The organism is Sphingomonas sp. So64.6b, from assembly GCF_014171475.1.
Taxonomy (GTDB): Bacteria; Pseudomonadota; Alphaproteobacteria; order Sphingomonadales; family Sphingomonadaceae; genus Sphingomonas; species Sphingomonas alpina_A.
The window spans coordinates 4,719,145-4,776,815 of the sequence record NZ_CP048817.1; the positions used below are offsets into that span (position 1 = coordinate 4,719,145).

Here is a 57,671-nt window from a genome sequence, read left to right on the forward strand (position 1 = left end):
TCGAACGCGGCGATCATGCCAAGGCGATGGAGATTTATCGCTGGTTCATGCCGCTGCTTCACCTCGATGCGGAGCATGACCTGGTGCAGTCGATCAAGCTCGCCGAGCAGGTCATGGGGCGCGGTTCGGAGCGTGTCCTGCCGCCGCGCATGGTGCTTGAGGGCGCACGCCGCGCCGAAGTGATCGCGATGGTCGAAAAGGCGGCGGCGACGCGTCCGACTCTCGCACATGCCCAGGCAGCCTGATAGCATCGCCGATATGCGTCATACCTTTTTCTGCATCGACGGCCATACGGCGGGCAATCCGGTCCGCCTGGTGGTCGGCGGCGCGCCGCTGCTGAAGGGCGCGTCGATGTCCGAGCGGCGGCAGGACTTCATGGCCCGGTTCGACTGGATCCGCACCGGCCTGTGTTTCGAACCGCGCGGGCACGACATGATGTCGGGCGGTTTTCTTTATCCGCCGACGCGCGACGATAGCGATATCGGCATCCTGTTTATCGAGACATCCGGCTGCCTGCCGATGTGCGGCCATGGCACGATCGGCATGATCACTTTCGGGCTCGAACATGGGCTGATCGCGCCGGCCGAACCCGGCCGATTGCGCGTCGAGGTCCCCGCCGGCGTGATCGACATCGCCTATACGCAGGACGGCGAAAAGGTCGTCGCGGTCAGGATCACCAACGTGCCCGCTTATGTCGCGGCACGCGGAATCGAGATCGACGTCGAGGGTATCGGGCCCTTGTCGGTCGATGTCGCCTATGGCGGCAATTATTATGCGATCATCGAGCCACAGGGCGCCTACACCGCGCTCGACGATCTCGGCGCGGCACGGCTGGTCGACCTGAGCGGCCGCATCCGCGACGCGGTGCGTGAGAAGTTCGAACCGGTTCACCCGCTCGACCCGACGATCCGCGGCGTCAGCCACATATTGTGGGCGGATAAACCGCGCGGCGATGGCGCGGACGGCCGTAACGCGGTCTTTTATGGCGACAAGGCGATCGACCGCAGCCCGTGCGGCACCGGCACGTCCGCCCGGCTCGCGCATCTCGCCGCATCGGGCCGGCTCGCGGTCGGCGACCGCTTCGTGCACGAAAGCTATATCGGCAGCCGTTTCATCGGCCGGGTAGAATCCGCGACATCGATCGGCGACCAGGCCGCGATCATCCCGTCAATCGAGGGATCCGCCGTCGCGACCGGTTTCAACACTATCTGGATCGACCGCGCCGCTCCCTTCTGGGAAGGGTTTCAGGTCAAATGATCAACCGCTATTCATCGATTGCCGTGTGCCGTTCCGGCGCACACCGGGGAGTGAGCTTTTCATGAGCATCGTTATCCGCACCTTGTCCGAGCGCGTCTTCGAGATCGTTCGTGAACAGATCGTCACGGGCCAGCTTCCCGAGGACGTGCCGATCCGCCAGGATGCGCTGGCCAGCGATTTGGGTGTCAGCAAGATCCCGTTGCGCGAGGCGCTGGCGCGGCTGGAACAGGAAGGTCTGCTGACCAGCCAGGCCAATCGCGGTTATTTCGTGCGCGCCATGTCGACCGGCGAAGCCGATGAGATCTATGCATTGCGCTTGTGCATCGAACCCGCCGCCGCCGCCTATGCCTGCGGCGTGGCGTCCGAGGAGGACCGCGAAAAGGCGCTCGCCGCGTTCGAAGCACTCGATCGCGCGGCCAATGACAGTCTTGGCGATGTCGCGGTGCGCAACCGCGATTTCCACACCGCGCTGGTGCGCCCCGGCGGGCGCTTGCTCACCACGCAGATGGTCGAACGCCTCTCGATCCTGTCCGAACGTTATGTCGTCGCGCATCTCAAACCGGCCGGCCGCAATGCGCGCGCGCATGTCGAACACAAGAAGCTGATCGATTCCTGGATGGCACGCGACGCGCGGCAACTCGAAACGCTGCTGAAAGAGCATATCGAGGGCACGCTGTACGATCTGCGCGCTCAGTTCGCCGCGACCGCGGGCTGATCAAAAAAACACGAGTAAGGGGGGCATCGATGTTCGGACCGCGCAAGTCGCTTGATACCATCACCACGCATCTCGCCGGTCAGAGCCTCGCCAAGACGCTCAGCTGGCCGCATCTGATTGCGCTCGGCGTCGGCGCGATCGTCGGCACCGGCATCTATACGCTGACCGGCGTCGGCGCGGAGCGCGCCGGGCCGGCGGTCATCCTCGCCTTCGCCATTGCCGGCGCGGTGTGCGCCTGCGCGGCGCTCGCTTATGCCGAACTCGCCACCATGCTCCCGGCGGCGGGCAGCGCTTATACCTTCAGCTATACCGCCCTTGGTGAGACGATCGCCTGGATCGTCGGCTGGAGCCTGATCCTCGAATATTCGCTTGCCTGTTCGACCGTCGCGGTCGGCTGGTCGGGCTATCTGGTCGGCTGGATCCAGTCCGCCGGGGTCCATTTGCCACCCGCATTGCTGGTCGGCCCGCATGGCGGGGGGATCATCAACCTGCCCGCCGTTGTCGTCGCACTCAGCGTGATGGGCATGCTGATCGCCGGCACACGCGAAAGCGCGACGCTCAACATCGTGCTGGTGATCATCAAGCTCTTGGCGCTCGGCGTCTTCATTGCCTTCGCGCTGCCCGCTTTCCAGGGCAACAACCTCGAACCCTTCATGCCTTACGGCTTCGCCAGCACGGAAATCGGCGGGGAGAAGCGCGGCGTGATGGCGGCGGCGGCGATCGTGTTCTTCGCCTTTTACGGCTTCGACGCGGTCGCGACCTCGGCCGAGGAAGCGAAGAATCCCGGCCGCGACCTGACCATCGGAATCATCGGGTCGATGGTCGTGTGCACGATCATCTATATGCTCGTCGCGGTCGCCGCGGTCGGCGCGCTGCCCTTTCAGCAGCTCGCCAATTCACCCGAGCCGCTCGCCCTGGTGCTGCGCTCGCTCGGCGAACCGAAAGCGGCCTATCTGATCGCGCTCGCCGCGGTCATCGCATTGCCCTCGGTCATCCTGGTGATGATGTACGGGCAAAGCCGTATCTTCTTCGTCATGGCGCGCGATGGCCTGTTGCCGCGCGGCTTGGCCAAGGTCAGCCCGCGCACCGGCGCGCCGACCCTGATCACGCTGATCACCGGTATTTCGATCGCGGCGGTCGCCGGTTTCTTCCGGCTCGACGAAATCGCCGAACTGGCCAATGCCGGCACGCTGGTCGCGTTCATCTCGGTCGGCGCCAGCCTGATGGTGCTGCGCAAGCGCGCGCCGGATATGAAGCGGCTGTTCAAATGCCCGGCGCCCTATGTCGTCGGCACGCTCGCCATCCTCGGCTGCCTCTATCTGCTGTTCAGCCTGCCGTCCTCGACCATCATCCGCTTCTGCCTGTGGAACGTCATCGGGCTGGCCATCTATATCGCCTATAGTCGCCGCCGCAGCGACCTGCATGTGCCGGCGCCCGACCCGGTCTGAATTGCTTCGATCATTGCTGAATCCATCCGGGAGTTTGCCGACGTGCGCCTGACCTATGCCCTCGCTCTGCTTGCCGCCGCTGCCATGACCGTCAGCCAGCCGGCCCCCGCCCAGACCCGCGCCACCCCGGCGGCACCGTCATTCGCCGCCGGCATGCGCATCATCTTCGACGATCCCGCGCCCAACCCCGGCGTGCGCCTGTTCGAAGTGTCGCGTGGGCGGGACGGCGGCTTTACCGGAAAACTGACCTCCGACTGGTACGGCGCGATGCCGATGAGCAACATCACGCTTACCGGCAAGATGCTCAGCTTCGACATCCGCAACATCAACACGCGCGGCGTGCCGACGCGGCGCTGGACCGCGACACTGACCGACCAGGGCGTGCTGCTCGAAGGCGGCATCTGGGAATCGACCGTCAAGCAGACCGGACGCCCCGCCGGCACCGCCGAATTCGCCGCGCTGACCTATCGCGACGTGCCATTGCCGCCGCTCGCGACGATCGCCCCGGACGGGCTCGCCGCGACGCCGCCGATGGGCTGGAGCAGCTGGAACAAGTTCGCCGAACATATCGACGACAGGGCGATCCGCGCGATGGCCGATGCGATGGTTTCATCGGGCCTGCGCGACGCCGGTTATGTCTATGTCAACATCGATGACGGCTGGCAGGGTACGCGCGGCCCCGACGGCGAACTCCGCCCGAACGACAAATTCCCGGACATGAAGGCGCTCGCCGACTACGTCCACGCCAAGGGGCTGAAGCTCGGCATCTACAGCTCACCGGGGCTCAAGACCTGCGCCGGTTATGTCGGCAGCTATGGCCATGTCGAACAGGATGCGAAGACCTTCGCGCGCTGGGGTGTCGACTATCTCAAATACGATCTGTGCTCGGGCGAATGGCAATATGCCGATGCCGACACGGTCATGCGCACCTATTATCAGATGGGCGCCGCGCTGAAGGCGACCGGGCGGCCGATCATCTATTCATTGTGCCAATATGGCCGTTTCGACGTCGCGTCATGGGGGCGCTCGGTCGGCGGTCATCTCTGGCGCACGACCGGCGATATCACCGACGATTACAAGAAAATGAGCGAGATCGGTTTCGACCGGAACCCGAAATTCGCCCATGCCGGCCCCGGCGGCTGGAACGACCCCGATATGCTGGAGGTCGGCAATGGCGGCATGTCGCATGACGAATATACCACGCACATGACGCTATGGGCGATGTCGGCGGCGCCGCTGCTGATGGGCCATGACTTGCGCACGACGACGCCCGACGCGCTCAAACTGCTGGAGAATAAGGAGGTCATTGCCGTCGATCAGGATCGGCTCGGCGTGCAGGGTGCGCTCGTCCGGCGCGACGGCGCGGTGGAAATCTGGTCGAAGCCGCTGGCCGACGGCTCGGTCGCGATCGCCCTGTTCAACCGGGGGGAAATCGACGCGCGGGTCGGTTTCCTGCCAGCGGATGCGAAGCTTTCGCGGATCACGCGGGTGCGTGATCTGTGGCGCGGAAAGTCGACCGGTTCCGGCGCGGCCACATATCGCGTGCCTCGGCATGGCGCGGTGATGCTGCGGGTGGTGGGGACGCGTTAGGGCGGCCTCATCGATCACGACATGAGCCCGAACATGGTCGCCGAGCTGGCGTAACACGAGATCGCCATGCGCCGTGTGGCGGAGCCCGGCGTGGCGGCCGAGATCGTCGATGAGGAAACGATCTTCGACCGCAGCAGGCACCGGGTGTTCATGGTCGATGAGCGGATTCGCAGATGAAGCGGCCAAGATTGCATCCATAAATCGGCCGCGATCAAGCCGATCACAAGTTTCCAAATAGATTATCGATGCAGAAACGGCCGTATGGGCACTAACTGTCGTTCTGCCCAAATCGCCTGATCGTGATACGCGTTCCATCGAGTGTAAGGATGAAAGTCGCCGTTGTCCGCTCCATGTTCACATTCCCATAATGCATCTGACGGTGGTGGTTGGCGCACAGGATCATGATGTTCGTGGCTGACAATGATCCAATCTCCATCGCTGACACCGGCGTCGCGTGGTGTGCTTCGACATACGGCTCACCGTCCAACTTGATAAACCCGACAGATTCCAGCCCCAGTGCGTCACAAATCTGGCACCTGAAGCCATTTGCGCGCTTCAAGCGCGCGCCGATGCTATGTCGTTCTATGAACTTGCTGACGCGCTCGCGAACTATTGGTGGCCTTGTCAGCAACTTCCGTTCGATCTCGGCCAGATCCTCAACGGCAGGCTCCAGGGTCGGAGCCGTGCTTGCCGATTCAGAGGGCATCAGCAGCCCTTCGGCCCAACGTCGAACATCCGCTTCGTGCTCGTTCAGTTCCTTGCGCCATGGAATTGCAGCCTGCCCAGGCAACAGGCGCGCATTCGCCCGGACTTTCGCAATGATCGAGCCAGACCAATTGTAGGTTTGAGCAGCCAGGCGCATATCCGGCACAGGAAACACCCAGCGTCGTGCTTCCTGCGACCACGCATTCGCGAAATGCTCGAGGACGCACAGCCCAAGCGGCGGAACGCCAGCCCGATAACAGGCGAAATCGAGACGTGACTGAATGTTACCCAACACACGCCCGTGTCTGGTCAGGTCATCAAACCCGAGCAACGCCCCCACATTGGCATTGGAGTATGAGTTCAATGCTCCACCGTGCTGATCGGCACGATCCGCCAGCCAGTCCAGAACGCGTTCCGTTCGTTGCTGGGTCAACGTGCCGAGATCGGCAGGCGGCTTATCACTTTCATTCGCTACGCCCAGGGTTCTGTTTGCATACCAAAGAGCGCGGGTGGAAAATTCTTCGGGATGATCGGCGATGATCTGCTCGAACGAAAGTGCCTTGAGGTCAGCTTCTTCGAGCACCGTGAACCCTTGGGTCACCTTAGACCTGGCAACGGTGACCTCGGCCGCTTCGATCAGTCCGCGATTGGCCAGGAGTTGGAACGTGCGGGCCGCCCCTTTGCCCTCCCGCTTTTGCAGGCCGACATACCGGCCCACCGCATCAACGATGCGCTGCTCCGCGGGGCTGAGACCATCGAGATCAAAGCCTGTCTTGCTCGCAACGATCTCCCGCCCAAACTCCGCGTATTTCCGATCGATTGCGGCTTCGATCTCAGACGAGCCGGCATTCCGCTCACGAATGTTCCGCTCAAGGGTATCCAGCTTGGCGATGCTGGATACTCCGGCGATGACTGTGAAGATATCTTGCGCCATCAGGCCATCGGTGCCTTTGCCCGGATGAAGTCAAATATCGGTCGGAACGGTTCAAAATGGATAGTCGCAATCTGGGGAACAGTCTCCTTTGCGAAGCGCGATTTGCTTCCGATGAAGCGGAAGCACTCATAAGGCTCACTTTGGTCAACTTCGAAATGATCGCCGACTCCAAAGGCGTCAAAGAACATGAGCTCAATATCGAGTTTAGATTTGTGAGCAAAATTATCATTTGTTCTAGGACGCAATATCTGACTTCTAATTCCAATATTAGGGTCAACGGGCAGTAGCATCGCGTACCACTCGCCATCTACTCTTTTGCGAACAAGGCATTTGCTGGGATCGAATTCAATTTGTTTGCCGATATTTTTCCATTCATTGAACGCCGTGTCGAAGTCAAATATTCCGAATACCTTCCGCGCGGAGTGTAATGCGAAGAAGTCCTGCTCCTGAAGCATTTTTCTAAGATAGCCTGAGCCGAAAGCGGACTCGATCGCAAAATTTCGTTTTAGCCCCGGGAACAAGCGCTCCCAAGCCGTTGTTAATATGAGTGCATCCGAAACGCCCTCGGCAAACAAAACTGGTCCATCGGTATTAACAAGTATGTGCTCAATGCTTAAAGACACTTCGCTTTCAGAAAACGTAATGAGCCCCGCTGATAGAGATCTAACTAGATCTGATTTTTCTGCAGCAATTGCCTGCAACCCGTTGTCACCATAACAAAAATTGCGAATGCGGCAGGGCGCGTCAGCCACGATCGTTGAAGCACTATGTGTGTTGAGCAAAATGTGGTTGGTACGCGCAGCTTGATCAGAAATGGCATTGACTTGCCGAAGGAAGTCGAACTGCCATTCCGGATGAAGGAACGCGTCAGGCTCGTCAAAGAGTGAAATGATATTTCTGTCTTTGAAGAGCTCAGCGGTCGCCAGCATGTAAACCATCTGGAATTGGCCATCGCTGAACCCCGCAGTTCCCCCAGTAAAGCCGCTCTCCAATTCCACCTCGACGGAAATGGTATCCAGCATTCCCAGCACCTTAAGGCTGTAGAACTGCCGAAAAAGCGAGCAGATCCCGTCACCGGAAAACTCTGCCCGCAGGCGTTCAAGATTGAGAAACAGAAAATAGGCATCAGCCTGTTCCTGATACCCTTCTGTGCGGATAGGGCCTCGTTTCGGAGACGGGCTTAAACAGGTATCAAGCCGATCAAGGAAATCTTTGGTCGCGCTGCGCGGCTTCCAGTATTTGTCGCCCTGCACGTCATCCACGTTGAACTGCGCCGCGTTCCGGCCCTGAGCATATCGGGGGCGCTGCAACGTAATGCGGATATCCGGCTTGACGATTTTGACGCCCAGGCGCTGCATCAGAGCCGCACGGCCGACATGGTTGTCGGGCAACAATAGCATCATTGCCAGCAACAGGTCTTTAATTTCGCCCGTTACAGGAACGATCTTGGGGCTGTCGGAGAAGCCCGGTCCATCGATCCGCCCTTCGAACTTGTCCTCATACCGATCGATCAGTTTGCCGACGTTCGGGTTGTGGCCAGAGTAGTAGACCAGAATATGATCGGGCAGTGGGGTTGTGCCAAGCGTGCGGCGGCCGGCATCATCGTTGATGATCAGCGCGCTGTTACGCCATTTGATCCGGGTTTCCGTCCCGGCAATTTCAAAGCTGATCGCGTAGTCGAACCCTGGCCCCGCCGCATCGGGATCGAAATCAAAGATGTGGTCAAAAATCTCGATCAGGGCTTCGAGGAAATTGGATTTGCCCGATCCGTTCTTGCCGACGAAAATATCGATGAAGCCATCGCCGTCAAAGCTAATCGAGAAATCGCGAAGGTTTTTGTACTGGCTGATCCAGACCGAGCGGAGACGCATCAGGCCGCCGCGCGTTGAGCGATGGCGTCGGCGAGGTGGCGCTGGGTCTCGGCGGCGCCGGCGAGGCGGGATTTGAGGGTATCGCACAGCGCTATGAGGTCATCGACCTTTCCGACGATGCGGCGTTGCTCGGCGAGGGGGGGGATAGGGACGATGACAGCCTTCAGCTTCGCTTGAGATATGTTAACTTGGCTAGCGGCCATACCCGACTTTGCCCGCTCAATTTGTTGCGCAGCAGATCCGACCGACAAGGTCAACGCAAGGTACTGGCCATCAATTTGAGTTGAGGCTGGTCGAAACCGAATTATTTTGTCCGAGATCATAAGGCGTGGACGGGTGACTGCCACAAAACAGCATATCCCAACGCGGTTTGTCGGTCCGGCACGGGTAATGAGGACGTCACCCGCGCGCGCCTCAGCGTCCGGACGAGGCTCAAACCTTGAAGGTAATTCTTTATTTTGCTCGGCTTCATATCGCATGTCTTGGACTGCCGTCGTTTTTAGCACTCCCCAGGCATCTTCCGATCGCGATGGAAACTCGTGACAGGCGGGGCTCCAGCCAGAGTCCATGGGGCCGATTAGCTTTTCTAGCGGAAAAGCGATCCAATTGTGAGGTAACGCGACTTCCAAAGATTTGGTGGCGTCGGCCAGTTTAAGGCCTTCATCCTCGGCATCCTGCTCCACCAGCTTCCCCCGCACGGCGAGGTCGAGGATGGTGTGTTTTAGGGCGTCGATGCTGGCGTCGGTGGTGAAGAGGGTGTCGAAATGGCTTTCCAGCCGCGCCCATTGGCGGGCGAGGTCGGCCGCGTCCGCGCTGTTCACCAGCGTGGCGAGCAGGGTTTCCACCATCGCCTGGTGCGCGGCTATCGCGCCCGCACTCTCCCGCTCCAACGCGTCGCACAGCGCCATCAACTCATCCACCTTGGCCACAATCCGACGCTGTTCGGCTAGGGGTGGGATTCTGATCTGAACCTCGTTGAGTTCGGCCTTGCCGATCACACCTTGAGCAGAACCTCTCGCATCCCGCCTTAGACGGAGCGTGAATGGCATAAGCGAAAAGTAGAGGTATTTGGTGTCCAACGCCTTCTTGGGTCTAATTGCAGCGACGCTTCGCCCGATTGCGCAATCTATGCCTAGATTGAGCTTTCCAATGGTCGCCCCGACAACGCAAATGAGGACATCGCCTGCTTTTGCTAGTTTGAGCGGCTTTGTGGTCCATTCACATATTTCAGGATACAGTTCGCCGAATTCGCCGGTTTTTACGAAAACGGTGCCAAGGCCATCCTTGTTGCATGCGTTGCCAGGAGGGGCTTGGCCCATAACTAAATCCACATTCGGACCAAGCTTCGATGGCGGGCACTCTTCCCCTAAAATCAAACTGCCTTGTGCGGCTAGTTCAAAGATAAGCGCGCGCAGCCGATCAACCCCATAAAGATTGATCCGCTTGCTGCCGCCCCGCCCTGCACCCGATCTGCGTTCTATTGCGCTGGTCCAGATGCTGAGATTGTCGGCCACCAACGCAGCAATGTCGGTCACGCGCTTTTCCCCGCGCCCTTTGGCCCGAGTGCCTCGGCTAATATGCTTTTCAGCTGATCGCGGATGGACTGAATTTCCGTCTGCTGCGCGGCATAGGTGGCGAGCAGTTCGTCGGGATCATGACTGATCGCCTCCGCCTGATGCGGGTTCTTGCAATCGAGGTTGTATCCGCGCGCGGCGACATCGGCGGCGCTGATCTTCCACGCCTGTTCCGTTTCCTGGCGCGCGCGGAAGCCGTCGGCCTCATCGCCCCACCATGCCTGCTCCGCTGCGAACTCCTCGAACCGCATCGGCTTGGTCTTGTTGTAGCTGGTCACCCCGTCCGGATAGGGGTGTTCATAGAACCAGACATTCTTCGTCGGCGTGCCCTTGGTGAAGAACAGGATGTTGGTCTTGATGCCGGTATAGGGGGCGAACACGCCATTGGGCAGGCGGACGATGGTGTGCAGGTTGCACTCCTCGATCAGGCTTTGCTTAAGCGTGGACTTCACCCCTTCGCCAAACAGGAAGCCATCGGGCAACACTACCGCTGCGCGGCCGTTGGTTTTGAGCAGGCGGATGATCAGCGCCATGAAAAGGTCCGCCGTCTCCCGCGTGCGCAGGTGGCTGGGGAAATTATTCTCGATCCCGTCTTCCTCCATCCCGCCAAAGGGCGGGTTGGTGGCGATCACGGCAACCCGGTCTTTCTCACCATAGGCGGTATAGGCGCGGGCCAATGTGTTGTTGTGGCGGATGCCGCTGGGCGTATCGATGCCGTGCAGGATCATGTTGGTGATGCACAGCATATGCGGTAGCGCCTTTTTCTCCACCCCGCGGATGGAGGCGCGCAACACCTCCTCATCCGCGGTAGAGCGCACTGCCTTGCGCTTGTGATCGATCGCGCAGGTGAGGAAGCCGCCGGTGCCGCAGGCGGGATCGAACACCACTTCGTTCAATTGCGGATCCAGGCGGTTGATGACGAACTGGGTGACGGCGCGGGGGGTGTAGAACTCGCCCGCATTGCCCGCGCTTTGCAGGTCTTTCAGCACCTGCTCGTAGATCGCGCCGAAGGTGTGACGGTCTTCGCTGTTATTGAAATCGATCTCGTTGATCTTGTTGATCACCTGCCGCAGCAAGGTGCCCGATTTCATGTAGTTATAGGTGTCCTCAAACACATCACGGATCACCTGCGCGCGCTTGCCGACATCGCCCTGCGTAGGCAGATCGCCCTTCAGTTTGGCAAAGAGTTGCAGGTTGACGAAATCGAGCAGCTTTTCGCCGGTATCGCCTTCCTTGTCCGCCGCCCAACTCCGCCAGCGCAGATGCTCCGGCAGCGGGGACTGGAAATCGTCGTCGATCAGCTCGAGCTCTGCCTCGCGGTCATCGAGGATTTTGAGGAAGAACATCCAGGTGAGCTGGCTGATCCGCTGGGCATCGCCATCCACGCCGACATCCTTGCGCATGATGTCCTGGATGGATTTGATGACGCCGGAAACATTGCTCATTCCTGGGGGCTCATTCTTGGGGGGCTCATTCGTTGGATGCCTGCTCGTAAATCTGGTCTTCGAGCTCTCGAAGCGCGGCCTCATAGGCAGCTTTGCCGCCAAAGGCACCCCTGATGATCTCCGTCGGAGTGCCGAGCTGGGTGAACGGCTTGAGGCGCAAAACCTTGTTATCCTCGATGGTTTCGACGCCTTCATCGGCATATTTTTCCAGCAGCGCCTCCAGCACCGCCCGGGCCTTGTCGCCATATTTAGCGAAGTAATTGCGCTTCTTCACCTTCTCCGCCCGTTCGCGCCGGGTCAGCGGCGGTGCGCCAAACGCGACGTGGACCAGCAGGTCGAAATCGCCGAAATCCTTGCCCACCGTTTCTGCAAGATTGGCGAGGATGACGCCGCGCTGTTCGAGTTCGTCAATGATCGCCTGTTTGCGTTCGCTGGCGTTCCAGTGCCAGATGAACTCGTCGAGCGATTGGTACTCCGACGCGATCTGCTTGCGGGCATAGTCGCGATAGGATTCGGTGACGAGCTTGCCGTCGGTACCGACATATTCGATCCGCTCGTTCAACACGCGCGCAGTGACGCCGCTGACGACGAATTTGTAACTGCCGCCGCCGGTGTCATCATCGTCGTCGTCGTCGGCAACTTCATCGTCATCCGGATCGCCGTCAGGTTCCTCGGGACCGGGCGCGTTCGGGTCATCGTCCGGGCCCAGGATGACGATCGGCGGGCCATCAAAGGCATCGTCGCGGAACAGCGCGGTGGCGTGCTTGAAATCCATGATCGTGAAGAAGAACTTGTTGTTGTCCTCATCAATCCGCGTGCCACGCCCGATGATCTGTTTGAACATGGTCATCGAATTGATCGTGCGATCGATGACGATCAGCTTGCAGGTCTTGGCATCGACGCCGGTAGTCAGCAATTGCGAGGTGGTGGCGATGACCGGATAGGGCTCCTCAGGGTCGATGAAACGGTCCAGCTCTGCCTTGCCCTCGGTGCTGTCGCCGGTGATGCGCATGACATATTTGCTGTTGTCCCTCGCGAGCTTGCCCGCCGCATTCACGATGGCTTTGCGCATCCGTTCGGCATGGTCGATGTCTTCGCAGAAGATGATCGTCTTCGACATCGGATCGGTGGTCTGCAGGAATTTCATCACCCGCTCCGCGACCAGTTTCGTGCGCTGGTTGAGGACCAGGGTGCGGTCCATGTCCTTCCGGTTATATTCGCGGTCTTCGATCAATCCGCCGAGATCATCGACCATGCCGGGCGGCGGGGTCCAGCCGAGTACGTCGAGGTCAATGTCGATCCGGATGACCTTGTAGGGCGCAAGGAAGCCATCCTCGATGCCCTGCTTCAAGGTGTAGGTGTAAACCGGATCGCCAAAATAGGTGATGTTGGAGACGTACTCCGTCTCTTTCGGCGTGGCCGTCATGCCGACCTGCACCGCACTGTCGAAATAATCTAGGATCTCACGCCAGGCCGAATCCTCCGCCGCGCTCCCCCGGTGGCACTCGTCGATGACGATCAGGTCGAAAAAGTCCCGCGACACGGATTTGAAAATCTTGTCGGCCTCGTCCGTGCCGGTGATCGCCTGATAAAGCCCGAGGTGGATTTCATAGGCCGGGTCGATCTTGCGGTTCTTGATCTTTGTCATCGCCGCGCCGAACGGCTTGAAATCGTTGACCAGCGTTTGATCGATCAAAATATTGCGATCGGCCAGGAACAGGATGCGTTTGGCGGTGCCGGCCTTCCACAGCCGCCAGATGATTTGAAAGGTGGTGTAGGTCTTTCCGGTGCCGGTTGCCATGACCAGCAGTACGCGATTCTGCCCCTTCGCTACGGCTTCAACGGTCCGGTTGATTGCCTCCACCTGATAATAGCGTGGCTCCTTACCCGAAGCATCGATGTGATAGGGCTGTTGGACGAGGCTCTGCTCCTCCTCCGTGATCTGGTGAAACCTGCGATAGCGCTGCCACAGGGTTTGGGGATCGGGAAAGGCGTCCATCCCATATTCGATTTCTGTCGGATCGTCGGCGGGCGCAGCGCGATTATGTTCCGAAAACCCATCGCCATTCGAACAGAATGCGCTCGGAACATCAAGGATTTCGGCATAACCCAGGGCTTGTTGTAGCCCGCTGCTGATCGAGTGTTTGTTATCCTTGGCCTCTACAACGGCCAGCGGCAGACCTGGCTTCAACGAAAGGACGTAATCGGCGAATTTCCGCTTCTTCTTGTTCCTCGAAGACAAGTTACCGCGAACGACAACCGGGCCGGGTGCCAATGTAACCTCCCGGCGAATTTGTTGCATCTGATCCCAGCCAGCCTGCTTGATCGCAGGCGTTATAAACAGGTCACAGATATCGATCTCGCTGCACTTCTTTTTCTCGGATGAGTCCAATCCAACTACCCTGTTTGCAAATCGACTTTTTCAACATTTGCCTGCCGATGCTGTCGGCACCGTACCAAATGAAGTGCCCAAGTCACGATAATTTCAGGCTTCGCCAAGGCTGCTTTTCTCAAATGCCAGCCGAAATTAGACCAGCAGCCGTCAATTGACAGAAAATCTCAACGACACCCCTCAATCACCCAAACCCAGCCCTAACCCCCTCCACACGCCGCTCGATAATCGCAGCCAGCGACAACCAGACATCGCGCTGCCGCCTCGCCACGCCCGCGTCATCCGGATCCGTGGTGCGCGCCACCTCGGCATTGAATGCCGCCGCAACCCGCCTGATCTTGGCGAGCGTTCCGCGCAGGCTGACCAGCGTCGCACGCTTGTCCGGCTCGAGGGGCACGCGATAATCGATCTTGTCGTCTTCCCCATTGATCAAGACGTCCTCCGGCGGCGGCATCGGCTTGAGCTTCAGGCCCGTCTTCCCGGCCGTCCGCAACAACTCCCGCCACGCCTGGCAATAGATGGCCGCCTCCAGCACGGTGCGCGGCGGGCCGTTGCCCAGTCTTCCCACCAACGGCTTCACGACCGGGGCCGCGCGTTTCGCCCGATCGTTCCCGTCCCCGCCTGCATCGGGCCGGCCTTCATTGCCCCCGCAGCCATCATTTCCGCAGCCATCATTTCCGCAGCCATCATTTCCGCCGCCGCTCCCGCCGTGATCGCCATCCCCTGGTACTTCGCCCGCCTCGCGCGCCGCGTTGCGCGCCTTGCTAGCGGCCTCCGACGCGCGCTGGCGCTCGTGCCGTTCGCGGTCATATGCCGCCATGATGCGCAAATTCTGGTCGCGCAGCCGCTCCGCGGGTGATCGTACATCGGGCTCGATCTTCCCGGCATAACGCTGCGGCAAATGCCGCGCGATCAGCGCGCGGGCATCGTCCACCGCGAACCATTCGCACCACGCAACCGCCTTTTCATACCCATCCGGCATCGCCTCGATTCCCGGCCGCCGCGCCGGCCATTCCTTCTGCAGTCCGGCATACAGCTGGGCCAGCGAGTCGAGGTCCAGCACCCACCGTTCCGTCTTGCCCGGCCAGCTCGCGATGCCCCGCACCCGGCCGATCGCCACATCGTCGGGGTGCGGCGACGGCGCGGCGATCTCCGCATCCAGCGTCGCCGCCTCGGTCAATATCCGCGTCCACACCGCCTTATATTCCACCGCCGCCACGAACTTCGACTGCGCCGACGCCGGCTCCTCCGGTCCCGCCCAGTCGAAGCCCGGCCCCCCGGATCCCGGCTCCTGGAGTCCAGCTGGCGCGCCGGCCGGACCCTGCGGAGTGTCCCAAGACGGCGCGCGCGGCAGCGTGGCCACCGGCGCTTCCGCCACGCCGCCACGCGCCGCCTCCGCCGCGGCGCCCTGCGCCGCCTCGGCCACGGCGCCATGCGCCGCCTCAGACTGCATCACCAGCCGCGCCAGCGTCGCGGTGGCCAGCCTATTGCCCCGCGCCGCCTTCATCGCGATCTCGCGAAACGCCGCCTGCATTGCCGGGATCTCGACGAAGCGCCCGCCCGCCTTGACCCGCACCATGCGCATCGCCTCGGCCATCAACATCTCATGGACCGATTCGGCGGGCAGGCGCGGAACCACCTCACCGCACGGCCGCACCTTCTTCTTGCCCCCCGGATTGGCGCGATTGCCCTTGCCGAAGCGGTGCGCGAGCGGCGGCTTGCCATGGCCCACCGCATAGCCGCGCGCTGCCGCGCTCTCCGTCGCCGCCCCTCCGCCGCCGTTCCCTCCGTCCCCGCCCCTCAATCGCCATCATACGGGCGGCTGCATCATCGGCGCGATTCAACTCGCCCTTGGGTTTCGTCATGTCTGCTCTCCGGCGCACGCATTGCGCCGGCCGCTAAAAGCCCATCCGGCGGAACAGTTGAATCGAGCAGAGATGATTTTTGCCCCCACCATCACTCACGCCATTTCCCCGTTTTCCCGCAAGGCATGCCGCGCGATTCCCGTGCCGCCACGTGGATATTCGCGCAAGATTTCCCGCAGCTTCCCGCAGCAACCCCAAAAAAGCCTTTTCCCGCAGCATCTCCCGCAGCTACGGGAATTTCTGCACCACGCCGGGCATTGCGCTGGCGATGCGCGCGCTACGCCGCGGCCTCGGCGCCTCGTCGCGGCTCTGATCGACGATCCACATCCCCGTGCCGGGCGACGTGAAGACATAAGAGGAAGGGTTCCGGATGCGGCTCGCCACAATCGATATCGCGGTCGTCCCGATCGCGCGCCACGCCATATGGTGAGCGCACCCGCCTTTATCGCTATCGATTGGGGCACGACCAATCGCCGCGCTTACGCGATCGCCGCCGATGGCGCGGTGATCGACACGCTGCGCGACGACCGGGGCGTGCTGTCCGTCCCGCGCGAGGCGTTCGCCGGGGAAGTTGCGGACATCCGCGCGCGGCTGGGCGATCTGCCGATCCTGTGTGCGGGGATGGTCGGCTCGACGCGCGGCTGGGTCGATGTGCCCTATCGCCAATGCCCCGCCGGCCTCGACGCGCTGGCCGATGGGCTGGTCTGGGTCGAACCGGGCCGCACCGCGATCGTCCCGGGGCTTAGCGTGAACGGTGCCAGCGTGAGTGGGGACGACCGCAGCGACGTGATGCGCGGCGAGGAAGTACAGCTGCTCGGCGCGGTCGCCGCCGGCCTTGCGCCCGCCGACGCATTGCTGTGTCAGCCGGGCACGCATTGCAAATGGGCGCGTATTGGTGGTGGCCGCGTCACCGGCTTTCGCACCGCGATGACCGGGGAGATGTTCGCGCTGCTCAAGGGGCATAGCCTGCTCGGCGATTTCCTCACCGGCGCGGTCGCCGATGGCCCGGCGTTTCGCGCCGGCCTGGCGCTGGCGCAGGACGATCGCTTGCTCTCCAACCTGTTCGGCGAACGCGCGGGCGTGGTGCTTGGCCACCGCGATCTGGGCGATACGGCGGCGCGGGTCAGCGGCTTGCTGATCGGCACCGATGTGCGCGAACAGGCGCTGGACGCGGGGGAGGCGGTGTACATCCTCGCCGATGCCGCGCTTGGCGATCTCTACATGGCGGCGGTCACCGCGGCGGGCGGTGTGCCGGTATTGCTCGACAGCCATACCGCCTTCGCCGCCGGCATCACCGCAATCTGGAAGGCATATGATGGACGCTAGACCGACACTCGTCGCCGCACTGCAGCGCTGCCCGCTCGTCGCGATCCTGCGTGGCGTGACCCCGGATGAGGTCGAGGGGGTCACCGAAGTGCTGATCGCCGCCGGCATCGGCATGATCGAAGTGCCACTGAACTCGCCCGACCCGTTCGACAGCATCGCCCGGATCGTGCGCCGTTTCGGCACCGACGCGCTGATCGGCGCGGGCACCGTGCTGAGCGAAGCCGATGTCGCGCGGGTCGCCGATACCGGCGCGCAACTGGTCATTTCGCCCAATGTGAACATCGCCGTGATCGCCGCGACCGCGCGCCGCGGGCTGATCTCGCTGCCGGGCTATTTCACCCCCAGCGAAGCCTTCGCCGCGATCGATGCCGGCGCGACCGGCCTGAAACTGTTTCCCGCCGAGGCCGCTTCACCACGTATCCTGGGTGCGCAGCGCGCGGTGATTCCGCGCACCGTGCCGATCCTCGCGGTGGGCGGCGTCTCGCCGGAGACGCTCGCCGACTGGCGCGGCGTGTGCGAGGGCTTCGGACTCGGGTCGGCGCTCTACCAGGCGGGCATGAGCGCGGACCAGGTCGGCGTACGGGCGGCCGCCTTTGTGGCGGCGCTGAAGCTGCTGGATGATCGCACCGCTTCGTCATGACCGGCCCCCTCGCCCGAGGTCGATCGGACGCGGCGTCACCCCGCCGCTTTGGGCGCCGCGATGCCGTTCAGCGCCGCGATCGCCTCGTCCGGCAGGGTCAGCGATGCCGCCGCCAGATTCTCGCGAAGATGAGCGACCGAGGACGTGCCGGGGATCAGCAGGATGTTCGGCGCCCGCTGCAACAGCCAGGCGAGGGCGACCTGCATCGGTGTCGCCTGCAGGCGGGCGGCGACCTCGGACAGAGTCGCCGACTGCAGCGGGGAGAAGCCGCCCAATGGGAAGAACGGCACATAGGCGATCTCGTCGCCCGCCAGCATGTCGATCAGCGCGTCGTCGTCGCGATGCGCGAGGTTATACTGGTTCTGCACGCACACGATCTCGGCGATGCCGCGACCTTGCTCGACTTGCTTCGCCGTTACATTGCTCAGGCCGATATGGCGCACCAGCCCTTGTCGCTGCAGCTCCGCCAGCACCTTGAGCGGTTCGGCGATCGATCCTTCCGCCGGGCCATGCACGTCGAACATCACGCGCAGGTTGACGACGTCCAGCGCCTCCACAGCGAGGTTGCGCAGATTGTCGTCCACCGCCCGGGCAAGCTCGTCGCCGGCATAGGCGGGATGCCACGACGCATCCGCGCCGCGCCGCGCGCCGATCTTGGTGACGATCACCAGGTCGTCGCGATAAGGCTGCAGCGCCTCGCGGATAATCTGGTTGGTGACATGGGGGCCGTAAAAGTCGCTCGTGTCGATGTGATTGACACCGGCCGCCACCGCTTCGCGCAGCACGGCAAGCGCCGCATCCCGGTCGCGCGGCGGACCGAACACGCCGGGGCCGGCAAGCTGCATGGCGCCATAGCCGAGCCGGTTCACGGTGCGGCCGCCAAGCGTGAAGGTGCTCGGCCGATCGATCGTCTGCATGATGTTCTCCTTGATGGCTCACAAGGTAGGCGTTGCCGACTGCGTCGATAATCCGGCATTATCTGAACGGGCTGTACGCTTTGGCGGACAATATATAGCGGGAAACCGATACATATTCATGATCCTGATCAGAGAATAAATTCTCTTATCTGAAAAAATATGGTTGTTTATCCCCATTACGTGTATTAGCATCCTATTACACAGGAGGGGAGTGATGATGAGGAAGAGGTTGGCGCTTGCCGCCATGATGATCGCCGCGGTCGCCGCGTGGCCCGCGATCTCGCAGCGGCCCGTGCCTGTAGCGCCCGCTTTGCCGCAGCCGGCGCCGACCGCTCCGCTCGAGCAGGCATCGACCGCGCCCCAGCTCACCGCGACCGATGTCGCTGCGTGGCTCGATGGTTTCGTGCCCACCACGATCAGGCAGGGCAAGATCGCCGGTGCGCAGATCGTCGTGGTCAAGGACGGGCAGGTCCTGGTCAAGAAGGGCTATGGCTATGACGATGTCGCGACCCGGCGGCCGATGGATCCCGATCGGACATTGGTGCGCATCGGCTCCACCTCGAAGCTGTTCACCTGGACGGCGGTGATGCAACTCGTCGAACAGGGCAAGATCGATCTCAATGCCGATGTGAACCGCTATCTCGATTTCAGGATCGCGCCGCGTGCCGGACGTGCGGTCACGATGAACGATCTGATGCGACATCGCGGTGGATTCGAGGAAGGGCTGAAGGATGTCCTGGAATCGGACCCGAAGCGCCTCCAGACCAATGAGGTCTATCTCAAGGAGCATGCACGGCCGCGCCTTTTCCCGGCCGGCGCGGTGCCCGCTTATTCCAACTATGGTACGTCGCTCGCCGGTTACATCGTGCAGCGCGTCTCCGGCGAACCGTTCGACACTTATGTCGAACGCCATATCCTCGCGCCCTTGCACATGGCGCGGACGACGTTTCGCCAGCCATTGCCCGCCGGCCTCGCGGGCGATGTGTCCAAGGGGTACAGGGTGGACAACGGGCCACCGGACCCGTTCGAACTCGTCACCACCGCGCCTGCCGGCAGCGTCAGCGCGACCGGCGTGGACATGGCCAATTTCATGATCGCGCACTTGCAGGACGGGCGTTTCGGCGCCGCGCAAATCCTGCGGCCGGAAACCGCCCGGTTGATGCACACGCCGGCGGTTCCGCCGCAGCCTGGCTTCGACACCTTGGCCCATGGCTTCTTCCATGGCCATCGCAACGGGCAATTGGTCATCGGCCATGGTGGCGATACGGTGGTGTTCCATACCGATATGAACCTGCTGCCCGACAGCGGGGTCGGCATCTTCGTCAACTTCAACAGCCGCGGAGAGAATGACGCGGTCTATGGCGCGCGCGAGCGCTTGTTCGACCTGTTCATGGATCGTTATTTTCCGGCGGCACAGGCCAAGGACCCGCCAGCGATCGCCTCGGCGGCGGGGGATGCGCAAGCGGTCGCCGGGCGTTACGAAAGCTCGCGGCGCATCGAATCCGGGTTCCTCGGCCTGTTCTATCTGCTGCAGCAGGATGTGGTGACCGCCAATCCCGACGGCACGATCAGCCTGGCCTCGATCGAGGACCGCAAGTTCCGCGAGATCGCGCCCGGACTGTGGCGTGAGCAAGGGGGCGCGCGGCAGCTTCAGGTGACAACCATCGATGGCCGCCGCACCATCGTCAACAGTGACAATCCGACGGCGGTGATCCAGGCGGTGCCGTTCGCCCGCAATGCGCTGCTCAACCAGACCGTTGCGGGGCTCTCGCTCCTCATACTGCTCGCCACGCTGTTGGCCTGGCCGGTGCGTGCCTGGCTGCGGCGGTCCTATAAATTACCCAAGACGGTCACGGGCCGTGCGGCATTGGTGCAGACGCTGGCGCGCGCCGCCGCGGCTGCCGACATCGTCTATCTGCTGGGCTGGTATTCGACCCTCGCGCCGATCCTGCAGAACCAGCTGGATGTGTACAATAGCGGCCTGGACAGGTGGGTTCGCACGATGCAGATCGCCGCGATCCTGCCTTTGGCAGGGGCTGCGATCGGGGTGTGGAACGTGTGGCTGACCTTCCGTGCCGGGCGCAGCTGGGGCGCGAAATTGCGCGCCGTCCTGCTTGCCGCGGCGCTGGTCGGCATCCTGTGGTTTGCCTGGATGGGCAGCCTGATCAGCTTCAATCTCAACTATTGAGACTGATCGATCGACCGAGGACCCGGTTCCGCGCGCCATCCGCCGTTCGACGGATGGCGCGCGGGCCGGACTTGCCAATCTGTTAACCATCGGCCGCTAAAACGCGAGGCTTGTGACTCCAGAGGCTTCGACCAATGCTCGCCACCACCTTCACGCGACAGCTTCCCACTCCCGGCGACATCAGCCGTGGCATCGATATGCCCGCCAGGCTCAAATTGTTCGACTTCGACGATGCGGATCTCAAGATCGCGGCGCGCTTGTGGGACATTATCGAGCCCGAGGCGCCACGCATCGCCACCAAGCATTGGGCACAATGGACCCGGTTGTCCGAGGGTCGCGAAGCCTTTATCGGCCATGCGACGGATGAAGTGATCCGGCGCGGCGTTGATTATCTCCGCAATCGCTTCACGCATCCGGACCGCGTCGCCTGGGTCGAATCGGCCGAGCGCACCGTTGCCGCCGCCATCGTCAAGGACATTCCGTTGACGGTCATCCTGTCGATGACCGGAGCCGGTGCGTCGGTCATGCTCGAAATCCTCGGGCGGCTCTACGAATGTTCGAAGGAAGAGCGCCATCAGATCAACGACGTGTTTACGCGGATGCGCTCGCTGGAATGCGATATCTACGCGACCCTTTACGCCGAATATGTCGAGTTCGGCGCGCGGACCGAGCGCGATCGCCTGTCGGACGAATTCCGCACCGGGATCGCCAACACGGTCGCGATCGCGTCACGCAAGGGAGAGGCGCTGAGCGGGCAGGCGGCAAGTACGTCGAGTTCGGCGCGGGGCATGTTCGTCCAGACCTCCGAAGTCGCCAGCGCGGCACAGCAATCGGCGGTCGTGATGCATGAGGCGGCGTCGACCGCCACGGGCCTGATCCAGGCGATCGCCGAGGCGCGCCGCGAAGTGATCAGCGCCGCCGACATTTCGACCCGTGCATCGGGTCAGGCAAGCGCCGCGGTCCGCGTGTCGCAATTGCTTGGCGATCAGGTCAAATCGATCGGCTCGATCGTCGGGTTGATCCGCGACGTCGCCGGACAGACCAATTTGCTCGCGCTCAACGCCACGATCGAGGCGGCGCGTGCCGGCGATGCGGGGCGCGGCTTTGCGATCGTCGCGCAGGAAGTGAAGAGCCTGGCCAGCCAGACCGCGCGCGCGACCGACGAGATCGCGCTGAAGATATCGGCGATCCAGACCGCCGCACGCGACGTGGTGGTGGCGAGCGCCGGGGTAGAGGCAACCGTTGGCGAGGTTCTCGCTTCGGCCAGCCGGATCAGCATGGTGATGGACGATCAGGCGAATACGGTGACCGCCATCACCGCGTCGGTCGACGAGACGGCAAACATCGCGGAAAATATCTCCGACCTGATCTCGGCGATCCGCGAGCGGACCGAAATCGTCGCCAGCGAGATCGATGTGCTGGGTGACGATTTCGGCGTCGTTACGGCACAGCTTGCCAGCCTCGAGGAACATGCCGACGCCTTTGCCGAGAAGGTTCAGCTACGCCGCTGACACGGCGTCCCTAGTAACGCGTCAGGCGGAACAAACCGTCTGCTCAATCATACCGATGATCGATACGCCGGTCCTGTCGAGCAATTCCAGCCGCACCGATTCTCCGGCGCCGAGATAAGGGGTAGGGGAAATGCCGTCGATCGCATCGAGCGCGCGGCGTTCCGCGATGCAGCCCGATCCGACCGTCGCGGCATCGTAGTTCGACACGGTGCCCGATCCGATCACTGTCGCCGCGCACAGGTCGCGCGTCCTTGCGGCATGCGCGATCAGTTCGCCAAAACCGAAATGCATCGCCGACCCGTCGGGCCGGCCGAACGCCTCGCCATTGCGTTCGACATGTAGCGGCAAGCACACCCGCCCGTCGCGCCAGTCGTCGCCGAGTTCGTCCGGCGTCACCGCGAAGGCGGACAATGTGCTTGGTGGCTTGGCATGGAGGAAGCCGAAACCGCCCTTCATCTCGTCCGGGCCGAACGCACGCAGGCTCCAGTCGTTGATCATGATGATCAGCCGGGCATGGCCGAGCGCGTCATCGGGCGACACGCCCCGCGGCACCGCATCGATGATCACGCCGAACTCAGCTTCGAAATCGACATCGTCATCGAAACCGCGAAACGGTACTTCGCCATGTGGTGGATAGAAGATGTTCGACAGCCCCTGATACATCAGCGGCGGTTCCGCCTCGCCGCGCGGCTCAAAGCCCCAGGCCCTGGCGAGGATATGGTTGTGCGCGAGAAACGCCGAGGCATCGAGGAACTGGTAGCCGCGCGGCAGGATCGCCGCGAGCGCCCGCGGGTCGACAGGGATCGCATCCGCGTCGTCCCCTGCGTTGACGGCATCATATTGCCGACGCAAATCACCTTCGACGTCGCGCCAATTTTCCATCGCTGCCTGCAAAGTCGGCGCGGCACTGGCGAACACGCCGCGCGACAGGTCGCGCGAGACGATCAGCAAGCGGCCATCGCCGCCGGTATCGAGTGTGGCGAGCTTCACAGGCTGTCCTCGAAGATCGCGACCGCACGGGTCCAGCCGGCCGATGCCGCCTTCACCTTGACCGGAAAGCAGCTAACGGTGAAACCGAATGGCGGCAGCGTTTCGAGATTGTGCAGCTTCTCGATATGGCAATAACCGATCTCGCGGCCGGCCTTATGCCCCTCCCAGATGATCGAGGCGTCGCCGGTCTCGGCATAGCGTTTCGCGGTGTACACGAACGGCGCGTCCCAGCTCCACGCATCGGTGCCGGTCACCCGCACTCCGCGCGAGGTCAAATAGAGCGTCGCCTCACGCCCCATGCCGCACCCGGCGGCGAGATAATCGTCATGGCCATATCGCTCGCCCGCGCGCGTGTTGACGATGACGATATCGAACGGCTCCAGCGTGTGGCCGATCCGTGCCAGCTCGGCTTCGACATCGGCGGCGGTCGCGACATAACCGTCCTCGAAATGGCGGAAGTCGAGCTTCACGCCGCGCCCGAAACACCAGTCGAGCGGCACTTCGTCGATCGTGATCGCGCGCTCGCCGCCGTTCATGGTCGAGGCGAAATGATAGGGCGCGTCGAGATGCGTACCGTTATGCGTGATGATCTCGACCTTCTCGTTCGCCCAGCCTTCGCCATCGGGCAGATCGTCCGCGGTCAGTCCGGGAAAGAAACGCGCGAGATCGGCGACCGACTGTTTGTGGTCGGTGTATTCGATTCTGGGCAGCGATACCGGCGGGTCTGAGGCAACACCCATTTCGAGCGGCACGGAGATATCGACGAAACGGCGCGCCATGATCAGACTCCCCGGCCGGTATAGCCATAAAGCGGATCGTCCGCGCCACGCCTGCCGAACAGGAATGGCTTGGCCGGGTGCTTCTCCCAGAATTTTTCCGTCTCGGGCTCGACCCGGCTCCAGTCGAAGATCACGTCGCGGTGGACGATACCCCAGCGCCCGCCGCGTCGTTCGAACTTGTCGAGATAACGCCCACCGATCGTCGCGTCGGTGCCGTCGGTCATCTGGCACCAGGCGACATGATAGGATTCGACGAACGCATGATCGTCATCGGCGAAGTCGCTCAGGATATTGGTGATGACGTGCATCATGCCCTTGATCGGCGATCCCGGCCTGGGGCGGGTGAACGACACCACATCGATGAACTCGGTCGCGAGGCCATCGAACATGCCATGCCGCTCGGTCGCGCCTTCGTGATAGCATGTATGCGCGAGCTCCGCGTCGGAACGGTCGCCGGCGCGTGCGCGGCGATAGAGGATTTCGGCAATCTCCTGCTTGTCGAGCAGGCGCTGGATCGGGTCCATATTGGTCTCTCCGGGATAAATCATGGTGGCGGGCAGGGCGCCGCGCTGCGCGCCGCCCAATATGTAAAGCGGGTCATTGGCTTCGCGCGTGCCGATCAAAGCGCGCGGATGCTCGTCGCCCCAGAAGGATCCGGTGCCCGGCGATACGCGCGACCAGTCATAGACGATGTCGCGGTGCTGGATCAGCCAGCGCCCATCGACCTGCCGGAAGGTATCGAGATAGCGCCCGCCGATATGGAAGAAGACCGTGCCGTCACCCTGCACGAAGGTCTCGTGCGCGACATGATAGCTTTCACAGAACACATCGCCGTTCGGCAGAAACTCGAACAGCGCATTGGCGATGATATGCTCCTTCGCCAGGCATTTCGGACCGGTCGCCATGGCCTTTTCAAGTCCGTCGACGAAGCCGTGCATCAATCCCTGATAGGTGCCGTGATTATCGGTCCCATCGACCGGGTGGCACGCCCGCATCAGTGCCGGGTCGAACCGGTCGGCACCGCGCGCACGGGCGTAGAGCAGATCGATTATCTCCTGCTTGATCGCGTATCGGGTCAGTGCATCGCTCATACCCGCTCCGCTTCGATCACCGCTTCGATCGCGCCGATCTTCTCGATCTCGCAGCGTACCACGTCACCCACCGCGAGGTATTTCGGCGGCCGCATCGACCCGCCGGTGCCGAACGGCGTGCCGGTGGCGATCACATCGCCCGGCTCCAGCGTGCAGACGGTCGAGAGATAGGCGATCTGTTCGAAGCAATTGTTGATCATTTCCGATGTCGATCCGTCCTGCCGCACCTCACCATTGACGGTACAGGTGATGCGTAGCGCGTGCGGATCGCCGATCTCTTCGGGGGTGACGATCCACGGCCCCAGCGGACCATGGCCATCGAAGGATTTGCCGAGCATGATTGTCGGGCTGCGCTTCTGCCAGTCGCGCACGCTGACATCGTTGCAGATGGTGTAGCCCGCGATCACCGCGGCAGCGTCTTCGACGGCGACGCGACGGCAGCGCTTGCCGATGACGATCGCCAGTTCCGCCTCGTAATCCAGTTGCGAGGATTCGGGCGGCAGCGGAATCGGATCATAGGGCCCGTTGATCGAGGTCGGCAGCTTGACGAACCAGCGCTGGTAGACTGGCGGGACATAGTCCGGATTTGCCGCCAGCACCTCGTCGATATGGCTTTGGTAATTGGCCGCGATGCCGAGATATTTGCGCGGCCGCAGCACCGGCGCGCGCAGATGGACCGAGGCCAGCGGTACAGCCGCACCCGTCCCGGCCGCGCGGCGCGCGGCATCCATGCCGTCGATGCCGAGTTCGAGCAGGGCCTCCATCGTATCGGGAACGTCGCCGCCGGCGATATCGACGATCGTCTCGCCGATCACTACGCCGATCGAGGTCCGGCCGTTCGCGCTGAACGTAGCGAGCTTCATGCTGCCAGCAGCTTTAACAGCTTCTGGCGATACGCCTCTGCGGACATATAGGTCGGGTTGGCGAGCGAGGCCTTTTCGGTCGCGGCATAGATCGTCTCGTCGCTTTGGCTGAAGTCGATCGGCGTGCCGTAGGGCTGGCTGACATGCCATGGCGTATGGACATAGGTCTCGACGATATTGTCTTCCGGGTCCTTGAAATAGACCGTCCAGCTATTGCCGTGATCGAGCGTCCACACCTTGCTGATCCGGCTATCGCCGGTCGCTTTCTCATGCACCCGGCGCAGCGCGGCGAAATCGTCGAGCAGGAAGGAAATCTGCGCCACGGTCGACGGGCTTTCGGGCAAGCGCCCCTGCACCAGCAGCAATTGGTGATGCTCGTCGGGCGACATCGTCATGAAGCGGATCGGGTTCACATCGATCCGTTCGTCGGTGACGACAAAACCGAAGAACGAGGTGTAGAAATCGGTCATCGCCTCGATATCGATGACATAGATTCCGACGTGATTGAGCGAATATCTGATGCGGTTCATGTGCGGTTCGCCTCCATGCTGACGGTCGGTTGGTCGGGCGCCGCTGCGCGCCGAAGGTGCAGATGATCGAACAGGGTCGCCATGACGGGCGCGGGGTCGCCGCTGCCCGTGGCGTAGATATAGCGGTCGGGGCGGACGATGATCCAGCGTGCGGCGCGTTCGCCGAGCCAGCCGGTCATCCGGCCATCGGCATCCGCATCGGTGATATCGACGATATGGCCGTCGATCGCGTCCCACTCGGGCGGCGTATCGAACGGATCGAGCGTCAGCAGCGTGAAACGGCCATCGAGCAGCGTGTCGATATGCCGCTCCACGCCACTATCGAGGACGACGAATTCGGGCAGGCGCATTCCGCCGCTCTTCATGTCGATAATGCCGTCGCGGATCGGCGGCACGATGTCGGTCATGGCGACTTGACCGGCGCGCTCGCATTCGATCGCGCGAAACGCCGCGTCGCGCGCCACCGCTTCGGCCGGGTCCAGCTTGCACACTTCGGCGCCCGCCGCGACGGATGCGTTGACGATCGCGCGGACATGTGGCTCACGCTCGACCTGATAGCTGTCGAGCAAGCCATGGTCGGCGACCCCCGAATCGACCAGCTTCAACTTCCAGATCAGCTGCGCCGCATCGCGAATGCCATGGCACATGCCCTGACCGAAAAAGGGCGGCGTCTGATGCGCCGCGTCGCCAAGCAGCATGACCCGCCCCGCGCGCCAGCGATGCGCGACAAGCGCGCGGAAACGATAGACTGCGGTGCGGATGATCTCGACATGATCCGGGTCGATCCAGCAGCCGATCTGCGTGCGCAGCCAGTCCGGAGTCACGACGTCAGCGTCGCGCTCGCCCGGCAACAGCATATATTCCCAGCGCCGGTGCGTGCCGCGTCCCGGGATCAGCGTCGCCGGCCGTTCGGGGTCGCACACCATCAGCGAGAAGGCATTGCTGCGCACCTCGGGCGGAATCTCGTGCGTGTCGGGCCAGCGCATCGGACCGTGCACATTGGTGTCGATCACCAGCCAGCGTTCCTCGAACCCGATATCGTCGAGCGGGATGGCGAGCGCCTTGCGCACCGCGCTGCTCGCGCCGTCACAGGCGAAGAGGTAGCGCGCGCCGATCTCGATCGTCGCGCCCGTCGCATCGGTGGCGCGGGCGGTAACGCCGCTCTCATCCTGTGCGACATCGGTCAGCCTGTGGCCCGACATCACCGTGACGTTTGGATAACGGCTCAGGCCGGCGCGAATGATCGTCTCGAGCTGCGGCTGATAGAACAGGTTGCTCGGATACCAAGCGATTGGATGCGCCCTGGGGTGCGCGCGAAAAGTGCGGATCGGCTTGCGGTCGGCACCGAGATAGACCGACCCGCCCAGCGGCTTGGTCACCGCGGGGATTTCGTCGGCCAGGCCGATCGAAGCGAATACGCGCATGATTTCGGAATCGAACACGATCGCGCGGGGCAGCTTGTAGGGTTCGCTATCCTGCTCGATCACCAGGGTGCGAAAACCCGCCTGGCCCGCCAGATTGGCCGCGACCGCGCCGACCGGTCCCATGCCGACGATCAACAGGTCGTAATCTGGAAACCCTGTCGTCATCGTTATCGGCCGCCCGTTTCAAGCCCGTCCCATCAGGTTTGCGATCCGGCTTGGGACCGTAAATCCTGATCCCCGGGCTATCGTTCAGTGCCTTAATCGACAAACAGTATCGGAGACGATTTCGATAACCGGCGATTATCGATCGCGCGGCACAACATAGCCGGGCAGGGTGGCGCACTGGTCGCGGATCAACTGCATGATCGCGCGCGCGCCGGGCAGCAGCGTGCTGTTCTGGCGAAAAGCCAGGCCGACCTGCTCCTCCGGAAAAGTGAAATCGGCATCGAGCGCGACCAGGTCGGTGTCGCGCGCGGTGAGCAGCGTGGAGGGGACAATCGTCACCAGATCGGTCTCGCGGATCACCGCATCGAACATGATCACCGTGCTGACCTCGATCGCCCCGGTCGGCGGCGGCACGCCGGCGTTGATGAAAGCCTCGTTGACGATCGCACGGTGCGTCGGCGGATAATCGGGGATCAGCCAGGGAAAGGCCGAAAGGTCGGCCAGCGTCAGCCCCTTCTTGCCGGCAAGCGGATGCCCGCTACGCGCCGCGACCTTTGGACCGGTGCGCATCAGCGGCTCGAACGTCAGCCCAAGCGGCGCGTCGCTGCCGGGGAGCAGCAGCAGTGCGAAGTCAAGCTCGCCATCGAGCAATGCCGAGGTCAGTTCGGACGAAAAGGCGATCTTCAGCTTGAGTTTCAGCCCCGGCAAGGTCGCCATGACGTCGCGCGCGACGCTCGCCATCACGTCGCTCATCGTCGGGATCACCCCGACCACGATCATGCCGCGCGTCATACCGCGCATCGCATCGATCTCCGCCACCGCGCGGCGCATCTCGCTGTCGATCATCTTGGCATAGCGGAACAATGTCTCACCATAAGCGGTCGGCACCACGCCGCGCGGCCGGCGATCGAGCAGGGTCACGCCAAGCTGCGCTTCGAGATTATGGATCGCCTTGCTCAGCGCTGGCTGCGACACATGCACCGCGGCGGCGGCGGCGTGCATCGTCTTGTTTTCGACGCACGCCACGAAATAGCGCATCAACCTCAGGTCCATTTAGCCACTCCCTCTTTCTCGTAAAATAATGACGGCGAGTGTGATATTTGGCAATCACCGATAACCGGAAGGAATAGCTTCGCGCCCAAGTTTCAATTTCGCGGCAAGTCTCCTCTGTCCAGTAAGGCCCCAAGAAAAGAAACCAGAATGGAGGGGATTATGATGGGATTCACCGGCCTGCGCCGCCGCGGCGCGCTTCGCGCCTGCTGTGCGATCGCCGCACTTTCGGTCGGCTGCGGCGCGGTTCAGGCCAGCGCGCAGGATGTGCCCGCCAATCCACCGTCCGCCGATCAGACGGCGCCCGACCAGGATACCACCAACGACATCGTCGTCACCGCGCAGAAGCGGGCCGAGCGGCTGCAGGATGTGCCGATCGCGATCACCGTGATCACCCCGGCGGTGCTCGACAGCACCAACGCGCGCAATTTCGCCGAACTGCAGGGGGCAGTGCCCGGTGTCTATTTCGCGGGCAATTCGGGCGGCGGTCGCACCTATATCACGCTGCGCGGCGCGACCGGCCTTGCGCTCAACACCGGCGACGAACCGGTCGCCATCTATATGGACGACATCTATCTCGCGCGCGGCGTGACGATCGGCATGTCCGACCTGGTCGATATCGGTTCGGTCGAAATCGTGCGTGGTCCGCAGGGCACGCTGCAGGGCCGCAACGCGACCGCTGGCGCGATCCTGCTGCGCAGCGCCGACCCGACATCCGATTTCCGCGCCAAGGTTTCGGCAAGCGTCGCCTGGCCGGAGGAATTCCGCGCGCAGGCCTCGATCTCCGGCCCGCTTGGCGGCGGCTTCGAGGCACGATTGTCCGGTGGTTATACCACTGAAAAGGGCTGGGCCTACAACCCGTATACCAAGGCGCATATCGGCGGATCGGAAAGCGCGCAGGGCCGCCTGGTAGTGACCAAGGAAGCCGGCGCCTTCTCCGCGCGGATCGTCGCCGACTATGCCTGGACGGAGAATTTCCCGGCGATCTTCCGCTACGCCAAAACCAATTTCAGCCCGCTGCCGACCGGCGCGCTGGTGCCGGCGGGCACCGCGACGCCCAACACGCCGCTCGACCCCGCGACGCGCGATGCGATCTTCAACCATAACCGCATCTCGCTCAATCCCGGCACCGACACGGTGGTCAAGGGCGGCGGCATTTCGGCCAAGTTCGAATATGCATTCGGCGGCGTCGATCTCATTTCGGTCAGTGGTTATCGCAAGGCGCATGTCGATGGGATCAACGATTCCGACGGCCTCGACGTGGCCCGCATGGGTTATAACCACAATGACGACCGCAGTAATCAGTTCAGCCAGGAAATCCGGCTGCAATCCTCGGGCAAGAGCCGCTTTTCCTGGATTCTCGGCGCCTATCTGTTCGACGAAAACCAGAATTACGTCGACGACATCTACAATCTGCGCCTGTCACTGCCGACCAACACCGTGACGCGCTATGCCGGCAAGCAATATACCCGCTCCTATGCCGCGTTCGCCGATGCGACCTTCAACATCACCGATCAATTCTCGGTGATCGGCGGCATTCGTTATACCGAGGATACCAAGCGACTTGTCTCGACGATCCGCGCGACCAACCTCGACACCAATGTCTCGACCGTCACGCCTTATTCACCGCCTCAGGCGAAATGGACCGACACCTCATATCGCGCGAAACTGGTCTACAAGCCGAGCCGCGACCTGATGTTCTTCGCCGGCTATGGCAAGGGTTTCCGCGCCGGCGGCTACAACCCGTTCGCGGTGCAGGTTCCCTATGCGCCGGAAACCAACAAGTCGTTCGAGATCGGCAGCAAGGGCGAGCTGCTCGATGGTGCGCTGAGCTTCTCGCTCGCCGCCTATCGCAACAAATATTCCAACCTCCAGCTTCGCGCGGGCGTGCCGACCGGCGGCGCGATCATCACCAACGCGGCCGAAGCGCTGATCAAGGGCGTCGAGCTGGAAATGACCGCACGGCCGGCGGACGGGACCAGGTTGACCGGCAATGTCGCGTATACCGATGCGAAGTTCACCAGCTTCCCGACCGCGCGCAACACGCTCGACCAGCCGGTCGATGCTTCGGGCAACACGCTGCCGCGCACGCCGAAATGGCAGTTCTTCGTGTCGGCCGAACAGGATTTCGCGATCGGCAGCTCGTTCCTGCTCACCGCGGAGGCCAATTATCGCTGGCGCGACCGGATCTATTTCTTCTTCACCGACCAGAATTCCCAGCCCTGGCAGGACCCGCCCGGCGACGAACTCGGCGCACGCCTGACCCTGAAGCCGATCGACGAGCGCTGGTCCTTCTCGGTGTTCGGCACCAACCTGACCAATTCGCGGATCATCAATACCGCGGCGGTGACGTTCAGCTACCCGCAGGTGGGGTTGAACAAGCCGCGCGTGATCGGTGTATCCACCGGGTTCAAATTCTGACCTTCAGCGACCGGAGACGATGATGACTGGACCAGCGCCGCGCGAGTTCGCCGAGCATTGGCGCGCGCTGGTCGGTTGCACGATCGCCGCGTCGATCGGTACGATCGGACTTCATGCCTATACCAGCGGCGCGTTCATGCCCGCGCTGATCACGGGCGCGGGATACAGCAAGGAACAATTGTCGCTCGCGACCTTGCTGCTCTCCGGCATGGTCGCGATCTGCGCGCCCTTTGCCGGCTCGCTGATGGACCGGCATGGACCGCTCAGGATCATCACCATCGGCGTGCTCGGCGAGGCGGCGGTGTTCGGCCTGCTCAGCATGGCGCCGGCCAGCTTTCCCTATTATGCCGGGCTGATCGTGCTGCTCGCCCTGCTTGGCGTCGGCACCACGCCGCCCGGTTTCGCGCGCATCGTCACCGCGCGCTTCGACAAGGCGCGCGGCATGGCGCTTGGCTGCATGATCAGCGGGCTTGGCCTGATGGCGATCTCCGGACCGATCTGGGCGACTTGGGTGATCACCCATTTCGGCTGGCGTGCGGGTTATGCGACGATGGCCGGGCTGGTGCTGCTGCTCGGCGGCACCGGGCTGTTGCTGATCCGCAGCGACCGGCACCAGCACCCGGTCAAGGTGCAGGCGACCGTCGCGCAGCGTTCGGCGGGCAATGCCGCGCTCAAGAGCCCGTTATTCTGGACCTTGCTCGCCGGTTTCCTTGCGCCGAGCCTGTTCGGCGGCGGGTATCTTCTCCATTTGATCAGCTTGTTGCAGGAACGCGGCTTCTCGCCTGCCGCCGCGGCGCAAGTGCAATCGCTGATCGGTGTCGCGGTGCTCGCCGGGCGGCTCGTGTCGGGCGCGGCGCTCGATCGCTTCCCGCCGCGCTGGGTTGCGGCGATCGCCTTCACCATCTCGGCGGCGGGCTGCGCCCTGCTGCTGCTGTCCGATCCGCTGCTGATGGGCATCGCCGCGCTTGCCATCGGCCTGACGATCGGCGCCGAGCTCGACATCATGGCCTATTTCATCTCGCGCTATTTCGGCCTCGCCAATTTCGGGCGACTTTACGGCTTTGCTTATGGCGGGTTGATCTTCGCCGGCGGTGCGAGCCCGCTCCTGATCACCAAGCTCGCCGATCTGGGCGGCTATTCGCTCGCGCTGATCGTCTCGACCATCGGCACATTTGCCGGGGCGCTGATCTTGCTGTCGATGCCCGATCCGCGCGCGCGGGAAGCGGCGCGCGAATTGGGCGAAGCCGTGCCGGCCGAGTAGGGGGATCGGCATGATCGACTTCACCGGAAAGATCGCCCTGGTCACCGGCGCCGCCTCGGGCATCGGCGCGGCGACCGCCGCCTTGCTCGAACGCCATGGCGCGACGGTGTGGCGCGCCGATATCAGCGATGGCGTGGCACTCCGGCTCGACGTCACCAGCGATGGCGACTGGGCCGCCGCGATGGAGCAGATCATGACCGATTCCGGCCGGCTCGATATCCTGATCAACGCCGCCGGGATCAGTCGCGCGGGCGGCGAACAGAGCGTTGCCGCGGTCGCGATCGATGATTGGCGCCGCGTCTTCGCGGTCAATGTCGAGGGAACGCTGCTCGGCTGCCAGCATGCGATGCGCGTGATGGGCGCGGGCGGCGGGGCGATCGTCAATATCGCTTCGACCGCCGGTATCGCGCCGAGCGCGACGCTCGCCGCTTATGGCGCGTCCAAGGCCGCCGTCCATCAGTTGACCAAAAGCGTCGCCGCCGCCTGTGCGCTGGCCGGCCTGTCGATCCGCTGCAACGCGATGCTGCCCGGCATGGCCGAAACGCCGATGACCAGCGCGATGCCGCCGGCCTATCGCGAAAGCTGGGAAGCGCAAATCCCCGCCGGCCGCTTCGCCGACGCGGACGAAATCGCCTCGGCAATCGCTTTCCTGGCCAGCGATGCCGCGTCCTATGTCACCGGCACCGGCCTGTTGGTCGATGGCGGCCTGATCAATCGGCCGGTCGTGCGCTGATCCAGGTCGGCGGATGACCGCGGTGGAGCAAAGTGGCCGGATCGGCTAAGCTCCCCAAATCCGAAGCCGAACGAGGCCATGGTCCGATGTCCGATGACGATCTGCCCGACGACAGCAAGCTGACCCGCTCGAAGCAGCGTTGGGCGAGCGAAGGCAAGTTCCTGACCGGCCATATCGCGCGCCCGGAAGCGGAACGCTTGCCGCCGGGCCAGCATCTGGTGCGCGACTGGCCGGTACTCGATTTGGGCAAGCAACCCGATATCGCGCGCGAGCGCTGGCGGCTCAGGGTTGGCGGCCTGGTCGAACGGCCGGTCGATCTCGACTGGGCGGGGTTCATGGCGCTGCCGCAGACGACGCTGCGCACCGACATCCACTGCGTCACGACCTGGTCGCGCTACGACAATGACTGGACCGGTGTGGCGACCCGCGACCTGATCGACCTGGTGGCCCCGCGCGACGAAGCGGGGTTCCTGATGCTGCATGGCTATGACGGCTACACCACCAATGTCCCGCTTGCCGATTTCGCGTCCGAACACGCACTGATCGCCCATAGCTGGCAAGGCAAACCGATCACCCGCGAGCATGGCGGGCCTGCGCGGCTGATCATCCCGCACCTCTATTTCTGGAAGAGCGCGAAGTGGATCAAGGGCATCGATTTCCTTGGCGCGGACAAGGCCGGCTTTTGGGAGGTCAATGGTTATCACATGCGCGGCGATCCATGGGCGGAGGAGCGCTATTCGTAAGCGGGCATAGGTGGAATGTGTCTATTTTCTTCCTTTCGTGCCGAGCTTGTCGAAGCACCGCTCTTTCCATCGTGGGCAAGAAGAACGGCCCCCTTCGACTGCCTGCGACGGCAGCGCTCAGGACAGGCTTCGACAGGCTCAGGGCGAACCGAATAGGGGGCTGCGTTAAGCTGTGGCGGACACCCGTGGCGAAACCGGATGCCGCGACCCCACGCCACCGACCGCCTCGCCGCCGACCGCCTCGCCACCATCGTCGCCGACCAGCAGCGCCAGCAACGATCGCTCCCGGGCCGATTGCCCGCCGCGCAGATCGCTACGATATGTACTGTCCTGCGCCGCGACGTCGATGAAGCGGCTGCCCCACACATCGGCCAGTTCAAGCACCGGTTCGATCTGACCCGTGTCGGAGAGCAGGATTGTCGCGAATGGCAAGCGCACTTTCGGGCTCGATCGTGGCGATTCCGCCGCAGCGGCCGCAGCCACCGCGGAAGGAAGGTGGAACAACGCGCCGGCGATCGCCACGGTATAGGTTGCCGGGGATAGCTGTGCCCAATGCGCCAGCGCGAGGCACGCGTCGCCCTGCGCGATGACGATGATCGATCCGACGCTGTTGCGCACGGCGCTGTCGATCTGCACCGCCCAGATCGATCCATGCCGTCCCGCCTCCAGATGGAGACGCAGGTCGATTATGTCTTCGACCCAGTCGTCACGGAAATGGGCCAGTTGATCGGGATAGGGTTCGGCCGCGCTCGACAGGAGCAGCGCGGTGCGCGGGCCGTGATGGTTCGACTCATTCGGCTTCATACGACGTCCTTCCAGCAGCTGTGGCAGGTCGACTTGCGGAGAGGCGCCATGCGGCGCGTCCGACCTCAAGTTATTCCCATGCACTTGATATGCAATGGCCGTGCGCCGGATCGCCGCCCGTGCGCGCCACGTCGAGTGACGACGTGGCGGGCAACCCGGTCAGGCGCGCGCCGCGACCGCGACTCGCGCATGGGATTCGACAGGCTCAATCCGAACCGGTTTCATCGCGCTCTGAAGGGGAAGATGCCTGGCCATCATGCTCAGCGAAGCTCGAAACCGAGCTCGCCCAGCACGTCGCGCAGGACATGTCGCCCGGCCATCGACCGGGGGCCGCGCGTCCGCTCGCTCGCCTGGTCGCTCCAGTCGCGTTCGGTCAGGCCCTGCTCGCGCTGAAAGCTGCGCAGCCTCGTGTCATAATGTCGCGCGGCCTCGGCCTGCGCCTCGGTCCAGGCATAGGTTTCGTGGAACAGGACCGACGCCTGCGGCAGGCGCGGCTTGACCGATGCCGGGCGCGCCGGGTCCGGTTTTCCGACGACCAGTCCGAACAGCGGGAAGACGCGCGGCGGCAGGTCGAGCTCGGCCGCGACCTCGACCGGCTTGTTGCGTATGCCGCCGATATAGACCGAGCCCAGCCCAAGCGATTCAAGCGCGACCACCGCATTCTGCGCGGCGAGCGAGGCATCGACCGCGCCGAGCACAAAGCTTTCGGTATAGTCGAGCGCTTCGGGCCGCGTGCCGAGCGCCTCGCCGATTCGGGTCAGCCGGTCGAAGTCGATCAGCCAGACCAGCAGCAATGGCGCCTCGACGATATGCTTCTGGTTGCCGGCCAGCGCCGCAAGCCGGCCCTTGCGGTCGGGATCCTGCACCGCGATCACGCTCCACACCTGCAGGTTGGACGAGGACGCGGCGGATTGCGCGGCGGCGACCAAAGTTTCGACCGTACCGGGATCAAGCGCATTGGGTAGATAGGCGCGGACCGACCGATGGTCGAACAGCGTGCGGAGCGTGGCATTGTCGGTGACCGGCACCGGCGCGTCATCGTGGCGATAGCGCGCGCGGATCGCATTGTGGGACTCGCTCATGCCTGTTCCAGCCTTGGCGTTACGGCGCGGTTGGTCAGGCCGTTCACCGGCCGCTTCAGCCCGAGATTCTCGCGCAACGTGCGACCCTCATACTCCTCACGGAACAAGCCGCGCCGCTGCAGGATCGGCACGACCTGATCGACGAAATCGGTCAGTCCGGTCGGAAGGATCGGCGGCATGATGTTGAAGCCGTCCGCCGCTTCGCCCTCGAACCAGAACTGGATCACATCAGCGACCTGTTCGGGCGTGCCGACGGTGGTCAGGTGCCCGCGTGCGGTCGATACCTGGCGGTAGAGCTGGCGCAGCGTCGGCTGCTCGCGCTCGACCAGGTCGGACACGAGTTTCAGGCGGCTCTTGCTGCCATTGGTGTCGCTCGGCAGCGGCGGCGCGATATCGTCGAGCGAATAGCCCGACAGATCGGCCCCCTGATAATGCCGCCGCAAGATACCCCAGGCGATCGCCGGATGGACCAGCGATTGCAGCTCTTCATAATTGGCCTGCGCTTCCGCTTCGGTCCCGCCGAGCACCGGGAAGATTCCCGGCATGACCAGCAGGTCCTCCGCGCGGCGGCCATAGCGCGGCAGGCGCGCCTTCACGTCGCGGTAGAAATCCTGCGCATCGGCGAGGATCAGATTGGCGGTGAAGATCACCTCCGCGGTGCGCGCGGCAAGCTCGCGGCCAGGCTCCGACGCACCGGCCTGTACGATCACCGGATAGCCTTGCGGCGGCCGGGCGATATTGAGCGGTCCGCGCACCTGGAAATGCGTGCCGTCATGGCCGAGCACATGGAATTTGTCGGTGTCGAGATACACGCCGGCATCGCGGTCGCGCACGAACGCATCGTCTTCGTAGCTGTCCCACAGCCCTTTCACGACGTCGATATATTCCTCCGCGCGTTCGTAGCGGCGCGAATGTTCGAGATGCGCGGGCTTACTGAAATTGGCCGACACGTCCGCGCCGGTGGTGACGACGTTCCACGCCGCGCGGCCGCCCGAGATCCAGTCGAGCGAAGCGAATTTGCGCGCCGTCGTATAGGGGTCCTCATAGGTCGTGGTCGAGGTCGCGACGAAACCGATCCGCTCGGTCACCTGTGACAGCGCCGACCAAAGGGTGACCGGTTCGAAATGCGCCGCCTTGGCGTTCTGGCGGAAGGTCGCCTCGTCAGTGAAGTCGGCATAGCCGCCGGGACTGTCGGCAACGAATACCAGGTCGAACTTGCCGCGTTCGGCGGTCTGCACGATCTGTTTGTAATGATCGAGATTATGGCCGGCATCGGCCTGTGTGGCGGGGTGCAGCCAGGCCGAGACATGATGGCCGGTGGCCTGGAGAAACGCGCCGAGGCGCAGTTTGCGGATGGGCTGGCTCATGCGGTGATCCTTGTTGTGCCTGAGGGGGTTTTGCCTGAAGGGGCTCTGTCGGAGTGGGAGGCGGCGTAGGGGGAGGCGCCGGACTCGGTCTCGACGCCGAGCAGGCCGAGCAGTTCGTGCTGGAGCGCGGCGAACCGGTCGCGCCGGGCGGTACCCGCGGGCGGCAGCGCGACACTGATATCGGCGACGATACGGCCCTGATCGAGCACCACCACGCGGTCGGCGAGCTCGATCGCCTCATCGACATCATGCGTGACCAGCAGCACCGCCGGATTATGCGTGGCGGACAGGCGGCGCAGCAGGACGTGCATGCGGATGCGGGTAAGCGCGTCGAGTGCGCCGAACGGCTCGTCGGCCAGCAGCAGTTCGGGCCGCCGCACCAGCGAGCGCGCCAGCGCGACGCGCTGCTGCTCGCCACCCGACAATTCATAGGGCCAGGAGCGTTCGCGCCCGTCGAGCTCGACCTCGGCCAGCGCCTCCAACCCGCGTTGCCGCGCATTCGGGCCGTCGAGCCCGAGAATGACATTGTCGAGCACGCGCTTCCACGGCAGCAACCGGGCGTCCTGGAACACCACCGACAGCCGGTGGGGCACGACAAGGTCGCCCGTTCCTTCCGCTTCATGGTCGAGATCGGCGAGCGCACGCAGCAGCGTGCTCTTGCCCGAGCCGCTGCGGCCGAGCAGCGCGACGAATTCGCCCGCACCGATGTCGAGGTCGATGCCGTCGAGCACGCCCTTTTTGGTGAAGCGGCGGACCAGGCCGCGGATACGGACCAGGCTCATGCACCGAGCGTCCGGCGCCACACCAGCGCGCGCCGCTGGATTACGCGCACCACCGCGTCGGAGCCGAGCCCGAGCAACGCATAGACGACCAGCCCGACCAGCATCACATCGGTCTGCGCATAATTCCGCGCGAGCGTGATCATGTAACCGATGCCGCTGGTCGCATTGAGCTGCTCGACCACCACCAGCGCGAGCCAGGCCGCGGTCACGCCGAAGCGCAGGCCAAGCAGCATGCCGGGCAGCGCGCCGGGCAGCACGACATGGCGGACAAAGGCGAACCGCCCCAGCCCCAATGTCTCGGCCAGTTCGACCTGCTTGAGATCGATCGCGCGCAAGGCGCTGTGCGTGTGGATATAGATCGGCGCGAACACGGTGACGGCGATGACCGTGACCTTCATCGCTTCGCCGACGCCGAACCACAGGATCATGAAAGGGATCAGCGCGAGCACCGGGATGCCGCGTTTCAGCTGTACCAGCCCGTCGATGACATAGCCGCCCAGCAGGCTCAGCCCCGAGATCAACGCCAGCGCCACGCCGATGAGTGTGCCGAACGCCAGCCCCTGCGCGGCGCGCCAGGCGGAGACGGCGAGATTTTCCTGCAACCGCCCGTCGCGGATCAACTCGATCCCGGCGGTGACCGCGGTCCATGGCGCGGGCAGGATTCGCGTGTCGAGAAACCCGGTGAGCGAGAAGGCCGACCAATAGATCAGCAGCAACACCGGCCCGAGCACCCATCCCCAGGCGAGCGGTGCTTCGAGCCCGAGCCGGCGCTTGCCGCGTCGGGCCGGGGCTTCGGGTACGGCCTTGGGGGGAAACAGCTCGACCATGGTCGGCAGCGTCGTGAAGTTGGGGGTCGCGATGTTGGGGAAGGGCGCGTTCATGACAGCTCCTTGTCAGCGGTCTGCCGCCAGGCCCGCGGCAAAACCGTTGGCGGCGATCTCTTCGAAACGGCGATCGAACAGGGTGGCCGCGTCGAAGCGCGGCTGGTCCATTTCCGGGGCGAGCAGGTCGATCGCGGCCTGTTGATAGGCGATCGGCTGATCCCAGCCGCGCGCCACGTCGATGTCGCCGATCGCGGCGATGATCAGCTTAGCGTCCGCCAGCGACAGGCCCTGATGATCGACATAATAACCACGCGAGAGTTCGTCGCGATGCGTCTGCTGCCAGGCCTGGGCGCGACCCCACCAATGGAAGAACTGCTTGAGCGCCGCCGCCTTGGCCGGATTGTGCACGACCTCTGTGGGCACATAGGCGACCAGCGCATCGTCGCGGAATTCGGGATGGGGGATTACCTTCGCGCCGTCCTGCCCGAACTTGCGCAGATAGCGTTCGGCGACGATGCCGCTGCCGATCGGCGCGACATCGACCAGGTTGCTGGCCAGTGCGCTGGTATAGACATCGCCGCCGATGCTCGACGGCAATTCGACCAGCTTCACGTCCTTCCTGGTCAGGCCGAGCGCCTTCAGCGTCTGCAGCACGACCTGGCTCTGCACCTGGCTCGGGCTGAACGCGATGCGTTTGCCGCGCAGGTCGGCAAGCGTCCGGATTCTCGCCTTGGGCGCGATGGCGAGCACGAAGGCGGGATGCGCCAGCGGATCGCGGCGCTGGCGGAACGCGACGATGCGGACCGGCAGGCCGACCCAGGTCGCATGGATTGGCGGCACATTGGCACCGAGTCCGACATCGAGCGCCTTGGCATGGAACGCCTCGGTCACGTCGGGGCCGCCGGTGATCTGCACCCATTTCACCGTGAAGGGCAGCTTCTTGTCCCAGCCGAGATGCTCGAACACCCATTGCGTCACCGGGTCGCCGACCACCAGCACGGTGCCCTTGGGCACGGTATCGGGCAGCGCCTCCGCCTCCGACAGGTCGGCGCTGCTGTCACGCGGCGGCTGGCGATTGGGCGCGAAGACGAAGAGCAGCGCGATCGTGACCGCGACGAATGCGGCCAGGCCGATAAACCCCCAGGGCCGGGGGCGTGCACCAGTCCTGGCCGCGTGTGGCATCAGCCGAGCACGTTGAACAGCTCGCCTTCCAGCGGCTGCGAGACAAAGCCATCGGGGCCGCGCGTCAAATCGCCGGCAATTGTGATGCGCCGCACCGCGCGCGGCAGGTCGAAATTCGAATAGTCGATTGGCCCGGCATGGGCGACCGCCTGATTGTCCCACACCACCAGCGATTTGGGCCGCCAGTGGAAACGTACCTGATATTCCGGCCGCGTCGCTTCGTAGAACAGCAAGTCGAGCAGCGCCTTGCTCTCCGGCTCCTTCAGTCCGACGATATGGCTGATCGTGCCGGGGTTGAGGAACAGCAGCTTCTCGCCGGTCTCGGGATGGATCCGCACCAGCGGATGGAGCGAGACGAACGGGCCGGTCGAACGCCCATCGCGGCGCGGCTTGGCGCCAGCGGAATCATAACCGCTGGTGCGATGCACCGCTTGCAGCCCGTCGATCAGCAAGCGGATCGGCGCGGACAGGCCTTCATAGGCGGCGATCAGATTGGCGAACAACGTGTCGCCGCCATAGGGCGGTATCTCGACGCCGTGCAGGATCGAATAGCGGTTGGGGTTGGCGACGAAGGTGATGTCGATGTGCCAGCCCTTGTAGTCGCGCGGCGGCTCGCGGCCCGGCGGAGCGGCTTCGTTGCGGCTGCGGCGCGTGCGATATTCCTCGACGCTGCGCTCCCAGATCTCGGGGTGATCCTCCAGCCCCTCGGCGATCGGATGGGCTGGCGTCAGCGGGCCGAACGCGCGGCCGAACGCCTTTAGCTGGTCGTTGCTGATGTCCTGGTCGCGGAAGAACACGACGCGCCAGTCGTGCAGCGCCTTCTGGATGTCGGCGGCGGTTTCCGCATCGATCGGCTGGCGCAGGTCGACGCCGGAGATTTCAGCGCCGATGATCGGCGTGACCGGATCGACGGTGATGTGGCGATAGCTGAAACGGTCGGTCGCGCCATCGGGGCGCAGGGCGGTGACATTGCTCATGAGTTTCTCCTCTCGGCGGATGCTGTTCGATGGATCTGGGACTCAGGCGGCGACCGGCTCCGGCGGCACCAGCTTCAGGCTCTCGGTCGGGTAGCGCGCGCCGACCGTCGATCCGCGCGCGAACGCCGCCTCCAGCGCGACGACGGATTCGGCATCAAGCGCCAGGTCATTGGCCGCCCAGTTCGCCTCGAGATGCGCGATGTGCCGCGTGCCCGGGATCGGCACCACGCCCTTGGACAGGACCCAGGCGAGGCTCACCTGCGCGACGCTCACGCCGAGGCGCTGGGCGACTTCCTCGATCACCGCGCGGCGTCGGCTGTTCGCGGCGACCGCGTCGGGCTGGAAGCGCGGATGCTGATGGCGGCGATCGTTCGGGTCGGTCACTTCGGCCCCTGCGAGGAAGCCGCGGCCGAGCGGGCTATAGGCGACGAAGCCGATGCCCAGTTCGCGCACGGTGGGCAGGATCTCGACCTCGACATCGCGGGTCCACAGCGAATATTCGCTCTGCAGCGCGGTCAGCTTATAGGTCGCATGCGCGCGGCGAATGCCGTCGGCGGTCGCTTCGGAGACACCGACCGCGCCGATCTTGCCCTCATCGACCAGCCGGCCGAGCTCGCCGATCGATTCCTCGATCGCGATCAGGGGGTCGACGCGGTGCAGGTAATAAAGGTCGATACGCTCAACGCCCAACCGCTTCAGGCTGGCCTCCACGGCGTCGCGTGGATGGACCGGTTCGACCTCGGGTCCGCCGCCATGGGGGCGGTGGACGAACTTGCTGGCGATCACCAGTTCGTCGCGCCGCGCGGCGATCGCCTCGCCGAGCAGCCTTTCGTTATGGCCCTCGCCATAGCCCGTCGCGGTATCGAAAAAGGTGACGCCGAGATCGATCGCGCGGTGGATCGTGGCGATCGAAGCGCTGTCCTCCGCCTGACCATAAGCGTGGGACAATCCCATCGCGCCAAAGCCCTGACGGCTGACCGTGAGATTTCCGAGATTGGGCATGTGATTACTCCTGAAGGCGCGGCCGGTCAGGCCGGGGACAGGTAAAGGGTGCGCGCGGCTCGCCGCTTCGGGAACGTAGAAAAACTTTATCGTAACGCAGAATCCATATTGAACTAGTAGGATATAGGCAGAGCGGTTTTTTTGACCGACGAATGCCATCACTGGTGAGTGGCAAAACCCCGCTTGGTGCAAAATTTGCAAACCTTATCAGCCTTAAAATTCTGGCTGGTTTGCCGGATTGGAATAACCACGGCGGCCGGACACTAGAAAATCTTTCCCGATCAAAGGCTCATTCTCGCCTCTATTCCTATTGACTAAGTAGGAATTGAGACGGACCCTTAAAGACGTCGATCGATGCCGACCGGGCCTGGCGGAAGCCAGCCTTGGGACGAGCCTGGCGACGACCAAGTCACTGCAATCCCGGGGTAATGAGAATGAAGCGATCCTATCGCCGCGCACTGTTTCTATCGTCGGCCGCCGGCCTCGTCCTGATGGCGCAGCCAGTCTTCGCCAAGGAGGACCCGACCGAGGAAGCTGCGCCGGTAGTCGATGAGGCGGGCGACGATGCAGGCGGCGAAATCGTGGTCACCGCGCGGCGCCAGTCGGAACGGGCGCAGGATGTGCCGATCGCGCTGTCGGTGCTGACCGGCGCCTCGCTCGAACGCACCGGCGGCTATACGCTGACCGATGTCCAGTTCCAGACGCCAAGCCTCACCGCGTATAATTCGAACCCGCGCAACAGCTCGATCGGCATTCGCGGGATTGGTGTGTCGTCGGCCTCGGACGGGCTCGATACGTCGGTCGGCGTCTATATCGACAATGTCTATCTCGGCCGGCCCGGCATGGCGCTGTCCGACCTGATCGATGTCGATCGGGTCGAGGTTCTGCGCGGACCGCAGGGCACCCTGTTCGGCCGCAACAATTCGGCCGGCGTGCTGAATATCACCACGCGCAAACCCGAATTCACCTTTGGCGGCACCGCCGAACTTTCGGCGGGCAATTACAGCTATAACCAGGAACGCATCAGCATCACCGGACCGCTGATCGACGGCCTGCTCGCCTTTCGCGTGACCGGTTTCAACACGCACCGCGACGGCGTGTTCGACAACATCAAGACCGGGATCGGCGCCAACAGCGTCGGACGGAGCGGTGGCCGTATCCAGTTGCTGGCGACCCCGGCGAGCAATTTCACGCTGCGCCTGAGCGCCGATTATTCGATCGAGGACGATACCTGCTGCGTCAGCGCGACGAAGCTGGTGCTGCCCGCCAGCCTGAGTGCGACGACCAACCGTACGCTGCAGACGCTCGCCGCGCTCGGTTATGTCCCGGCACCGAACAATTACAGCCAGAACAATGCGTTGCAGAATATGAAGACCGACCAGAAGGGCGTCTCGCTGCAAGCCGATTGGGATCTCGGTTTCGCCAGCCTGACGTCGATCACGGCATGGCGCTACTGGCATTTTAACCCGCTTCAGGACAGCGACGGCACGCCGCTCGACGTGATCCAGGTCAATGTCGCGCAGACCAAGGACGATCAATATTCGCAAGAGGTTCGGCTAGCATCGCCTCCGGGCCGGTTCAGCTGGCAGGTCGGCGCCTATCTGTTCCATCAGAAGCTGAAGGATCATTTCATCCTCAACCAGTTCGGCACCGACGCGAGCAATTTCTACACGACCTATGCGCGGTTCGCCAATCCGGCGGCCCCGGCGATCGTCATCGCGCCGGGATCGCAATATCTCGACGATGTCGACACGACGGTCGACAGCGTCGCGGCGTTCGCCCAGGCCAATTTCTCGGTCACCGATCGCCTCACGCTGACCGGCGGCATCCGTTACACGCACGACAAGCGGTCTGGCACGTCGGACACATCGACCATCGGCACGCCCTATGTCCCGACCTCGATTCCGTTCCATTATGACGTGTCGGTGACTGACGATAATGTGTCGTATCTTGCCAGCATCTCCTACAAGCTGGCCGATGACGTCCTCACCTATGCCTCCTATTCGACCGGCTATAAGGGGTCGGGTTTGAACCTGAATTCGGCGGTCTCGGCCGGCACGCCTCTAGTGCTCGCGCCGGAAAAGGTCCGCAACTGGGAATTGGGGCTGAAGAGCCAATTCTTCGACCGGCGCCTGACGCTCAACCTCAGTGGCTTTTCGACCAATTTGTCGGGACTGCAGGCCAATATCGTCCCGACCAATGGCAACCGCTCCTATCTCGCCAATGTCGGTGATGTGCGCTCGCGCGGCGTGGAGGTGGATGCGTCGCTCCGCGCGACCGACAACCTGACGATCAGCGCCAATGGTTCGTACAACGACGCGACTTATAAGAGTTACGCTAACGCGCCGTGCCCGGTCGGTGTGACCGGGATCTGCGACCTGACCGGCAAGCCGTTGTTCCAGGCGCCGAAATGGGTCGGCAACGCGACGATCGACTATCATTTCGAACTGGCGAACGAGGTCCGCCCCTACGCTCTGGCTCAGGTGAGTTATCGCTCGAGCACCTTCGGCACCGCCGACGCCGGCCCGTATAGCCGGATCGACAGCTACGCGCTGGCAAATTTCCGTATCGGCGCAGCGTTCGGGAAGGGGCGGTACGACTTGTCCGCCTGGGTCAACAATGTGTTCGACAAGAAATATTTCCAGAACCTGTCGACCACCGCGATCGTCGGCACCTCACCCTTTGCTTATTCCGGGCAACTCGGCACGCCGCGGACCGCGGGGGCGACATTGCGGGTGAATTTCTGATCTTTTTCGCCCCTCCCTTGAAAGGGAGGGGCGAAAGGGCGGCCCTAACCCCTGGCTTCTGCTGGCAGCGCGATTTCGCCGTCGCCGTGCAGCGTCAGCAGTGACTCCATCAGCCCCTCATCGGCGCTCGAACATACGCCGAGCACCAGCGCTTCGTCATGGCCCGGCGCGGTCAGATAGGCGTGGCCCATGTTCGAATCGATATAGATCGATTCGCCTTTTTTGAGCACGACCGGATCGTAGAATTCGGTGTGGATCTCGATCCCGCCTTCGATGACGAAGATATATTCCTCGCCCGAATGATGGACCAGTTCGCCAAACTCGGCGACGCTCTTGGCGCGGATCTTGGTCAGCACGGGGATCATCCGTTTCCGGCGCAGTTCGGTGCACAGATAATAATAATCGTAATTGGGCGTCTCGACATGCACCGCGCGCGCCATGTCGCCGATGCTGCGCCGTGCGGTGACCGCCTGTTCGGCCGTACCGGTCGATTCGGCGAACAGTTCCGACATGCGCAAACCAAGCCGCTGGCTGAGCTGCAGCAGCTTGTCATAGGTCAGGGTGAGGCGGTCATGCTCGATCTTGGACAGAGTCGAAACGGGGATGCCGCTTTTCGCGCTCATCTCCTTCAGCGTCCAGCCTTCGCGGGTGCGCAATCCTCGGAGCAGCGCGCCGAGCGTGGGATTGGTCGAAGCCACAGTGTCAATTCTCTCCCGGGATCATATTGACAATTCTCTGATTAGGATCATCATGTCCCAATCAGAACATTTCGACCAAGGTAATGGTTCATCCGCGGCGAGGCAATCCCGACCGCGGGGATACCGGAAAAGAGGGACCTGGACATGCGATCGATCAAGTTATTCGCCGCGGCAGCTTTGCTGCTGATCGGCGGCGTTACCGCCGCGCAGCAGTCCGCGCCGCTGGCGCCGACGCTCGCACCGGCCCCCGCCGGCAAACCGGTGATCGCTGCGGCGACTCCCGCCGCGCCGCTTGGCGAAGGACAGGCGCCACTGAACAAGCAGGATCTCGACGCCTGGCTCGACGGTTACATGCCCTATGCGCTGAAGACCGGCGATATTGCCGGCGCGGTGGTGGTCGTGGTCAAGGACGGCCAGATCGTCTCGAAGCGCGGCTTCGGTTATGCCGATATCGCCAAGCGCAAGCCGGTCGATCCCGATCTGACGCTGTTCCGGCCCGGCTCGGTGTCCAAGCTGTTCACCTGGACCGCGGTCATGCAGCAGGTCGAGGCGGGCAAGATCGATCTCGATGCCGATGTGAATAAATATATCGATTTCAAGATTCCGCTGAAGGACGGCAAGCCCGTCACGATGCGTGAAATCATGCAGCACACCACGGGTTTCGAAGAGCATGGCAAGGACATCATGTTCTACGATGCGAAGAACCTGAAGACGCTCGGCAATTATGTGAAGGAAGGACTGCCGCACCGTATCTTCACGCCGGGCAGCACGCCTGCCTATTCGAACTATGCGACCGCACTCGCCGGCTATATCGTCGAGCGGACCAGCGGCCTGTCGTTCGACGACTATATCGACCAGCGCGTCTTCAAGCCGCTCGGCATGGCGCATTCGACCTTTCGCCAGCCTTTGCCGACACAGTTCACGCCGCTGATGGCGACGGGGTATCCGCAAGCCTCGGAAGATCCGATCAAGTACGAGATCGTCGGGCCGGGGCCGGCGGGCAGCCTGGCCTCTTCCGGCACCGACATGGCGCGTTTCATGGTCGCGCATCTCAATCAGGGCGCCGGGCTGATGAAACCCGAAACCGCGCGGATCATGCATGATTCCCCGTTGACCGTCGTGCCGCCGCTCAACCGCATGGAACTCGGTTTCTTCGAAACCAACATCAATGGCCGCCAGGTCATCGCCCATCTCGGCGACACCACCGTGTTCCACACGTCGCTGCACCTTTTCATGAAGGAAAATGTCGGCTTCTACGTGTCGTTCAACAGCGCCGGAAAGAACGGCGCGGTCGGCGCGCTGCGGGGTGCGATGTTCCAGGATTTCGCCGACCGCTACCTGCCCTCGATCGCGCCCGCCGATGGCAAGGTCGATGCCAAGACCTCGGCCGAACATGCCAAGCTGATGGTCGGCAATTGGCTCAACAGCCGTCGCGACGAAACCAATTTCATGGCGATCGGCAATCTCATCGGACAGGTCGCGATCAGCGTAGACGGCAAGGGCAATCTCGTCGTGCCGGCCGCGCACGCGCTTAACGGTGCGCCGATGAAATGGGTCGAGATCGCGCCGTTCGTGTGGCGCCAGGTCGGCGGGCATGAACGCCTCGCCGCCAAGGTCGTCGACGGAAAGGTCGTGCGCTGGAGCTTCGACGGTGTCTCGCCGTTCATGGTCTTCGACCGCGCTCCCGCCTCGCAATCGGCGGCCTGGATCATGCCGTTGCTGTACGCCAGTATCGGCATTCTCCTCCTGACCTTGCTGCAATGGCCGGTCGCCGCGCTGATCCGCCGTCGTTACAAGGCGCCGCTCGCGCTGGAAGGGCGCGCCCGCCAGGCCTATCGCGGCGTTCGCGCCGGTGCCGGACTGGTGCTGATCATGCTGGTCGGCTGGATGATCGGCTTCTCCAAGCTGACCGGCGATATCGCCAACCTCACCGCGTCGTCCGACGGCATGTTGTGGTCGCTCCAGATCCTCGGCGCGCTCGCCTTTGTCGGCGGCGTACTGCTCGCCGGCTGGAACCTGTGGCTGACCTGGAAAGATAAGCGTGGCTGGTTCGCCAAGCTGTGGTCGGTGCTGGTGCTGATCGCGATGCTGACCGTCCTCTACGTGGCATGGACCTTCGGTCTGCTCGCCATGACGGTGCTTTACTGATGGCCGGGATCAAGCTCTCGGTCGCCAGTGAAACGCTCAGACTCGCCGCTCCCTTTCGTATCTCTGGCTATGTGTTCGACAGTGCGGATGTGGTCGTCGTCACATTGGATGACGGCGATCACCAGGGGCGCGGCGAGGCGTCGGGGGTCTATTATCTCGGCGACGACGTGCCCGCGATGCTCGCCGCTATCGAGGAGGCACGGGACGCGGTCGAGGGCGGCATCTCGCGCGACGAATTGCGCGACCTGTTGCCCGCCTGCGGTGCGCGCAACGCGATCGATGCGGCACTGTGGGAGCTTGAATCCAGGCAGACGGGCAAGCCGGTCTGGGCGCTGGCGGGGCTCGACGCGCCGCGTCCGCTGGTCACCACCTTCACGCTCGGCGCGGATGAGCCGGCAAAGATGGCCGACGGCGCGCGTGCTTACGACCATGCGCGATCGATCAAGGTCAAACTGACCGGCGACCTCGCGCTCGACATCGCGCGGGTCGAGGCGATCCGCGCCGCGCGGCCCGATGTGTGGTTGGGTGTCGATGGCAATCAGGGCTTTGCGATCGGCGATCTCGACGCGCTGGTTACAGCGATGGTCGCCGCCAATGTCTCGCTGATCGAACAGCCGCTCGCGCGCGGTCGCGAAGCCGATCTCGACGGGTATCGCTCGCCGATCCCGATCGCGGCGGACGAAAGCGCGCTGACGCTCGCCGATGTTCCCACGCTGGCCGGCCGGTTCGATGTGTTCAACATCAAGCTCGACAAATGTGGGGGGCTGACCGAGGGGCTGATGATTGCCGCCGCGGCGCGGGCCGCGGGACTCGGCGTGATGGTCGGCAACATGGTGTGCACCAGCCTGGGCATGGCGCCGGGCTTCGTGCTCGGCCAGCTGTGCGACCTCAACGATCTGGACGGGCCGATCTTCCTCAAACGGGATCGCACGCCGGGCATGATCTATCGCGACGGCACCGCCTGGTGTCCCGAAGCGGTGTGGGGCGCCGAAGCCCGAGTCCCCGCGTGACCGATACGGGGCCCGAGCCGACCTGGTTCGGCCAGCCACGCGGCCTTACCGTGTTGTTCCTGACCAATATGTGGGAGCAATTCTCCTATTACGGCATGCGTGCGCTGCTGGTCTATTACATGACCAAGCAGTTGCTGCTGGGGCAGGGGCATTCGTCGTTCATCTATGGCGCCTATACCGCCTGCGCCTATTTCACCCCGATCATCGGCGGGGTGATCGCCGACCGGTTGCTCGGCAAGCGCCGCGCGGTGATCATCGGCGCCAGCATCATGGCCGCCGGGCATTTCATGATGACGTTCGAGGCACTTTTTTATGCCGGGCTGATCACCATCGCACTGGGCAACGGCCTGTTCCTTCCGAGCCTACCGAGCCAGATCAACGACCTCTACAAGGCGGGCGATCCGCGCCGCGGCTGGGCCTATAATGTCTATTATGTCGGCGTGAACATCGGCGGATTCCTTGCGCCGCTGATCTGCGGCACGCTCGGCGAAGTCTATGGCTGGCATTATGGTTTCGGCGCTGCCGGGATCGGCATGCTGATCGGCCTGATCATCTATGTGAAGGGACAGCGCTACCTCCCGCCCGAGGCACCGCGCGTACCGACCGAGGATCTGCCCGCGACGCGCTGGGCCGATCACAAGCGTGTTTTCTTGGTGCTGCTCGCCATCGCCCTGTCGGTCACGGTATTCCGCGGCGCTTATGAACAGGTCGGCAATACCGTCGCGCTATGGGCCGATACCGGCGTCGACCGATCGATGGGCAGCGTGTCGATCCCGATGACCTGGTTCCAGTCACTCAACCCGCTGATGGTGATGCTGATGACGCCGCCCTTGCTCGCTTATTGGCGCCGTCGCGCCGATGCCGGGCGCGACACCTCGCCAGCGCGGCGCATGGCGCTTGGCGCGATGATCGTCGCGGCCGCCTATCTGTTGCTCGCGCTGATCGAATGGACCGGCGGCGGTGCGCGCGCCGACTGGCTGTGGTTCGTGCTGTTCTTCGCGATCTTCACGCTCGGCGAATTGTTCATCCTGCCGACCGGGCTTGGCCTGTTCGCACGGCTTGCGCCGCCGCGGCTCGGCGCGACCACGGTTGCCGCCTGGTACCTCGCGATCTTCAGCGGCAGTTTGTCCGCCGGGCTGGTCGGCATGTTGTGGAGCCGTACCGGGCACGCGTCATTCTTTGCCCTGCTGGCGATGATCGCGGTGGCGGCCGCCGCCTTGTTGCGTGCGCTCGACCGGCCGGTGCGCAGCGTCGATCCGACCTGGATCGCGACGAACCGAAATGCGGAGTCGTGACCCAAGGCCAGGTGACGCGACGGGGTGCGCTCGGCATCGGCATGACCGCCATGGCGGCCGCGACACCGATCGCGCGCGCCGCCGTGCCGGATGCGTGGGCGGGCGCGGACGCCGCCGCCAGAGCGGTGATAGACAAGCGGCTTGCGCCGGGCGTCTCCTATGCGGTGATGCGCGACGGGAGGATCGTCCACAGCTTCTATGCCGGACTCGCCAATATGGAGGCGGGTACGGTTCCCGCGCCACACAGCCCGTGGCGGATCGGTTCGCTCAGCAAGCAATTCACCGTGGCCGCGCTGTTCCTGCTTGCCGAACAGGGCAAGCTGTCGCTCGACGATCCGCTCGCGCGGTACATGCCGGAGTTTCCGCGTGCCGATGCGATCAGGCTTCGCCAGATGCTCAATCATACCAGCGGGCTCGGCAATTATACCGATATCGAGAATGTGAAGCTGCTGCTCAACCTCGCCCGGTCCGACTATGACGATGCCGAGCTGGTTCAGCTCCTGCTGACGCAGGGCACGTCGTTCAAGTTCGAGGCGGGCAAGAGCTGGGCCTATAGCAACACCGCTTATGTCCTGCTTGGCATGGTCGCGGCCAGGGTGGCCGGGACACCGCTGGCGCGATTGTTGCGCGAAAGACTGTTCGATCCCCTGGGCCTGAACGACACACGTGCCGACGATGAGGCGGAGATCGTGCCCGGGCGAGTCTCGGGTTATACGCCGTCCACGACCGGCGCTGGCTTTGCCAACGCATCGTTTCTTTCGCTGAGCTTTGTCGGGGCGGCGGGCAATCTCCGCTCGACCGTCACCGATCTGTGCCGCTGGCACGACCGCTTGCTTGGTGGGCACGTGCTCCAGCCGGCAAGTCTGGCGGCGATGCTCGCGCCGGTGCGGCTGGCGGACGGCACGCTCGCGATGGAAGGCGAAGGCGCGAAGCGGGCACCGAGCGGCCATGTTATGGGCCTGCAGGTGGCGACGAGCGAGCAGGGGCGAGTCATCTCGCACACCGGTGGCCTGATGGGCTTCGTCGCGCGGATGAAAAGTTTTCCCGATCGCGGCACGACGGTTGCGCTCATGGTGAATTGCGAAGGCGGTTTCGGGGCGCCCACCGGCCTGCGCGAAGCGGCGATCGCATTGGAAGCGGAGGCCGCAAGGACGGTCAACGGCAACGTCCGCTAAATCGGTCTTTAGTTTCGATTAGCGTTGACAATTCTCTGATCAGGACAATACAGTCCCAAATAGGTCATAAACGCGAGGAAGGGGATTCGTATGGCAGATTTGCCCGGTTTCAATCGCCGCGTCGTGATCGGAAGCCTGGTTGCGGGCTCTGCGCTTGGTTTCCCGATGATCAATTCGGGCAGCTTCGCCGCCGCGCCGGGATCGGCGAAACGCTATTCGAAGCGCACGCTCGACCTGCTCGACAAGACCCTGGTCATCGACATGCTCGCGGTGCCCAAGATCGACTTTTCACCCGATGTCTTTTCGCGCCCGCTGACCGCGCAGCAGATCGCCGATTTCCGCAGTTGCGGGATCACCGGCTTTCATAATTCCGAAGGTGTCGGCGGGCCGGATGCACGCGAGCAGGCACTGACCTTCCTCGCCGCCTGGCAGGGCTTTGCCGGACGCAACAGCGACCTGTTCTCGCTGGTCGGCAGCGTACACGATCTCGATCGCGCCAAGAAGGAGCGCAAGATCGGCATGATCATGGGCCTCCAGAACGCCGAACAATTCTCCACGCCCGACGATGTGCTGCTGTTCTACCGGCTGGGCCTGCGCTGCGCCCAGCTCACCTACAACACGCAGAATTTGATCGGATCGGGCAGCACCGACCGGGTCGATGGCGGGGTCAGCGATTTCGGCGCGGACATCATCGCCGCAATGAACTCGGCGGGCATGCTCGTCGATGTGTCGCACAGCGGCGACCGCACCACGCTCGACGCGATCAAGTTGTCGAAACAGCCGATCGCGATCACTCATTCCAACTGCCGTGCCTTGTCCAACCACCCGCGTGCCAAGACCGACGAAGCGATCCTCGCGCTCGGCAAGACCGATGGCGTGATGGGGATCAGCGGCGTGCGCATGTTCGTCAGGGACAAGGATCCGACCACGCTGTCGGACATGGTCGATCACATCGATCATGTCGTGAAGCTGATCGGGATCGAGCATGTCGGCATCGGGTCGGACGCGGATCTCAACGGCTATGACGACATGCCGCCCGACCAATATGCCCGGCTCAAGGCGGGCTACAAGGCGAGCTACGCCTTTCGCGACAAGATCGACATCGAGGGGTTCGACCATCCGATGAAGATGTTCGACCTGACCGAGGAACTGATCCGGCGCGGCTGGTCCGATGCCAATATCGCGCCCGTGCTCGGCGGAAACTTCCGCCGGCTGCTCGGCGCCGTGTGGAAATAGCGGCCGCGAAGACGGCTCGAACGACATTCAAGGGGAAAAGATCATGACCAATATTCGCAAGACGCTCGGCGCCACCACCGCATTTTCGATGTTCCTGCTCGCCCTACCGGCCTTTGCCCAGCAGGGGCCGTCGGTCGAGGAAGCGGCCGCGGCACCGGATAATGACGACATCATCGTCACCGCACAGAAGCGCGAACAGACGCTGTTCGAAATCCCCCAGTCGATCGCAGTGGTCGGTGGCAGCACGCTTTTACGTCAGCAGGCGGTGAGCTTCGTCGATTATGCCGCGCTGGTCCCCGGCCTTACCATCCAGCAGGACAATCCCGGCGAGGCGCGCGTGGTCTTGCGTGGTATTAATACCGGTTCAGTCGGATCGACTGTCGGTATTTATGTTGACGAAACGCCGTATGGTTCGAGTTCGAGCTTGGGTAATGCCGGCGTGCTGGCTGGCGACTTCGACACGTTTGATCTCGCCCGAGTCGAAGTATTGCGCGGTCCGCAGGGCACGCTCTACGGCGCGAATTCACTCGGCGGCGTGCTCAAGTTCGTAACCAACGCGCCCAAGCTCGACACGTTCGAAGTGCGTGGCCAGGCCGGGCTCGAAAAAATCGAAGATGGCGGCACTGGTTATCTCGGCAACGCGGTGGTCAATCTTCCACTCGGCAAAACGCTCGCCCTCCGCGCCAGTGGTTTTTATCGCAAGAATGCCGGCTTCATTGATGCGACCGGACGATCGGGCGAGAACATCAATCAATCCGAAGTCTATGGCGGTCGCGCGTCGTTGTTGTTCCAGCCCGTCGATGCCTTGTCGGTGCGTCTGACGGCGGTCGCGCAGAACATCCGTGCCAATTCGCCATCGTCCTACGACGCCGATCCGGTGACGTTCCGGCCGCTTGCGGCCGACCCGTTTACCGGCGCCGCGCTCAACGGGCAGCTGACTCGGGCAGAATTCTTCCCCGACAGCAACAAGGTCGATTACCGGCTGTATAACGGCACGCTGCGCTACGATTTCGGCTTTGCGAACCTCACCTCGGTGACCAGCTACGGCATTCTCGACCAGCGTCAGCTGATTGACGCCTCGATCACGCTGGGTGGCACGATCAACGCCGTCTATGGCGGCACGACGCCACTGGGCGTCGCGCTGCAAGCCGATATCAAACAGAAAAAATTCACTCAGGAGGTGCGCCTCGCCTCGGCCGATTCGGAAAGCTTCGAATGGCTGATCGGCGGTTATTATACGCGTGAGACGGTCGGCCTTTTCCAACGCTATGCGCCGTTTATCGACGGCACGACCGATTTCATCGATCCGACACTGAACATTGGCGGCACGGTGTTTCCGCAATTTCTCACCGTCTCGCTGGATTCGGTCTATAAGGAATATGCCGCATTCGGCAGCGCGACGCTTCACCTGTTGCCGAGCTTCGATATTACTGCGGGCGGCCGTTACAGTCACAATGATCAGCATTCGGTGCAGATTCAGGATGGCGCCTATCTGCCATTGGTCGGCATCCCGTTCATTCCGTTCGTCACCAACGGCAAGTCGGACGAGAATGTGTTCACCTGGTCGGTCGCGCCGCGCTTCGAACTGAGCGATCATGCCTCAATCTATGCGCGTGTCGCGAAGGGTTATCGCCCCGGCGGTCCCAACGTCGTACCGCCCGGCGCCGCCGCCGACTATCCGGTCACGTTCAAGGCCGACACGCTGATCAGTTATGAGGTCGGCGTGCGGGCCGAAACTGCGGATCGCACCTTTGGAATTGACGCTTCGGTATATTATCTCGATTGGAAGAACATCCTGGTGTTCGGCTCCTATGACAGCGCCGTCGGGCCGATCGGCGCCAACGCCAATGGCAAAAGGGCGCGCAGCTACGGTGCGGAAGCGACCGCGACGATCCGCCCGATCGCCGGGTTCAGTGTCGTGCTTAACGCCGCGTACAATGATGCCAAGCTGAGGCAGAGTACACCCGAAGTCACGGGCGGGCTGAAAGGCGATCAGTTGCCATTCTCTCCAAAATGGAGCGCGAACCTGAGCGCGGATTACGAATGGGCTATATCAGGTAGCGCCAAGGCTTTCGTTGGCGGCAATGTTCGGCTGGTTGACGATCAAGCGGCGGATTTCGATGTTGCATACCGCGCGGCCTTCGGCCGTCGACTGGTGCTCGATGGATATGGAACCGTCGATCTGCGGGCCGGTGTCGATCTTGGCGCGGTGACAATCACCGCTTATGCCAAAAACCTCGCGAACGAACGCGCCTTTACCAATCTTTCGGGCTTTGGCACGCGACCCGGCACCGCGCTCGCCGCATCGCCGATCCGTCCGCGAACGATCGGCGTCAATCTCGGCTTCGCGTTCTGATCGGCGGGATGATGTCAGGCACCAATGTCATGCGTGAACCGCGCGAGCGGGCGTTCGGGGCACTTCCGCAACCCTATCTCCTATTCCTCGGGGATACGACCGAGCCGGGTTATGCCAAGACCGCGTTCGGCCTGCGCGACTGGGCACGCGATTCCTGCGTCGGCGAATTCGCGCTCGCCGGGGCAAGCGTGTCGACCGGGTTGCCACGCCTCTCCCCGGCCGAGGCGCGACTGCGCGGGGCGCGGTCCATGGTCATTGGCGTCGCCAATTCGGGTGGGCTGATCCCGGACAGCTGGATCGGTGGTCTGGTCGAGGCGCTCGAGGCCGGGCTGGACCTGGTCAGCGGCATGCATATGAAGCTGAGCGATATGCCCGCCTTGCGCAGCGCCGCCGACCGCCTTGGTCGTGACCTGATCGACGTGCGCACGCCGCCGCCGGGCATTCGCGTCGGCAGCGGTGCGAAGCGCGGCGGCAAGCGGCTGCTGACCGTCGGCACCGATTGCGCGCTGGGCAAGAAATATACCGCGCTCGCCATCGCCCGCGCGTTCAAGGCACGCGGCGTCGCGGCCGATTTCCGTGCTTCCGGACAGACCGGCATCATGATCGCCGGCGGCGGCATTCCGATGGACGCGGTGGTGTCGGATTTCATTGCCGGCGCGGCGGAAATGCTCAGCCCCGCTGCCGCGCCCGATCATTGGGATGTGATCGAGGGGCAGGGGTCGTTGTTCCATCCGGCCTATGCCGCGGTGACGCTCGGCCTGCTGCATGGCAGCCAGCCCGATCTGTTCGTCGTCTGTCATGAACCCGGGCGAACCACCATGCTCGGTCATCCCGGTTACACCCTGCCGTCGATCGAGACGGTGATCGAACAAACCGTTGCGCTTGGCCGGCTGACCAATCCGGCGATCCGATGCGTCGGGATCAGCCTCAACACCGCCACGCTTGGCAGCGATACGGCGGCGGCACTGATCGCCGCCGAATCGGACCGCCTCGGCTTGCCGGTGGCCGACCCGATCCGCGGCGGCGCCGCGTTCGAGCAACTCATCGACGCGTGCCTCGCATGACCAAGGCAGCGGCAGGCGCCGGGCCAAGCTGGTTCCAGCGCTTCCTGCTGCCCGGGTTCGCCTTCAAGGCGGTGATCATCGGCGGCGGTTATGCGACGGGCCGCGAGCTCGCCGAATTCTTCCTGCCGAGCGGCCCGTGGGGCGGGCTCGCCGGCATGATCCTGGCGATGCTGATCTGGAGCGTGGTCGCCGCCGCCACTTTCCTGTTCGCGCGGATGACCGGTGCGCGCGACTATCGCAGCTTCTTCGAGGCCTTGCTCGGGCGTGGCTGGGCGGTGTTCGAGATCGCCTATATCCTGTTCATCGTGCTGATCCTCGCGGTGTTCGGTGCAGCGGCGGGAGCGATCGCGCAGGCCGCGCTTGGCTTGCCGCCGATCATCGGCACGCTTGCGCTGATGGCGGGAATCGCGACCTTTGCCGGCTATGGCAACACAGCGGTCGAGCAGCTGTTCAAATATGTCTCGTTCCTGCTCTACGGCGTCTATGCGTTGTTTCTGGTCCTTGCACTGTCCGGCTTTGGCGAGCGCATCGCCACCGGCTTCGCTTTGCCCGCCGTCTCGGATGGCTGGGCACTCGGGGGCATCACTTATGCCGGCTACAACATCATCGGCGCGGTGGTGATCCTGCCGGTGTTGCGTCATATGACCAGCGACCGCGATGCGATCGTCGCCGGGCTGATCGCCGGGCCGCTGGCGATGATCCCGGCGATCATCTTCTTCGTGTGCATGATCGCCTTTTATCCGCAGATTGGCGCCGAGGTGTTGCCGTCGGATTATCTGCTCACGCAACTCGGCAACCCGATATTCCATCTGCTGTTCCAGCTGATGATTTTCGCCGCGCTGCTCGAAAGCGGCACCGGCGCGGTCCATGCGGTCAACGAACGTGTCGCCAAGGCCTGGCATATCCGCCGCGGCGCGGTGCTCGGCAATGGCTGGCGCCTGACGATCGCGATCGCGCTGCTTGTCATGTGCATGCTGCTCGCCGATCGCTTCGGGCTCGTGACCCTGATCGCCAAGGGCTATCGCGCGCTCGCCTATATCTTCCTCGCCGTCTACGTCCTGCCGCTGATGACGCTCGGCGTCTTCCGCTTGTGGCGCAGAGGCAACCCAGCTCCGGAGGTCCTATGAAGCGGTTCGTATTCGCATTTGCGCTCGCATCGACCCAGCTCGCCACGCCGCTCTGGGCGGCGCCGCCCAAGGATCTCGAGGCGCGCGTCGAAACCTTGCGCAAGGCGGCCGGTGTGCCCGGCATGGCGATCGCCATCGTCGAGGACGGCAAGACCGTGCTGGCGCGCGGCTGGGGTGAGAAGAAACTCGGTTCGAACGATCCGGTCACGCCCAATACCATCTTCCCGACCGGATCGACCGGCAAGGCGTTTACCGTGGCGGCGCTTGCCACGCTGGTCGATGCCGGCAAGATCGGCTGGGACGACAAGGTGATCGACCGCTTGCCCGGCTTCCAGATGTACGATCCCTGGGTGACGCGTGAGATGAC

At 63.4% G+C, this 57,671-nt stretch carries 47 protein-coding genes (2 of these 47 only partly in view); 23 read left to right on the forward strand and 24 right to left on the reverse strand.

The genetic code is table 11. The features are described from left to right. The 5 genes from G4G27_RS22515 to G4G27_RS22535 form a co-directional block, all read left to right on the forward strand. Positions 1–245: the end of a dihydrodipicolinate synthase family protein gene (locus tag G4G27_RS22515; protein ID WP_183110699.1), read on the forward strand. The gene continues 670 nt to the left of window position 1, outside the view; only the last 245 of its 915 coding nucleotides appear in the window; its start codon lies beyond the left edge, outside the window; the stop codon is at positions 243–245. 13 nt (positions 246–258) lie between these two features. Next, positions 259–1,257, forward strand: a complete 999-nt coding sequence (locus G4G27_RS22520) for a 4-hydroxyproline epimerase (protein ID WP_183110700.1) — start codon at positions 259–261, stop codon at positions 1,255–1,257. A gap of 61 nt (positions 1,258–1,318) precedes the next feature. After that, a complete protein-coding gene (locus G4G27_RS22525; protein WP_183110701.1) occupies positions 1,319–1,972 on the forward strand; it encodes a GntR family transcriptional regulator in 654 nt (217 codons plus the stop codon). A 29-nt stretch (positions 1,973–2,001) separates the two neighbouring features. Next, complete coding sequence (locus G4G27_RS22530; RefSeq protein ID WP_183110702.1) at positions 2,002–3,420, forward strand: amino acid permease; 1,419 nt, start codon at positions 2,002–2,004, stop codon at positions 3,418–3,420. Positions 3,421–3,462: 42 nt separating this feature from the next. After that, a complete protein-coding gene (locus G4G27_RS22535; protein ID WP_244624466.1) occupies positions 3,463–5,010 on the forward strand; it encodes a glycoside hydrolase family 27 protein in 1,548 nt (515 codons plus the stop codon). A gap of 268 nt (positions 5,011–5,278) precedes the next feature. On the opposite strand, the gene G4G27_RS22540 is transcribed toward G4G27_RS22535, so the two are convergent. From G4G27_RS22540 to G4G27_RS22570, 7 genes are all read right to left on the reverse strand, one after another. Further along, complete coding sequence (locus G4G27_RS22540) at positions 5,279–6,649, reverse strand: HNH endonuclease (protein WP_183110703.1); 1,371 nt, start codon at positions 6,647–6,649, stop codon at positions 5,279–5,281. Continuing rightward, the gene (locus tag G4G27_RS22545) at positions 6,649–8,520 is read right to left on the reverse strand and encodes an AAA family ATPase (protein ID WP_183110704.1); all 1,872 of its coding nucleotides are present in this window, start codon (positions 8,518–8,520) and stop codon (positions 6,649–6,651) included. The genes G4G27_RS22540 and G4G27_RS22545 overlap by 1 nt, the downstream gene beginning before the upstream one ends. Further along, positions 8,520–10,055, reverse strand: a complete 1,536-nt coding sequence (locus G4G27_RS22550; RefSeq protein ID WP_183110705.1) for a restriction endonuclease subunit S — start codon at positions 10,053–10,055, stop codon at positions 8,520–8,522. Before G4G27_RS22550 ends, G4G27_RS22545 begins: the two co-directional genes overlap by 1 nt. After that, complete coding sequence (locus G4G27_RS22555) at positions 10,052–11,641, reverse strand: class I SAM-dependent DNA methyltransferase (RefSeq protein WP_244624467.1); 1,590 nt, start codon at positions 11,639–11,641, stop codon at positions 10,052–10,054. Before G4G27_RS22555 ends, G4G27_RS22550 begins: the two co-directional genes overlap by 4 nt. After that, positions 11,565–13,538 (reverse strand): DEAD/DEAH box helicase family protein, encoded by a 1,974-nt coding sequence (locus G4G27_RS22560; protein WP_244624468.1) that lies wholly within the window; start codon positions 13,536–13,538, stop codon positions 11,565–11,567. The genes G4G27_RS22555 and G4G27_RS22560 overlap by 77 nt, the downstream gene beginning before the upstream one ends. 577 nt (positions 13,539–14,115) lie before the next feature. Next, positions 14,116–15,735: a DUF5681 domain-containing protein gene (locus tag G4G27_RS22565; RefSeq protein ID WP_183110707.1), complete on the reverse strand. Its 1,620-nt coding sequence runs from the start codon at positions 15,733–15,735 to the stop codon at positions 14,116–14,118. 289 nt (positions 15,736–16,024) lie between these two features. Beyond that, the gene (locus G4G27_RS22570; RefSeq protein ID WP_183110708.1) at positions 16,025–16,180 is read right to left on the reverse strand and encodes a hypothetical protein; all 156 of its coding nucleotides are present in this window, start codon (positions 16,178–16,180) and stop codon (positions 16,025–16,027) included. A gap of 39 nt (positions 16,181–16,219) precedes the next feature. Between G4G27_RS22570 and G4G27_RS22575 the strand changes: the two genes are divergently transcribed. Both G4G27_RS22575 and G4G27_RS22580 read left to right on the forward strand, forming a co-directional pair. Further along, positions 16,220–17,122: a 2-dehydro-3-deoxygalactonokinase gene (locus G4G27_RS22575; RefSeq protein ID WP_183110709.1), complete on the forward strand. Its 903-nt coding sequence runs from the start codon at positions 16,220–16,222 to the stop codon at positions 17,120–17,122. Then, on the forward strand, positions 17,112–17,762 hold the full coding sequence (locus tag G4G27_RS22580) for a 2-dehydro-3-deoxy-6-phosphogalactonate aldolase (protein ID WP_183113971.1): 651 nt from the start codon (positions 17,112–17,114) through the stop codon (positions 17,760–17,762). The genes G4G27_RS22575 and G4G27_RS22580 overlap by 11 nt, the downstream gene beginning before the upstream one ends. A 35-nt stretch (positions 17,763–17,797) precedes the next feature. Here G4G27_RS22580 and G4G27_RS22585 read toward each other — a convergent pair whose 3' ends face one another. Then, a complete protein-coding gene (locus G4G27_RS22585; RefSeq protein WP_183110710.1) occupies positions 17,798–18,679 on the reverse strand; it encodes an aldo/keto reductase family oxidoreductase in 882 nt (293 codons plus the stop codon). Between the two features lie 214 nt (positions 18,680–18,893). On the opposite strand from G4G27_RS22585, the gene G4G27_RS22590 reads away from it, so the two are divergent. Together G4G27_RS22590 and G4G27_RS22595 are read left to right on the forward strand one after the other, a co-directional pair. Further along, entirely contained in the window at positions 18,894–20,867 is a 1,974-nt protein-coding gene (locus G4G27_RS22590) for a serine hydrolase domain-containing protein (RefSeq protein ID WP_183110711.1), read from the forward strand. A 134-nt stretch (positions 20,868–21,001) separates the two neighbouring features. Continuing rightward, complete coding sequence (locus G4G27_RS22595; protein ID WP_244624469.1) at positions 21,002–22,378, forward strand: methyl-accepting chemotaxis protein; 1,377 nt, start codon at positions 21,002–21,004, stop codon at positions 22,376–22,378. A gap of 21 nt (positions 22,379–22,399) precedes the next feature. Here G4G27_RS22595 and G4G27_RS22600 read toward each other — a convergent pair whose 3' ends face one another. The 7 genes from G4G27_RS22600 to G4G27_RS22630 form a co-directional block, all read right to left on the reverse strand. Next, entirely contained in the window at positions 22,400–23,368 is a 969-nt protein-coding gene (locus G4G27_RS22600; RefSeq protein WP_183110712.1) for a fumarylacetoacetate hydrolase family protein, read from the reverse strand. Continuing rightward, on the reverse strand, positions 23,365–24,147 hold the full coding sequence (locus tag G4G27_RS22605; RefSeq protein ID WP_183110713.1) for a cyclase family protein: 783 nt from the start codon (positions 24,145–24,147) through the stop codon (positions 23,365–23,367). Before G4G27_RS22605 ends, G4G27_RS22600 begins: the two co-directional genes overlap by 4 nt. Positions 24,148–24,149: 2 nt before the next feature. Continuing rightward, positions 24,150–25,238: a nuclear transport factor 2 family protein gene (locus G4G27_RS22610; RefSeq protein WP_183110714.1), complete on the reverse strand. Its 1,089-nt coding sequence runs from the start codon at positions 25,236–25,238 to the stop codon at positions 24,150–24,152. Further along, positions 25,235–26,101: a fumarylacetoacetate hydrolase family protein gene (locus G4G27_RS22615; RefSeq protein ID WP_183110715.1), complete on the reverse strand. Its 867-nt coding sequence runs from the start codon at positions 26,099–26,101 to the stop codon at positions 25,235–25,237. Before G4G27_RS22615 ends, G4G27_RS22610 begins: the two co-directional genes overlap by 4 nt. Then, the gene (locus G4G27_RS22620; protein WP_183110716.1) at positions 26,098–26,631 is read right to left on the reverse strand and encodes a VOC family protein; all 534 of its coding nucleotides are present in this window, start codon (positions 26,629–26,631) and stop codon (positions 26,098–26,100) included. The genes G4G27_RS22615 and G4G27_RS22620 overlap by 4 nt, the downstream gene beginning before the upstream one ends. Further along, positions 26,628–28,220: a bifunctional 3-(3-hydroxy-phenyl)propionate/3-hydroxycinnamic acid hydroxylase gene (locus G4G27_RS22625; RefSeq protein WP_183110717.1), complete on the reverse strand. Its 1,593-nt coding sequence runs from the start codon at positions 28,218–28,220 to the stop codon at positions 26,628–26,630. Before G4G27_RS22625 ends, G4G27_RS22620 begins: the two co-directional genes overlap by 4 nt. Before the next feature lie 135 nt (positions 28,221–28,355). Further along, positions 28,356–29,273, reverse strand: coding sequence for a LysR family transcriptional regulator (locus G4G27_RS22630; protein ID WP_183110718.1), 918 nt, complete (start codon positions 29,271–29,273; stop codon positions 28,356–28,358). 159 nt (positions 29,274–29,432) lie between these two features. Between G4G27_RS22630 and G4G27_RS22635 the strand changes: the two genes are divergently transcribed. The 4 genes from G4G27_RS22635 (at position 29,433) to G4G27_RS22650 (ending at position 34,428) form a co-directional block, all read left to right on the forward strand. After that, complete coding sequence (locus G4G27_RS22635) at positions 29,433–31,691, forward strand: TonB-dependent receptor (protein WP_183110719.1); 2,259 nt, start codon at positions 29,433–29,435, stop codon at positions 31,689–31,691. Between the two features lie 22 nt (positions 31,692–31,713). Further along, complete coding sequence (locus G4G27_RS22640) at positions 31,714–32,952, forward strand: MFS transporter (RefSeq protein ID WP_183110720.1); 1,239 nt, start codon at positions 31,714–31,716, stop codon at positions 32,950–32,952. A 10-nt stretch (positions 32,953–32,962) separates the two neighbouring features. Beyond that, complete coding sequence (locus G4G27_RS22645; RefSeq protein WP_183110721.1) at positions 32,963–33,685, forward strand: SDR family NAD(P)-dependent oxidoreductase; 723 nt, start codon at positions 32,963–32,965, stop codon at positions 33,683–33,685. Between the two features lie 86 nt (positions 33,686–33,771). Further along, a complete protein-coding gene (locus G4G27_RS22650) occupies positions 33,772–34,428 on the forward strand; it encodes a sulfite oxidase-like oxidoreductase (protein ID WP_183110722.1) in 657 nt (218 codons plus the stop codon). A 165-nt stretch (positions 34,429–34,593) separates the two neighbouring features. Here G4G27_RS22650 and G4G27_RS22655 read toward each other — a convergent pair whose 3' ends face one another. The 8 genes from G4G27_RS22655 to G4G27_RS22690 form a co-directional block, all read right to left on the reverse strand. After that, positions 34,594–35,232 carry an alpha/beta hydrolase gene (locus G4G27_RS22655; RefSeq protein ID WP_183110723.1) on the reverse strand — a complete coding sequence of 213 codons (639 nt, stop codon included), beginning with the start codon at positions 35,230–35,232 and terminating at the stop codon, positions 34,594–34,596. A gap of 260 nt (positions 35,233–35,492) precedes the next feature. Continuing rightward, on the reverse strand, positions 35,493–36,314 hold the full coding sequence (locus G4G27_RS22660) for an NADPH-dependent oxidoreductase (RefSeq protein ID WP_183110724.1): 822 nt from the start codon (positions 36,312–36,314) through the stop codon (positions 35,493–35,495). Beyond that, the gene (locus G4G27_RS22665) at positions 36,311–37,681 is read right to left on the reverse strand and encodes an LLM class flavin-dependent oxidoreductase (protein ID WP_183110725.1); all 1,371 of its coding nucleotides are present in this window, start codon (positions 37,679–37,681) and stop codon (positions 36,311–36,313) included. Before G4G27_RS22665 ends, G4G27_RS22660 begins: the two co-directional genes overlap by 4 nt. Continuing rightward, positions 37,678–38,463 (reverse strand): ABC transporter ATP-binding protein, encoded by a 786-nt coding sequence (locus tag G4G27_RS22670; RefSeq protein ID WP_183110726.1) that lies wholly within the window; start codon positions 38,461–38,463, stop codon positions 37,678–37,680. The genes G4G27_RS22665 and G4G27_RS22670 overlap by 4 nt, the downstream gene beginning before the upstream one ends. Next, positions 38,460–39,344: an ABC transporter permease gene (locus G4G27_RS22675; RefSeq protein ID WP_244624470.1), complete on the reverse strand. Its 885-nt coding sequence runs from the start codon at positions 39,342–39,344 to the stop codon at positions 38,460–38,462. The genes G4G27_RS22670 and G4G27_RS22675 overlap by 4 nt, the downstream gene beginning before the upstream one ends. A 12-nt stretch (positions 39,345–39,356) precedes the next feature. After that, complete coding sequence (locus G4G27_RS22680; protein ID WP_183110727.1) at positions 39,357–40,469, reverse strand: ABC transporter substrate-binding protein; 1,113 nt, start codon at positions 40,467–40,469, stop codon at positions 39,357–39,359. Continuing rightward, complete coding sequence (locus G4G27_RS22685; protein WP_183110728.1) at positions 40,469–41,446, reverse strand: TauD/TfdA family dioxygenase; 978 nt, start codon at positions 41,444–41,446, stop codon at positions 40,469–40,471. The genes G4G27_RS22680 and G4G27_RS22685 overlap by 1 nt, the downstream gene beginning before the upstream one ends. A 42-nt stretch (positions 41,447–41,488) precedes the next feature. Then, the gene (locus tag G4G27_RS22690) at positions 41,489–42,448 is read right to left on the reverse strand and encodes an aldo/keto reductase (RefSeq protein WP_183110729.1); all 960 of its coding nucleotides are present in this window, start codon (positions 42,446–42,448) and stop codon (positions 41,489–41,491) included. A 434-nt stretch (positions 42,449–42,882) separates the two neighbouring features. Here G4G27_RS22690 and G4G27_RS22695 point away from each other — a divergent pair, with 434 nt between their 5' ends. After that, positions 42,883–45,195, forward strand: a complete 2,313-nt coding sequence (locus G4G27_RS22695) for a TonB-dependent receptor (RefSeq protein WP_183110730.1) — start codon at positions 42,883–42,885, stop codon at positions 45,193–45,195. 44 nt (positions 45,196–45,239) lie between these two features. Here G4G27_RS22695 and G4G27_RS22700 read toward each other — a convergent pair whose 3' ends face one another. After that, positions 45,240–45,893, reverse strand: a complete 654-nt coding sequence (locus tag G4G27_RS22700) for an XRE family transcriptional regulator (RefSeq protein ID WP_183110731.1) — start codon at positions 45,891–45,893, stop codon at positions 45,240–45,242. A gap of 144 nt (positions 45,894–46,037) precedes the next feature. Here G4G27_RS22700 and G4G27_RS22705 point away from each other — a divergent pair, with 144 nt between their 5' ends. From G4G27_RS22705 to G4G27_RS22745, 9 genes are all read left to right on the forward strand, one after another. Then, on the forward strand, positions 46,038–48,041 hold the full coding sequence (locus tag G4G27_RS22705; protein WP_183110732.1) for a serine hydrolase domain-containing protein: 2,004 nt from the start codon (positions 46,038–46,040) through the stop codon (positions 48,039–48,041). Continuing rightward, on the forward strand, positions 48,041–49,051 hold the full coding sequence (locus G4G27_RS22710; RefSeq protein ID WP_183110733.1) for a dipeptide epimerase: 1,011 nt from the start codon (positions 48,041–48,043) through the stop codon (positions 49,049–49,051). Before G4G27_RS22705 ends, G4G27_RS22710 begins: the two co-directional genes overlap by 1 nt. After that, entirely contained in the window at positions 49,048–50,346 is a 1,299-nt protein-coding gene (locus G4G27_RS22715) for a peptide MFS transporter (RefSeq protein ID WP_183110734.1), read from the forward strand. Before G4G27_RS22710 ends, G4G27_RS22715 begins: the two co-directional genes overlap by 4 nt. Continuing rightward, on the forward strand, positions 50,343–51,521 hold the full coding sequence (locus G4G27_RS22720) for a serine hydrolase domain-containing protein (protein ID WP_183110735.1): 1,179 nt from the start codon (positions 50,343–50,345) through the stop codon (positions 51,519–51,521). Before G4G27_RS22715 ends, G4G27_RS22720 begins: the two co-directional genes overlap by 4 nt. Before the next feature lie 90 nt (positions 51,522–51,611). Further along, positions 51,612–52,757, forward strand: a complete 1,146-nt coding sequence (locus G4G27_RS22725) for a membrane dipeptidase (protein WP_183110736.1) — start codon at positions 51,612–51,614, stop codon at positions 52,755–52,757. Between the two features lie 43 nt (positions 52,758–52,800). Beyond that, positions 52,801–55,113 (forward strand): TonB-dependent receptor, encoded by a 2,313-nt coding sequence (locus G4G27_RS22730; protein ID WP_183110737.1) that lies wholly within the window; start codon positions 52,801–52,803, stop codon positions 55,111–55,113. Positions 55,114–55,142: 29 nt separating this feature from the next. Beyond that, positions 55,143–56,177 carry a DUF1611 domain-containing protein gene (locus tag G4G27_RS22735; RefSeq protein ID WP_183110738.1) on the forward strand — a complete coding sequence of 345 codons (1,035 nt, stop codon included), beginning with the start codon at positions 55,143–55,145 and terminating at the stop codon, positions 56,175–56,177. Beyond that, positions 56,174–57,304 (forward strand): hypothetical protein, encoded by a 1,131-nt coding sequence (locus tag G4G27_RS22740; RefSeq protein WP_183110739.1) that lies wholly within the window; start codon positions 56,174–56,176, stop codon positions 57,302–57,304. Before G4G27_RS22735 ends, G4G27_RS22740 begins: the two co-directional genes overlap by 4 nt. After that, on the forward strand, positions 57,301–57,671 hold the beginning of the coding sequence (locus G4G27_RS22745) for a serine hydrolase (RefSeq protein ID WP_183110740.1). The gene runs 1,207 nt beyond the window's last position; only the first 371 of its 1,578 coding nucleotides appear in the window; the start codon lies at positions 57,301–57,303; the stop codon falls past the right edge of the window. The genes G4G27_RS22740 and G4G27_RS22745 overlap by 4 nt, the downstream gene beginning before the upstream one ends.

Excerpts from the sequence above, each read along its gene's own strand:
- G4G27_RS22520 (WP_183110700.1), top strand. The coding sequence starts at position 259 with ATGCGTCATACCTTTTTCTGCATCGACGGCCATACGGCGGGCAATCCG.
- G4G27_RS22525 (WP_183110701.1), top strand. The coding sequence starts at position 1,319 with ATGAGCATCGTTATCCGCACCTTGTCCGAGCGCGTCTTCGAGATCGTT.
- G4G27_RS22530 (WP_183110702.1), top strand. The coding sequence starts at position 2,002 with ATGTTCGGACCGCGCAAGTCGCTTGATACCATCACCACGCATCTCGCC.
- G4G27_RS22540 (WP_183110703.1), bottom strand. The coding sequence starts at position 6,649 with ATGGCGCAAGATATCTTCACAGTCATCGCCGGAGTATCCAGCATCGCC.
- G4G27_RS22545 (WP_183110704.1), bottom strand. The coding sequence starts at position 8,520 with ATGCGTCTCCGCTCGGTCTGGATCAGCCAGTACAAAAACCTTCGCGAT.
- G4G27_RS22560 (WP_244624468.1), bottom strand. The coding sequence starts at position 13,538 with ATGGACGCCTTTCCCGATCCCCAAACCCTGTGGCAGCGCTATCGCAGG.
- G4G27_RS22575 (WP_183110709.1), top strand. The coding sequence starts at position 16,220 with ATGGTGAGCGCACCCGCCTTTATCGCTATCGATTGGGGCACGACCAAT.
- G4G27_RS22580 (WP_183113971.1), top strand. The coding sequence starts at position 17,112 with ATGGACGCTAGACCGACACTCGTCGCCGCACTGCAGCGCTGCCCGCTC.
- G4G27_RS22585 (WP_183110710.1), bottom strand. The coding sequence starts at position 18,679 with ATGCAGACGATCGATCGGCCGAGCACCTTCACGCTTGGCGGCCGCACC.
- G4G27_RS22590 (WP_183110711.1), top strand. The coding sequence starts at position 18,894 with ATGATGAGGAAGAGGTTGGCGCTTGCCGCCATGATGATCGCCGCGGTC.
- G4G27_RS22595 (WP_244624469.1), top strand. The coding sequence starts at position 21,002 with ATGCTCGCCACCACCTTCACGCGACAGCTTCCCACTCCCGGCGACATC.
- G4G27_RS22605 (WP_183110713.1), bottom strand. The coding sequence starts at position 24,147 with ATGGCGCGCCGTTTCGTCGATATCTCCGTGCCGCTCGAAATGGGTGTT.
- G4G27_RS22610 (WP_183110714.1), bottom strand. The coding sequence starts at position 25,238 with ATGAGCGATGCACTGACCCGATACGCGATCAAGCAGGAGATAATCGAT.
- G4G27_RS22615 (WP_183110715.1), bottom strand. The coding sequence starts at position 26,101 with ATGAAGCTCGCTACGTTCAGCGCGAACGGCCGGACCTCGATCGGCGTA.
- G4G27_RS22620 (WP_183110716.1), bottom strand. The coding sequence starts at position 26,631 with ATGAACCGCATCAGATATTCGCTCAATCACGTCGGAATCTATGTCATC.
- G4G27_RS22625 (WP_183110717.1), bottom strand. The coding sequence starts at position 28,220 with ATGACGACAGGGTTTCCAGATTACGACCTGTTGATCGTCGGCATGGGA.
- G4G27_RS22630 (WP_183110718.1), bottom strand. The coding sequence starts at position 29,273 with ATGGACCTGAGGTTGATGCGCTATTTCGTGGCGTGCGTCGAAAACAAG.
- G4G27_RS22635 (WP_183110719.1), top strand. The coding sequence starts at position 29,433 with ATGATGGGATTCACCGGCCTGCGCCGCCGCGGCGCGCTTCGCGCCTGC.
- G4G27_RS22640 (WP_183110720.1), top strand. The coding sequence starts at position 31,714 with ATGACTGGACCAGCGCCGCGCGAGTTCGCCGAGCATTGGCGCGCGCTG.
- G4G27_RS22645 (WP_183110721.1), top strand. The coding sequence starts at position 32,963 with ATGATCGACTTCACCGGAAAGATCGCCCTGGTCACCGGCGCCGCCTCG.
- G4G27_RS22650 (WP_183110722.1), top strand. The coding sequence starts at position 33,772 with ATGTCCGATGACGATCTGCCCGACGACAGCAAGCTGACCCGCTCGAAG.
- G4G27_RS22655 (WP_183110723.1), bottom strand. The coding sequence starts at position 35,232 with ATGAAGCCGAATGAGTCGAACCATCACGGCCCGCGCACCGCGCTGCTC.
- G4G27_RS22660 (WP_183110724.1), bottom strand. The coding sequence starts at position 36,314 with ATGAGCGAGTCCCACAATGCGATCCGCGCGCGCTATCGCCACGATGAC.
- G4G27_RS22665 (WP_183110725.1), bottom strand. The coding sequence starts at position 37,681 with ATGAGCCAGCCCATCCGCAAACTGCGCCTCGGCGCGTTTCTCCAGGCC.
- G4G27_RS22670 (WP_183110726.1), bottom strand. The coding sequence starts at position 38,463 with ATGAGCCTGGTCCGTATCCGCGGCCTGGTCCGCCGCTTCACCAAAAAG.
- G4G27_RS22675 (WP_244624470.1), bottom strand. The coding sequence starts at position 39,344 with ATGAACGCGCCCTTCCCCAACATCGCGACCCCCAACTTCACGACGCTG.
- G4G27_RS22680 (WP_183110727.1), bottom strand. The coding sequence starts at position 40,469 with ATGCCACACGCGGCCAGGACTGGTGCACGCCCCCGGCCCTGGGGGTTT.
- G4G27_RS22685 (WP_183110728.1), bottom strand. The coding sequence starts at position 41,446 with ATGAGCAATGTCACCGCCCTGCGCCCCGATGGCGCGACCGACCGTTTC.
- G4G27_RS22690 (WP_183110729.1), bottom strand. The coding sequence starts at position 42,448 with ATGCCCAATCTCGGAAATCTCACGGTCAGCCGTCAGGGCTTTGGCGCG.
- G4G27_RS22695 (WP_183110730.1), top strand. The coding sequence starts at position 42,883 with ATGAAGCGATCCTATCGCCGCGCACTGTTTCTATCGTCGGCCGCCGGC.
- G4G27_RS22705 (WP_183110732.1), top strand. The coding sequence starts at position 46,038 with ATGCGATCGATCAAGTTATTCGCCGCGGCAGCTTTGCTGCTGATCGGC.
- G4G27_RS22710 (WP_183110733.1), top strand. The coding sequence starts at position 48,041 with ATGGCCGGGATCAAGCTCTCGGTCGCCAGTGAAACGCTCAGACTCGCC.
- G4G27_RS22725 (WP_183110736.1), top strand. The coding sequence starts at position 51,612 with ATGGCAGATTTGCCCGGTTTCAATCGCCGCGTCGTGATCGGAAGCCTG.
- G4G27_RS22730 (WP_183110737.1), top strand. The coding sequence starts at position 52,801 with ATGACCAATATTCGCAAGACGCTCGGCGCCACCACCGCATTTTCGATG.
- G4G27_RS22735 (WP_183110738.1), top strand. The coding sequence starts at position 55,143 with ATGCGTGAACCGCGCGAGCGGGCGTTCGGGGCACTTCCGCAACCCTAT.
- G4G27_RS22740 (WP_183110739.1), top strand. The coding sequence starts at position 56,174 with ATGACCAAGGCAGCGGCAGGCGCCGGGCCAAGCTGGTTCCAGCGCTTC.